We start from the raw sequence: 57671 nt of genomic DNA on the forward strand, positions 1-57671 counted from the left end.
CCATCACGCAGCTGTCGTAGTCGGCGGGGGTGCCGTCGCGGGCACGCAGGATGTCGGGGTCGTAGCGGCGCCAGTCACGCGCTTCCGCGGAAGCGCCCAGCATCGCCCGGGTGGTGGGTAGCGGCGGCCCCGCGGGGGCTTGAACCGGGCCCGGCCCTTACCGTCGTGGATGAGGACCCAGTCCCGTTCGTGCACGAACGTGTGGTGGTAGCCGCGCAGCACGATCAGCGGCTCCTCCTTGCGACCTCCCTCAGCGAGGAGCCGCGACCGTGGCACGCTTGGTTCGTACGCGGTGCCGACGGACGGAGCCAGCGTGGAGTACCTCCGTGATCGCCCATGAGGCGACTCCTGGTGTTCCGGCACGCAGGGGCGGAGTCCGGGGCCGACAAGCCCGACCACGAGCGCCGGTTGACCCCGGAAGGTGAGGCGTCGGCCCGGTCGATCGGCGCGGCGCTCAGACGCGTTGACGAGGTTCCCGACGTCGCCTACTGCTCCGCCGTGGATCGCGCCAGGGCGACGTTGGAGATCGCTGCGGCATCCGGAGCGTGGACGACGCAGACCACCTTCCAGGAAGCCCTGTACATCACGACGGTCGAGGCGACCCTGGACGTGATCGCGCAGGCACCGAACGTCGAGCGCGTGATGGTGGTGGGCCACAACCCGACGTGGGGGGAGCTCGTCGCGGAGCTGACCGGCGAAGCGGTGCGTCTGCGCCCCGCCACCGTCGTGGGCATCGACCTCGCCATCGGTGACTGGGCTGACGTCACGTTCGCACAGGGCGACATCGCCTACGTGCTCCGCCCCGACGACACCTCCGGAACCGTCGACTGACCGGCTCGCTCACAGCGAGTCGGCCAGCTCACGGACCGCTTGCTGCGCCCCGCTCTCGACGGGGCCGCCATGTCCGAAGACCACGACGTCGAAGGTCAAGTCGGCGAGTTTGCGGACGGATGCGTCGGCGGCGTCCATGTCGTCGCTGAACTCGGGGTTGGCGCCACCGATCCCCGCCGGTCCGTCCGGGTCGGCACCAGGGCCGTTCAGCGCGTCGCCGGCCACCAGCAGACCCAGCTCCGGCGCAAGCAACGAGATGTGGCCGGGCGTGTGCCCCGGCGTCTCGATCACATCCATCCCGAAGACCTGGTCGCCGTCACCCACCGGGGTGATCGCGTCGGGCGCCCGGATGGCCTCGATGTCGCCAACGCCCGCGTACGGCGTGACGTCTCCCGCGAGCTCGAGCACGCGGACGATGCTGCCCACGTGATCGGGGTGGCGGTGGGTCAGCACGACGTGCCCCACATCACGCCATCCGACGCCGAGATCACCCAGCGTCGCCTCGATCGCCTCGGAGCTGCCCTCGACGCCGGTGTCGACTATCGCCGCCTCGCCGTCCCGGACGATCACGTAGGCCGACACGAACTCGAGATCGACCCTGCCCCACCGCGCACCAGCATCCGGCTGGCCGGTGGTCGAACCGTCCGCCGGCAGCGCCGTCGCGGTGGGGTCGCCGGGATCGGTCGGGGCCTCCTCGGCGTCGTCGTCACCCCCGCAGGCGACGGCCGCTGCTCCGAGGACCACGGCTCCGACGGTCGTGCGACCGAGATCGACGACGAAGCGCCGTCTGCTCATCCACCGGTTCGTCATGACTACCTCCGTCGGGTCACATCCTGGTACGGATCAGCAGCGGTGCGTGGTCGGAGGGCTTGCTGCCCTTGCGGAAGTCACGCGCGATGCCGACCCATTCGAGCGCGGCCGCGACGTCGGGGCTGACGAGCGCCAGGTCGATGCGCATGCCCAGGTCGCGGTGGAACGCCCCGGCGCGGTAGTCCCACCAGGTGAACCGTTCCGGTCCGGTCTCCGGGGAGACCAGGAACGCGTCCGAGAGTTCCCCCGCGGCCATGACCGCAGCGAGCCGGTCACGCTCGGCCTGGCTGACGTGCGTGCCACCGTGCACGGCCTGCGGGTCCCACACGTCCGCGTCGCGGGGCGCGATGTTGAAGTCGCCGGTGATCACGAGCGGTCCGTCGCCTGCCACCTCGGCGACGCGCTCGCGTACGGCATCGTAGAAGGCGAGCTTGCGCTGGTACTCGGGGTCCTGCAGGGTCCGGCCGTTGACGGCGTAGATACTGATGATGCGGACGCCCTCGACGCTGGCCTCGATCCACCGCGCTTGATCGGGATCGGGCTCGGCCGGCAGGCCGCGGACCACGTCGGTCGGTTCGGACCGCGCGAGGATCGCGACCCCGCCCCACCGCCCCGTGCTGCACTCCACCCCCGAGTACCCCGCGGCCTGCAGCTCGAGCTGGGGGAACTGCTCGGTCGTGCACTTGGTCTCCTGCAGGCACAGCACATCGGGATCGTGCAGCTCGAGGAACTCGACGATGCGGTCCATGCGCTGCTTGATGGAGTTGACGTTCCAGCTCGCGATCAGCACGCGAGGTCCCCTCCGGGCTGGTGCCGACCGTCACGGTAGCGACAGGCGTGACTACCGTGGCCAGCAGGAGGTGGCCGTTGAGCGAGAACGAGGACACCCAGCAGCTCACCGCCTCGCTGCGGACGTGGCTCGCATCGCGGCTGATCGAGGCCGATGATGTCGAGGTCGCTGATCTGCGCGCGCCGGAGGGCACCGGCTTCTCGAGCGAGACCTACCTGTACACGGTGACGTGGACGGTCAGCGGTCGCGAGCACCGCGAGGAGCAGGTGCTGCGGACACGACCGGAGGGGACCACCGTCTTCCGCACCTACGACCTCGAGTCGCAGTACCGCTGCATGGATCTGCTGAGCGCGACCGACGTGCCGGTTCCGACGGTGCGCTGGTACGAACCGGACGCGTCGGTGATCGGTCGCCCCTTCTACGTCATGGAGCGGGTCGACGGCGACATCCCGCCGGACTCCCCGCCCTACCCCATGCTGGGGTGGGTCAAGGACGCGGCACCGAAGGACCAGGCCGTGCTGTGGGACGCAGCGGTCGAGGCGCTGGCTCGCCTGCATCGCCACGATCCGCAGGCGCTGGGCCTGGGCTTCCTCGACCGACCGCAGTTCGGCGCGACCGGTCTCGACCAGCAGCTCGGAGAGTGGACCGACCTGCTCCAGTGGGGACGTGACGGTCGACCGCAGCCGACCATCGACGCCGCCCTCGAGTGGCTCCGCGCCAACCTCCCCGACGACGAGCCCGCTCCCGTCCTGAACTGGGGCGACGCTCGCATCTCCAACATGGTGTTCCGCGACCACCGGCCGGTCGCGCTGCTCGACTGGGAGATGGCCGCGCTCGGTCCACCGGAGGTGGACCTGGGCTGGTTCCTCTACATGGACGCCCAGTTGTCGCTCGGCGTCAACGTCGACCGCCTCCCGGGCTTCGCGTCGCGCGAGGAGACGATCACCACCTACGAGGAGGTGCTCGGACGGACGATCAACGATCTTCACTGGTACGAGGTGTTCGCCGGGTTCCGGTTCGCGATCACGATGACGCGCATCGGCCGCAAGGTCATCACCCAGGGCCACCTGCCGGACGACTCCGATGTCGACCGCAACAACCTCGCCACCCGGTACCTGGCGCAGGTGATGGAACTGCCCTCCCCCGGCGAGCCCGGACCGTTCGGCTGACGACCCGGAGAGGCACGTGCTGACACCCTTCGACGACTACCCCGTCCACCAAGTACCGATCCCTCTCGCGCACGCGTGGAGCGGCGACCACAACCACTACGACCGCTACTTCTTCCACGGCTACGACCTCGACTCGGGGCGCTTCTTCGGGGCAACGATGGGCCGCTACCCGACACGGCACGTCGTCGACGCCGCCTTCTCCGTCGCGCTCGATGGAACCCAACGCTCGGTGTTCGTGTCGGGGCGCGCCCCGACCGATCCCGCCGTCACCTCGCTCGGACCGGTCAGCATCGAGGTCGTCGAGCCGCTGCGGGTGCTCCGCGTCCTCGTGGAGGCGCCGGACCAGGGCCTCGCCGCGGACCTCACCTTCAGCGCCCGGACCGCCGCACTGGAGGAACCTCGTCAGACGCTGCACGACCGCACCCGCGTCATCCTCGACACCACCAGGCTGACACAGTGGGGCACCTGGACCGGCTGGATCGACGATCGCGGCGAGCGGACCGAGATCGTCGACGTCCCGGGTACCCGGGACCGGTCGTGGGGCGTGCGGCCTCTGGCCGCGCCCGGCATCGGGGCGCCGTCTGGGGTGCTGCCGGAGGTGTTCTGGCTGTGGGCGCCGCTGCACCTCGACGACGCGTGCCTCCACGTCGCCATCATGGAGGACGCCGGAGGGCGACGGACCACCGACGCCGCGGTCCGCCTGCCCGTCATCGGTCCGAGCGGGGCGACCTTCGGTCCCCACGTCGAGGTCGAGCACCTGCTGCCCGCGGCGTACGACATCGAGTGGGAGCCGGGCACCCGCCGCGCGCGCCGCGCCGTGCTCCACCTCCGCGGCAGCGACGGGAGCACTCTCGAGGCCGTGCTCGAGCCGGGACCGCGGTTCCTGCTGCGCGGACTGGGCTACGGCCACCCGCAGTGGCACCACGGCGGCTACCGCAGCGAGCTCGAGGTCGCCGGTGACGAGATCGTCCACGCCGACCTCCCCGCGACCGACGGCACCGCCATCCACGTGCAGCAGGCGTGCCGGGTCACGGTCGACGGTCAGGAGGGGGTGGGCGTGCTGGAGCAGCTGTGCTTCGGCCCGCATCTCCCCACGGGCTTGACGGGCTTCCTCGACGGGGCATCGGCTTGAGCGAGGCCAACGCCACCGATGTGGTCGTCGTTGGCGCCGGCTTCGCGGGGCTCACAGCAGCGCGACGTCTGGTCGCGGCGGGGCGGGACGTGCTCGTGCTCGAGGCACGCGACCGGGTCGGCGGTCGCGTGCGCAACCACGACCTCGGCGATGGCGAGGTCGTGGAGGTCGGAGGGCAGTTCGTCGGACCGACGCAGACACGGATCCTGGCGCTCGCCGCGGAGGTGGGCGTTGCCACCTACCCCGTTCACGACGAAGGGCGGCACGTGCTCCACACCGGGGGGACGTGGCGGACGTTCCGTGAGGTCCCGCTGGTGAACCCGCGCGCCCTGCTCGAGGTGGGGCGCGTCTGGGCGAAGCTGCGCCACCTCAGCCGCGCCGTGGATCCCGGGGCACCGTGGACCGCCGATCCCGCACTCGACACCACGACGTTCGACGACTGGCTACGCGAGCACGTCCGTGATCGCGAGGCGGACGCGATGGTCCGGCTCGCCGCGCGCACCATCCTCGCCGCGGAGCCGCGCGAGCCCTCCCTGCTCCACACGGCGTTCTTCGTCGCCTCGGCAGGGAGCGTGCCGGCGCTGACCGAGGTGCGGGGCGGGGCGCAGGAGCGACGCTTCCTCGGGGGATCCAACGCCGTCGCCGAGCGCGTGGCGGACGAACTGGGTGACGCGGTTCGGCTCAACCACGCCGTCACCGCGATCACCTGGTCCGACGAAGGGGTCGCGGTCCGCACGAACCGCGGCTCGGTCAGGGCGCGTCACGCCGTGCTCGCCGTGCCTCCGGCCCTGGCCGCCCAGCTCGCGTTCGAGCCGGGGCTGCCACAACCGCGACGTCGTCTGCTCGACACGCTCCGGCACGGCGACGTCATCAAGGTCAACGTCGTCTACGACCGGCCGTGGTGGCGCGACTTCGGGCTCTCGGGCCAGTCCGCGACCGACGCGGGTCACCTGAGCGCGACGTTCGACAACACCCCGCTCCGCGGGACCCCGGGCGTGCTCATGGGCTTCGTCGAGGCCGACCATGCGCGGGCGCTGCGAGCGCTACCGGCGTCCGATCAGCGCGCGGCGGTGCTGACCGACCTCGAGCGGCTGTTCGGCCCTCGCACCCGCCGCCCCGAGGACGTGGTGATCGTGGACTGGACCATCGACCCCTGGACTCGCGGCTGCTACGGCGCGTACTTCCCGGTCGGGGCGTGGACGGCGTACGGCGCCGCCCTGCGGCCGCCCACGGGTCCCATCCACTGGGCTGGCACCGAGACGGCCGAGCGCTGGATGCTCTACATGGACGGGGCGGTGGAGTCCGGCGAGCGCGTCGCCGGCGAGATCCTCGAGAGCTGACCGAGCGGGAGCACGAACCCGCGGCTGGGCGCAGGGAACCGCTCCCGCTCAGGTCTCGGCGCCACCCTCGGTGCCGGTCGTCGATGCGCTGGACAGGTCAGGCGCGGATGCCGTCGAGGACGATGCCGGGGACCTGCCGCCAGTCGTCGTACGCCTCGAGCCGCAGCAGCTTGCGGATCAGCTGAGGCATGGTCGTGAAGTCGTAGGAGCCGGGTGGCTTCTTGCCGAGGCGCCACGGCCCGCGCGCGACACCCTTCTGCACGTCCTGGAGCAGGAACGTGTTGTGCACGAAGCCGATGCCCGATCCGATGTCATCGAGCGTGTGACCGGGGAAGCCGCCCCACGGCGTCGTGGTGATCCCGTAGCCCAGCGCCGCCCAGGCGTTGACCGCCACGGTGCCGTAGCGGAGATCGGCGATGGCGCGGTCGAGTGCTGCCGCGTTCTCGGCGTCCTTCTGCGTCTTCGGATGGATGAGGACGGTCGCGGCGAGCGTGCCCCACAGGTTGTCGTTGCACCACCGCGTCGCCTCGTACAGGAACGCCGCCACGTCCGTCGCGACGTCCAACGGCACCTCGCAGAACAGGCTCGTGAACGCCTCGGTGCGGTAGGCGATGTCATCGGTCGCGTCGGGATCGAGGTCGGCCACCAGGGTCCAGGGCAGCTCGCCGGGGGCGGGATCGCCGTAGGTCTCGGCCTCGGGGTGCGCGTCGGTGAACAGCTTCCACCGTTCCTCCGCCCCGGGGTAGTAGGCGTGCCGCGTGGGCGCCTCGGCGAGCGCCGCACGGATCGCGTCGAGGAGCTGGTCGCGCTTGGCCCAACGCCGGTGCGTGACGATCATCCGCCCCGCCGCGCAGTTGAACCCGCAGTTGTTGGTCAGCATCGTCGCGATGTGCTTGGCCTGGTACTGGATGTCCGCGTCGCTCCACGGCCCCGGGACGACGATGATCGGGGTCACGTTGCCGAGCTCGCTCGTGATGGGCTTGTCGAGCAGCGGCTCGTTGGCTCGCTTGCGGTCGGCGCCTTCGGCGCCCGGCCCGAACACGATCGCGTCGTGGGTCTTGTCCGAGCCGGTGATGTGGATCGACGTGATCAGCTCGTGGTTGGTCAGGTGCACACCCTGCTCGATGCCGCCGTAGACCACCCGGAGGTAGCCCTCTCGGATGAACGGCTCCATGGCGCGTTCGACGAGTGGCCCCATGTGCTCGTTCACCGGGTTCATCTTGAGAACGCACACCTCGTCCTCGGCGTAGAGCTTGTGCAGGCAGTCCATCGCCCCGATCGGGGCGACGTTGCCGGCTCCGAGGACGAAGCAGACACCGCCGCCACCCTTCTCGCCGAGGTAGTTCGGTGCGGCCGTCACGGTGTCGAGCGTCACGTGGGGCTGCAGCCACACCTCCCCCTTCAGACCGGCGAGCACCACCTGGTCGAGCTTCGACGTGGGGAAGACCGGCACGACGACCTGCCCGTCGGGGCGCGTGAAGGGCTCACCGGGGAACCGGACCTCGCCATGGTCGCGGATGTCGGTGAGCGTGTTGCGCAGCAGCTTGAGGTTGCGGATGAGCGCCCAGGGTCCCGATCCGAGGTCCTCGCCGTCGTACGCGCTGCCGTCCGCGATGTGTTTCGGGGCGCGCGCGGCGCGGTCCCACATCTCGGTGAGTACGAGCGTGGCCTCGATGGCCTCCCCGAGGAGGCGGATGCGGTCGTCGATGCCGAGCGCCAGCCACGCGTCGCGGTGACCCGCGACCTCCGCCACGAGCTTGTCGATCTGCTCGAGGCTGTCGTGCTCGACCTTGCGCTCCGCCTCGGGGATCGCGATCGTCCCGGATATCGGCGTGGTGGTCGGCACGGTGGCGGTCTCCGGTGTCGGCAGTACCTGACGGGGCGTCAGGTTAGACCCGCAGGTCCGTCGCGCGCACCCCGGTACCGTCCGAGACCTCCGGACCGGCGGGCCCTGACGTGCTGCTCCATCGCATCGTGACCACCTCCGCGGCCGTCCGCGCCACCCGCAGCCGCAACGAGAAGGTCACCACCCTCGCGGCACTCCTGACTGACGTGGACCGCGACGAGGTCACCAGCATCGTGTCGTGGTTGTCAGGAGAGACCCGCCAGCCCCGACTCGACGTCGGCTGGTCGGCACTCGGCAGCATCTCCGTGACACCGGCAGAGCAACCCTCGCTGACCGTCACCGAGGTCGAGTCCGCCTTCGACGCGCTGGCAGCGGCAGGAGGTGCTGGCTCGCGACGGGCACGTCTCGACACCCTGGAGGAACTCCTCAGCCGAGCGACCGAGGAAGAGCAGAGCTTCCTTCGAGGCCTCGTACTCGGCGAACTCCGCCAGGGCGCGCTCGCCGGCGTGGTCACCAAGGCGGTCGCGGCAGCGGCAGGGGTCGACGAGCAGGACGTCCGACGGGCGTCGATGCTCGGCGGCAACCTCGGCATCGTGGCGCGCGACGCACTCACCGAGGGCCCCGCCACGCTCGCGACCTACCGCCTCGAGCTGTTCCGCCCGGTCCAGCCGATGCTCGCGGCGACCTCACCGTCGGTCACCGACGCGCTCGACGAGCTGGGCGAGGCGGTGGTCGAGCGCAAACTCGACGGGGCGCGGGTGCAGATCCACCGGCGCGGGGACCAGGTCCGGGTGTTCACGCGCAACCTTCGGGAGATCACGGGTGAAGTGCCCGACGTCGTGTCGCAGGCCTTGACGGTCAACGCCGATCCCTACGTGGCCGACGGCGAGGCCATCGCGCTGCGCCCCGATGGCCGCCCCCACTCGTTCCAGACGACCATGGCGCGTGTCAGTACGACGGACGACAACGTCGAGGACAGCAACCGCCTGCCGCTGTCGTTGTTCCTGTTCGATCTGCTCCACGCCGATGACGAGGACGTCCTCGACCTGCCCCTGCGGGAGCGGCTCGCCCGACTCGACGAGATCGCGCCCCTGTCCATCCGCGCCGACCGCATCGTCACGGCGGACCCCGAGATCGGCGAGTCGTTCCTCGACCAGACCCTCGAGAGCGGTCACGAGGGGGTGATGGTCAAGAACCCCGACGCTCCCTACGAGGCGGGGCGCCGCGGCAAGGCGTGGCGCAAGGTCAAGCTGGCCCACACCCTCGACCTCGTCGTCCTGGCGGTCGAGTGGGGCTCGGGGCGACGTCGGGGCATGCTCAGCAACCTCCACCTCGGGGCCCGCGACCCGGAGACGGAGGGCTTCGTGATGCTCGGCAAGACGTTCAAGGGACTCACCGACGACATGCTCGCCTGGCAGACCGAGCGTTTCCTCGAGCTCGAGACCGGACGCAGCGGACACGTCGTGCACGTCCGTCCCGAGCAGGTGGTCGAGATCGCCTTCGACGGTGTGCTGCGTTCGACGCGGTACCCCGGCGGGCTGGCGCTTCGGTTCGCGCGGGTCAAGGGCTACCGCCCCGACAAGGATCCCCACGAGGCCGACACCATCGACACGGTCCGGGCGATCCACCGCGGTGATCTCGCCCCGCGCCGCCACGCGTAACCCCGACCGGTGAGGGCACGCACCTGCTGCACCTGAGGATCTAGGGTTCCGGGGCGCGGAGCCAGCTGGCGCTAGTTTGCCAGGCCCGAGACGGGAGGTCGCGTGGGGCGCCGAACGGCTGCACTGGTCCTCGTTCTGGCCGGTCTCGCTCTGGCCTCGGCTCCCACGACCGCCGCAGCGGCAGCTGCTCCGACCATCCAGCACATCCGTCCGGCCGCAGGTGAGGTCGTCACCGGCACCACCCGGATCATCGCCGTCCTGAGTTCGCCCGCAGGCGTGAGCCGGGTGACCGTGTTCCAGGTCGACGGGATCGACCAGCCCTACGAGCTGGACACCGGACGCGGCCTCCTCGACGCTCGACTCGATCTCGACCCCGGCCACCACATCGCGCACATCGAGTTCCGCGACGGCGATGGGCACCTCGCCAGCCGCCTGTGGCGCTTCGGTGTCAGCGGCCTGCGCACCGACTCGGTGGCAGGGGCCGACCGCCTGTCGACCGCCGTCGAGATCAGCCGCTCCAACTTCTCCGAGGACGGATCGGCCCCCGCGGTCGTGCTCGCACGCTCCGACGACTTCCCCGACGCACTCGCGGCGGCCCCGCTCGCCGTGCACGTCGGCGGACCGCTCCTGCTGACCCCCAGCGACGGGCTCGCGTCGGCCACGGCTGCCGAGCTGAGTCGGGTGCTGACGGACGATGCGACGGTCCACCTGCTCGGCGGGGAGCAAGCCCTCAGCGACGAGGTCGTGGACGACGTGGGTGACCTCGGCTTCGACGTGGTGCGTCACTCCGGTCCCGACCGCGCCGGGACAGCAGCCGCCGTCGCGCGTGTGCTCGCGGAGAGCACGACCGCGGTCGTCGCAGCGGGCGCCGCGTTCGCCGACGCCCTCGCGGTCGCCGCGCCCGCCGCTCGTGAGGGCCTGCCGATCCTGCTCACGGGCACCGACGAGCTGTCGGCCGCGACCGAGGAGGTGCTGCGCGAGCGCGACTTCGACGAGGTGCTCGTCGTGGGCGGGCCGGAGGCGGTTAGCGCCGACGTCGTGGAGGCGATCGGGCGGACGGGAGCGCGGGTCCGCCGCCTCGCCGGTGACGATCGCTACGAGACCGCAGCCACCGTCGTCGAGCACTTCGGTGGGACGAGCGAGCAGTTCGTCCTCGCCAGCGGACAGGGCTTCGCGGACGCACTGGCGGGAGGCCCCTACGCCGCACGTCTGGGATGGACGCTGCACCTCAGCCGCAGTGACGGACTGCCACCTGCGCAGTCAGCGGCCGTCGCGGCGACCGATCCGGTCCGGGTCCGTCTGCTGGGAGGTCCCGCCGCGCTACACGAGCGTGTGCGTGGCGACCTCCACCGCGCGATGCTCGGTCACGTGGACGGTCCCCGGGAGGTCGATCTGCAGCCCGTCCACAGCGCGGTGACCAACAGCCTGTCGACGATCGAGATCGGGTTCGATCGCGACCTCGAGCTGGCGCACTCGGTGATCCACGCCACCATCGATGGAGCCGAGATCACCGGACGCACGGTGCAAGGCGACTTCCGGGACCACCTGGTCTTCCAGACCGTGGACCTGCCGTTCACGCCCGAGCCCGGCATCGACCACACCGTCGACGTCTACGCGGCAGCGTTCGACGGCGAGCACTGGCGCCACATCCAGTACGCGTTCACGTACCGCAAGCTCGATCTCGGGCGGGGGGATACCGGCCCGGTCGTGGTCGCGATCCAGAACCGCCTCACCGAGCTCGGCTACTGGCTCGGTCGCGCGGACGGGACCTTCGGGTTCGTGACGTCGCAGGCCATCATGGCGTTCCAGAAGTACGAGGGACTGCCGCGTACGGGCGAGGCCGACACGGTCACACGTGAGCGCCTCGAAGCCGCGACACGCCCGGTCCCACGAGCCACGAACCGGTCGGGGCGCTGGGTCGAGATCGACAAGACCCGGCAGGTGATGATGTTCATCGTCAACGGTCACGTGGAGTGGGCGATGAACACCTCCACCGGGACCGAGACCTACTACACCCGCCGCGACGGTAGCCGCGGTTTCGCCCACACGCCGGAGGGCTGGTTCACCTTCAACCGCCAGATCGACGGGATGCGCGAGGCCGAGCTGGGACGGTTGTGGCGACCCAAGTACTTCACGAGCGCCGGCCACGCCATCCACGGCTCGGGGTCGATACCTGCCCACCCGGCATCGCACGGCTGCGCCCGGCTCAGCAACCCCGCCATCGACTTCGTGTGGGCTGCCGATCTCGCCCCCCTGGGCACCCCCCTGTTCATCTACCGCTGACTCGAGGAACCACCGGATGCGGTGGTTGTTGCGGTCGTCGCGGGGTTAGGGGTCGGTATCGCCACCCATCCACACGACGATAGTGCCGTGACAGAACCAGCCCCAGGGTCGATGTCGGTGATGCGGTGCGAGATGGCACCGGATCACGTACATCGACGAGACGCTACCGGTCGCCCCGCCAACTCCGTCGCCCGGTCGTCAGCCACTCCGCCTCCCACAACCAGATGGTCAGCGGCCAGATGAGTCCGGCACCGATCGCGATCCAGCGCGCAGATCGGCGCGATCGACCCTGTCGGAGGTTCCAGCGGAGGCTCTTGCGGGCGACGACCACGGCGACCAGCATGTACACGATGAGCGCGAGCGCGATGGCGAGGAGCAGGTACGTCGTCACGACACGACCGCGGCGATGACGCCGGCGACGAGCTCCTCGAGGCCCCAGGCGATGCCGTCGAAGTCGGCGCTGCGACCGAGGCGAACGATGACCAGCTCCGCGGACGGCACGACCACGAGCTGCTGACCCTCGTTGCCGCTGGCCCAGTAGGCATCGGGCGGGACCGACGGCATCCGGCGGGTCCCGTCGGGTCCGCTGTTGAGCCACCAGTGCGCCCCGTACGGCGTCTCCCCCGTGTCGAGCCGTGCGGGGGACGTCGAGTAGGCGACCCAGCCGTTGGGCAGGAGCCGCTCACCGTTCCAGAAGCCGTCCTGCAGGAACCACTGGCCGAACCGGGCCCAGTCCTTCGCCGAGGCGTACAGGTTGGACGAGCACACCGGGTCAGCGGCCGCGTCCGGCTCGAGCACCGCCGTGTGCATGCCGAGCGGGGCGAAGATCAGCTCGCGGACGAGATCGGCGTCGGCGTCCGCCTCACGGTGCAAGACGTCGCAGAGGATGTTGGTGTTACCGCTCGAGTAGTGCCACCGTGACCCAGGCGGAGCCTCCAGCGGCTTGGACGCCGCGTACTCGCCGGTGTCGCCGGCACGGAACAGCATCCGCGTCGCGTCGGTCCCGGGGTCGTAGACCTCCTCGAACTGCAGGCCGGTGGCCATGTGGAGCAGGTGCTCGACCGAGATGTTGCGGCGATCATCGGTCGTCCACACGGGTAGAAGATCGGTCTGGTCGATCTCGATGACGCCCTCGCGGACGAGGCGTCCGGTCAGCGCGTTGGCGACGCTCTTGGTCATGGACCAGCCGATGAACGGTGTGTCGGGCTCGATCCCCTCCGCGTAGCGCTCGGCGACGAGCCGACCGTCGTGGAGGACGACCACCGCGCGGGTGTCCTTGATCCGACCTTCGTCGTCATCCTCGTCGAACGCCACGTCGATCGCCGCGTCGAGCTCCGCCGGTACGGACGCCGGTCCTGCGTCCCCGAAGGGCCACGGAACACCGGACCGTGCCAGGTCGACCGACGTCGGTGGTGGCAGGTCGGGTCGCTCCTCCGCCAGGGTGCAGCCGTAGCCCGGCGTGAACCACGCCGTCGATCCCCACACACCGAGCAGATCGGCGTCGACGCGACCGGACGCCTCGTCGATCGAGGTGCGCAGGAACGGCACCAGCGGGTTGCCGGGGAAGTCGTGCTCGACCGCATCGGGCGGGCGCTCCGACACGAACACACCAGAGCACAGCATCTTCGCGGCGTACCCGGTCACGACCGGGGCGATCGGTCGCAGGTACCACCAGCCCCCGGCGATGAGCACGGTCAGGACGAGCACGGAGATCGCCACGACCCGTCTACTAGCGTTCCTCCGACGCGGGAGGGTCGACGTGGTCGGGTTCGGCGGCACCATCGGACGGTACTACCACGAGTCCGAGGCGTGGTGGCCAGCGCGACCGTCACCGCCACAGGACGCCCCGAACGTGGTCGTCGTGCTGCTCGACGACGTCGGATTCAGTCAGCTCGGGTGCTTCGGCTCCGACATCGACACCCCGGTGATGGACGGGTTGGCCGCGAACGGCCTGCGCTACACCAACTTCCACACCACCGCGCTGTGTTCCCCGACCCGAGCAGCGCTGCTCACCGGCCGCAACCACCACCGCAACGGCATGGGTCGGATCATCGAACTCGCAACGGGCTTCCCGGGCTACACCGCGATGATCCCGCGTGAGAACGGGATGCTGCCCGAGACGCTGGTCCCCCACGGCTACGCCGCGTACGCCGTCGGCAAGTGGCACCTCACACCCGACGACGAGACCCACCTCGGGGCGACGCGACGGCGCTGGCCGCTGGGACGGGGCTTCGAGCGCTTCTACGGCTTCTTCAGCGGCGAGACCCACCAGTTCGCTCCCGCGCTCGTGCACGACAACCACTTCGTGGAACCGCCGGCGTCGATCGAGGACGGCTACCACCTGACGGGCGACCTCGTCGACCGCAGCATCGAGTTCCTGTCCGACCTCCGACAGGTCGACCCTGCGAAGCGCTTCTTCCTCTACCTCACGACCGGCGCGTGCCACTCGCCCCACCAAGCACCACGCGAGTGGATCGAGCGCTACCGCGGGGAGTTCGACGCGGGCTGGGACGCGTGGCGCGACGCGGCGTTGGGCCGTCAGATCGCATCCGGTGTCCTGCCCGAGGGCACGCGCCTGTCCCCTCGCCCCGACCACGTCCCCGCCTGGGCCGACCTGTCCGACGACGAGCGCCTGGTGTACGCGCGCTACATGGAGGCGTTCGCGGGGATGCTGAGCCACACCGACCACGAGCTCGGACGGCTGATCGCGCACCTCGAACGGGCCGGCGAGCTCGACGACACGCTGATGCTGGTGCTCAGCGACAACGGCGCCTCGTCCGAGGGTGGTCCCGAGGGGAGCCTGAACGACGTGATGCAGTGGAACGCGCTGCCACGGACCGCGGCCGACGCACTCGAACGGATCGACGACATCGGCGGCCCGCGCGCGCACAACAACTACCCGTGGGGCTGGACCGTCGCCGGCAACACCCCGTTCCGACGCTGGAAGCGCGAGACGCACGAGGGCGGGGTCGCCGATCCGCTGATCGTGCACTGGCCCGCTGGCATCGGGGCGCGGGGCCAGCTGCGGCGCCAGTACGTCCACGCCATCGACCTCGCTCCCACCATCCTCGACGCCGTGGGCATCGAGCCGCCCGAAGCGATCGACGGCGTGGCACAGTCGTCGCTGGACGGCGTCAGCTTCCGTTCGACGTTCGACGACGCGGACGCGGCCGAGGTGAGGACGACCCAGTACTACGAGATGTTCGGGTGCCGCGCGATCTACCACGAGGGCTGGAAGGCGGTCACCTACCACGCGTTCATGCAGCCCCCGGGGTCGTTCGACGAGGAGCCGTGGGAGCTGTACGACCTGCGCACCGATCCGACGGAGCTCGACGACCTGTCCGCCGCCGAGCCGGAGCGGCTGCGCGCGATGGTGCAGCGGTGGTGGGACGAAGCGGAACGCAACCAGGTGCTTCCGCTGGACGACCGACCGCTGTCGGATCTCGTGCTCGACCGCCCCGACGGGCTGCCGCCCCGCTCGCGCTACGTCTACGCGCCCCACGCCGGGATGGTGCCGGAGGCGGCCGCCGTCAACCTCAAGAACCGCAGCCACCAGGTCACCGCCGACATCGAGTGGCCCGACGGAGGCGCCGAGGGCGTCCTGATCGCGCAGGGCTCGATCCTCGGGGGCTGGACGTTGTTCGTCCGCGACGGGGCGCTGACCTACGTTCACAACCTGTCGGGGCACCACGAGGACCGGGTGAGCGCCCCGCTGGGACTCGGCCCCGGCGCTCACACCGTTGGCTACCGCTACGAGCAGGCGGGACACGAGAACCGCGGCACGGTGCGGCTCGTCGTGGACGATGCCGTCGTGGCGCACGGCGACATCGACTTCTACACGCCGATCCGCTGGTCGTTGGTGGGACACGGCCTCACCGTGGGCTACGACGGCATCCTCGCGGTGGTCGAGGACTACGCGAGCCCGTTCCGGTTCAACGGGGTGCTGCACCGCGTGGTCGTCGATGTCGACGGCGAACCGTTCGTCGATCCGGAAGGTGAGGCAGCGGTAGCGGTCGCGACCCAGTGATGGAACTACTCGAGACCTGGCGGTCACGGAGCCGCGAGCCCCGCTACGTCCATCGACGACGCGCGATCGTGGGGGCGGTGGTCGCACTCACGTTGCTCGGGGCACCCATGCTGTGGTGGAACGCGGTCGGACCCGAGCGGCTCGAGGGCCTCGACCTCGGGGCGGTGCCATCCCCTCGAGCCGCCGCCGCCACCGAGATCCCGGTCGCGTCAGAACTCGACCTCGGCGAACACGTGAAGGTGTTCGTGCTCTTCTCGACCGGATCGACGGGCGTTTCCCGCGAGGAGGCCCGCCGTCTGCGCATCAACGACCTCGAGGAGCGGGGCGGAGACCTGCTGACCGACACCGTGCTGCTGCTCGTGACCGATCCCGCGACGCGACAGGCCGCACTCGTCTCGGTCCCCCGCGACCTGTGGCTGTTCGACCGGGGGCACCGCATCAACGAGACCTTCGCGCGGCACGGACTGCAGGCCTTCCTCGACGACATCGCCGCCGTGACGGGTCTTCCGGTCCACCACGTGGTACGGGTGAACTTCGCGTCGTTCGCTCGACTCGTCGACGGCATCGGAGGAGTCGCGCTGGCGGTCGAGCGGCCCCTGGCCGACCTCTACGCCAACCTCTACGTGCCCCGGGCGGGGTGCTGGCGCTTCGACGGGGCAGCGGCGCTGGCGTACGCACGATCACGACACACCCTCACCCGCTCGCGTGATGCGTGGGTCACCGACCGGTCCGCCTCGGACCTGCACCGCACGGGACGTCAGCGACAGCTGCTCGCCGCGGCCTGGGAGCAGGTACGGGGGCCAGGGATAGTCGGCGACATCCCCGACCTGATCCGCGCCGCGAACGACCTGACGTTCGACGCGGCTCTCGGGATGGGCGACCTGCTCGACCTGGCGCGGACGTTCTCCGACGTCGCGGCTGGGCGGGTCGAGAGCTACGTGCTGCCCACGGCGGGGCGCCGGATGGGACGAGCGGCCGCTCAGGTGCTCGACCAGCAGCTCGCCGCTCCTCTGTTGGACCGGCTGCGGAGCTGGCCACCCGGGGACGAGCCTGCTTCCGCCGCGACCGAGACCGCCCCGACCGACCCCGCCCCGCCCGACCCTGGCCCGACCGAGACCGGCTCGACTGAAACGGCCCCGACCGCGGCCGCCTCCTCCGAGCCCACACCGAGGCGCACGCCGTCGCGGCCGGTGCCCCGACCGTCGGTGTCACCACGCACGCTGCCGGAGCCGCCCGCCGGCTGCACCCGCGGGACCGCCAGCGTGCTGCCGGATCCGCTCGGTCCGCTGCTCGACATCGTCCGTGGATCGCGCCCGGGTCCGGACGAGAGGCCGTCGCCGATGGCAGAGACGACCGAACCGACACCGGAGCCGTCGGGAACACCGACCGAGGCCCCGTCCGAGGGACCGACCGAGCGCGACAGCCCGTTGGTGCCGATCGTCCCTCCCACGCTCCCCGCTGGGAGCGAGGGCTAGCCTCGTCCAGTCCGACCGGAGCCTGGGGACGGTGCGGCTGTCACCTCGAGCGCAGCGCGTGCTGGGCGCCCTCATCGAGAAGGCGCTCGCCACACCGCAGCAGTACCCGCTGTCCCTGAACGCCCTGCGCAACGCCACCAACCAGTCGACCGGACGCGACCCGGTGGTGGACTACGACGAGACGCAGGTCGAGGAGGGGCTGCGCGATCTGCGCGAGCAGCAGCTCGTGCGCACGCTGTTCGCCCGCGGTTCGCGGACACCCAAGTACGAACACCTCCTCGACGAGGCGTTGTCGATCGGCGCCCCGGAGCTCGCGACCCTTGCGCTCCTGGTGCTACGTGGGCCACAGACGGTCGGTGAGATCCGCACACGCAGCGACCGCCTCCACCCGTTCGGCTCGCTCGAGGAGGTCGACGCCACGCTCGAACGCCTCGCGTCGCACCACCTCGGACCGTTCGTCGAACGCCTTCCCCGCCAGCCGGGCCAGAAGGAGCCACGCTACCGCCACCTCCTCGGGGACGACGTCGACGGAGCCGAGGCACGATCGGCAGCCACCGACGGCGGGACCTCGGAGGTCGAGCAGCTCCGTGCGGAGGTCGCCGCCCTGCGCGCGGAGGTCGGGGCGCTGCGCGACGAGATCGCCGTCCTCCGCGCCGCGACGCCTCCGACGCCTCCGCCCGCTCGCCCGGACTGAACCGATCGGTGTCCCGGTTCCGGTGCCATCTGGCACCGGGATGGGTACACCGACGCTCTACGCGGCGGACGGTCGCCCCGCCGACCAGCTCGCGTGCAGACGCGCGTAGGGTCCCTCGGCCGCGACCAGGTCGCTGTGCCTGCCGCGCTGGACCAGCCGTCCGTCGTCGAACACGAGCACCTCGTCGGCGCTCTCCGCGGTCGCCATCCGGTGGGCGATCGTCACCGTCGTCCGTCCCTCGGCGAGACGCCGCAGCGCGCGCTGGAGCCGGACCTCGGTCGCAGGGTCGACCGCCGACGTGGCTTCATCGAGCACGAGGATGTCGGGATCCGCGACGTAGGCGCGGACCAGCGCCACCAGCTGGCGCTCGCCCGCGGACAACGCCCCGCCCCGCTCACCCACCGGCGTGTCGAGACCCCGGTCGAGGCCCGAGAGCCAGTCGTCGAGACCCAGCGTCGTGAACGCTTCGCCGATCTCGTCGCGCCGGATCCCGGGGCGCCCCATCGCGACGTTGTCGGCGATCGAGCGGTCGAGCAGTGTGCCGTCCTGGGGCACCATGACGATGCGGCGCCGCAGGCTGTCGAAGCGCACGTCGCGGACGTCGACACCGCCGATGGTGACGCGCCCGCTCGTCGGGTCCATGAGCCGGGTCAGCAGCTTGGCGAAGGTGGTCTTACCGGAGCCGGTCTCCCCGACGACCGCGAGCTCGGTGTGGGCCGGGATCATCACGTCGACGTCGCGCAGCACCCGCGGTCCGAGGGGCGCGGCGTGCCACCCCACGGGCCCGGCTCCCGGTTCCGGACGCGGGTAGGCGTACGACACCTCCTCGAAGCGGATGTCGAGGGAGCCGTCGGGCAGAGCCACGCCGTCGGGAGGATCGGCCACGTCGGGCTCGAGGTCGAGGATGTCGAGCACCCGCCGCCACCCCGCGACCGCCGTCTGAGCCTCGTTGATGGTCTCGGACAGGATCCTCACCGGGTGGTCGAAGAGCGTGACGAGGAAGAAGAACGCTGTCAGCGTGCCCGCGCTCAGCGAGCCGTCGACCCCGAGCACCACCCCGACCACGACGACGGCCGCGGTCGCGGTCGACGCGAACAGCTCGCCCGTCCCGGACAGGGCAGCGGAGAACCAGCCGGCCCGCACTGCGACGTCCTCGTACTCCCCGATGGCGTCGTGGACGCGGGACTCGGTGCGCTGCTCGACGCCGTAGGCCTTGACGACCGGCGCCGCGACGACGCTCTCGGCGAGCGCGCCGAGCATCGAGCCCATGGCCCGTCGAACGTGGTCGTAGAGCCGGTTCAGGCGCAGCTGGAACCAGCGCACGATGCGCGCGAAGGGCAGGAAGGACACGAGCACGACGAGCGTGAGCTGCCACGAGTACACGAACATCACGACCGTCGCGACGATGACCTGACCGGTGCTCGTGATGAGGTTGAGGCCTCCCCACTGGAAGAACCGGCTGATCTGGTCGAGATCGCTGGTCACGCGGGACACCAGCGCGCCCCGCTGCTCGGTGCCCTGGTGGAGGATCGACAGGTCGTGGATGTGGCGGAACGCGCGGACCCGGAGGTTGGAGATGGCGGTCTCCACGGTCTTGGCCAGACGCGTGTTCATGGCGGCAGCGAACAGCGCGGTCAGGCCCACGGCGACGCCAGCCACGAGCACGAGCCGCAGCGTGGCGCCGATATCGACCGGTCCCGCGCCGCCGCCGAGCCCACGATCGATGGTGACCTGCACCGCGATGGGCACGATGGCGCGCCCCGCCGTCGCCACCAGAGCGAAGGTCAGGGTCAACGGCAGACCGATGCGGAGTTCCGGGCTGAGCCGCAGCCCGCGCATCGCGGTGTGCCACGCGCCCTCGGTCGCGGTCCGGTCCTCGTCCTGGCGTCGCTCGCTCATGCTGCGTCGCCCTCACGGTGGTCGTACGCGGTCAGCAGTTCGGCGTACTCGGGTACCTCCTCGAGCAGGCGGTCGTGGGAACCCCGGGCCGACGCGCGTCCGCCGCGCACGAACACGACCTCGTCGGCGAGCGCCACCGTGGCCCGGCGGTACGCGATCACGATGACGGTGGCGGGCAGCTCGCTCTCTCGAAGCCCCTTCAGGATCGCGGCCTCGACCGCAGAGTCCACCGAGGACGTGGCGTCGTCGAGGATCAGCAGACGAGGCCCGCGCACCAGCGCGCGAGCCAGGGCGACACGCTGCCGCTGACCACCTGACAGCGTTGCCCCACGCTCGCCGACCGGTGTGTCGTACCCCTGTGGGAGCCGTGAGATGAACCCGTGGGCTTGGGCGAGCTGGGCGGCTTCGACGACACGGGCGTCATCGACGTCCTCGCCGAGGGTGATGTTGTTGCGGACCGTGTCGTCGAACAGGAACGAGTCCTGGAACACCACCGCGATGTCGCGGGCGAGGGCGGGGCGCGCCAAGCTGTCGAGCGCCGCGCCGTCGTAGCGCAGTTCGCCACGGTCGGGGTCGACGAGTCGGACCAGCAGCTGCGCGACCGTCGACTTGCCCGATGCGGTGGGGCCCACGACCGCGATCGTCCGACCGGGGGCGATGTCGAAGTTGATGTCCTCGACACCGCGGGTGTGCTCGTCCTCGTCGGCCGGAGGCGGGGCATCTCCGCGGGACACGGGGTGGTGGTAGCGCACGCGGTCGAGGTCGATGGCGGCTCCTCCTCCCCCACCGCCGGACGCCTCCCCGTAGCGCTGGTACGCCGACGCGTCGAGCACGCGCTCGACCCGCTCCCAGCCGGCGACGGAACGGGGGAACTCTCCGAGGAGCCAGCCGAACACCCGCATCGGGAGCGCGAGCAGACCGAAGAGGTAGGCGAACTGCACCAGATCGCCGGGCGTGAGATCGCTGTTCTGGACCCGCCACACCCCGACCAGCAGCACGAGCAGGATGGCGACGTTGGGTAGCGCCTCGACGAGCGGATCGAACCTGGCACGGAGGCGCCCGAGCTCGACCATCCGGTCGCGGAGGTCGTCGCTGTGGTCGCGGAACCGCTCGGTCTCGTCGGTCTCGCGTCCGAGGACCTTGACGACCAGTCCGGCGTCGATGCTCTCGTGGGCCACGTTGGAGACGTCCGAGCGCAGCTCCTGTGCCGCGGTGGCCACGACCGCCATGCGTCGCTGGTAGTTCCAGTTGAGGTAGGCGAGCAACGGGCCGACGGTGAAGCCGACGGCGGCGAGGAACAGGTCGGAGAGGACGAGCAGGACACCGGTCACGAGCAGCATGACACCGACGCCGATGGCCATCGGCAGCGGGGCGATCGTGAAGAAGGCCGACTCGACGTCGGCGTTCGCGACCGACAGCAGCTCCCCCGTCGTGTGGCGACGGTGCCACTCGATCGGCAAGGCGAGGTACTGACGCGTGACGCGGCGACGGAAGACCGCCTGGAGCCGGTACTGCATCAGGTACGCCCCGTAGCGCCGGCCGAGGATCCCCAGGGCCCGCACCGCGGCCACGATGAGGATGGCCGCCGCGCCGATGGCCAGTGACGCACGGCCCACCTCGCCAGCCTCGAACGCGGGGAGGACCACGCGGTCGGTCACCCGTCCGAGCACGACCGACCCGCCGACCGTCGCCAGGGCGTACAGGACCGTCCCCGCGGTGCCCAGGGCGAAGGCGCGAGGCTCGGTCCGGATCGCGAGCGCCAGGACCTGCAGGCCCCTGCGGAACACGGCTGGTTCGGTGGTGGTGGTCACAGACCGGCAAGGCTACGGAACTCCGGGTGAGGCACCGCATCCGTCCGCTCCCGAGTGGGTGCAGGCCGACCCGCTAACCGGGTCCGGATGCACACGCTGGGTGTAGGAGGGGTGGCCTAGGCTGGAGTGCGTGTCCTCCACGATGATCCGTCTCGAAGGCGTGACCAAACGGTTCCGCGGCGCCGCCGCACCCGCGGTGGACGCTCTCGACCTCGAGGTGCCGCAGGGCGAGATCGTGATGCTGGTCGGGCCTTCGGGGTGCGGGAAGACGACCACGCTCAAGATGATCAACCGGCTCGTCGAGCCCTCCTCGGGTTCGATCCAGATCGACGGCGAGGACGTCCTCGCGACACCACCCCACGAGTTGCGCCGCCGTATCGGCTACGTCATCCAGCAGATCGGGTTGTTCCCTCACCGCACGATCGCCCAGAACATCGCGACCGTGCCCGAGCTGCTGGGGTGGGACGAGGGCCGCATCCAGGCACGCGTCGACGAGCTGATCGAGCTCATGCACCTCGATCCGGCCATGCTCGGCCGCTTCCCCTCCGAGCTGTCGGGTGGCCAGCGCCAGCGCGTGGGTGTCGCACGAGCGCTGGCGGCCGACCCGCCGGTGCTGCTGATGGACGAGCCCTTCGGGGCGGTCGATCCGCTCGTTCGGGCCCGGCTGCAGGAGCAGCTGCTGCAGCTGCAGCACCAGGTGCAGAAGACGATCGTGTTCGTCACCCACGACATCGACGAGGCCATCCGCCTCGGTGACCGCATCGCGGTGCTGAACATCGGGGCGCGCCTCGAGCAGTTCGCCCCGCCCGCCGAGCTCCTCGCCAAGCCCGCGACCGACTTCGTCGCGGCCTTCCTCGGCTCCGAGCGCGGACTCCGCCGTCTGGCGCTGCTCCCGGTGCGAGATCTGGATCTGGACCACGGTCCGGTCGTGCACGCGGACGACGGCGCCGCAGCTGCCCGCCGCGCGATGAACGCCTACGGCGTCGACTGGTTCGGCGTCACCAGCTCCGACGGGCGTGCCCTCGGCTGGGCCTGGGGCACCGATCTCCAGGGCGTCGACGACCTCGCCGATCTGCCGTTGCGCCCGTTCGCCGCGTCGATCCAGGCGGACGCGTCGCTGCGCGAGGCCCTCGACGCGATCGTGACCACCCAGAACAACGTGGCCGTGGTGTGCGACGGCGATACCTACGTCGGCATGCTCTTCGTCGACCACGTCGGGGCGGAGCTGATCCGGTGACCCTGGCGCAGACCGGACAGCCCTTCTTCCGCTGGAACTGGGTGATCGACCACCTCGACGACATCGCCGAAGCGACGCGCGAGCACGTGCTGCTGACCTTCCTCGCCGTCGGGATCGGGTTCGTGCTCTCGCTGGTGCTCGGCATCCTCAGCCTGCGCAACGAGCGTCTCTACGGGTGGGTCACCGGCGCGGCCGGGATCCTGTACTCCATCCCGAGCCTGTCGGCGTTCGCCCTCCTCGTGCCCTTCTTCGGTCTGTCGCTGACCAGCGCCGTGATCCCCCTGGTGACCTACACGCTCCTGATACTGGTCCGCAACATCGTGACGGGACTGCGGGGCGTGGACGCACACGTGGTCGAGGCCGCGCGCGGCATGGGCTACAGCAACCGGGCGGTGCTGTGGCGGGTCGAGATGCCGCTGGCGTTGCCGGTGATCATCGCGGGGGTCCGCATCGCCACCGTGACGACGGTGGGACTGGTGACCGTCGCATCGCTCATCGGGTATGGGGGGCTGGGCGGGATGATCCTTTCGGGTCTGCGCGCCCGCTCGATCCCGTTCCCCACCGAGATCATCGTCGGCACCGTGGGGGCCGTGCTCCTCGCGGCCGTGCTCGACGTGACCCTCCTGCTCGCACAACGGCTCATGACCCCCTGGCGTCGCCGCGCCACGGCGTTGTAGGGGGCTGACGTGGAGTTGCTCACCGACGTGGTCGCGTGGTTCACCGACGGGGCGAACTGGTCCGGCCCGCGGGGCGTACCGGCGCGGACGCTGCAGCACCTCTGGCTGTCCGTGGCGGCGACGCTGATGGCTGCCGGCGCCGCCCTTCCCCTCGCGTTATGGCTCGGTCACCGCCGCCGTGCCGAGTTCCTGGCCAACGCGGTCGTCAACATCGGACGGGCGATCCCCAGCTTCGGCGTCATCATCTTCCTCGCCGTCGCCTGGATCACCCGCGGCTGGGACATCGTCTTCTGGCCTCTGGTGCTGTCGATGGTCCTGTTGGCGCTGCCACCCATCTTCACCAACGCCTACATCGGCGTCGCCGATGTGGACCGCGCGCTCGTCGAAGCCGGCCGCGGCATGGGGTACACCGAACCGCAGCTGCTCCGTCGGGTCGAACTTCCGGCGGCGATGCCGGTCCTGCTCGCCGGGCTGCGCATCGCCTTCGTGCAGGTCGTGGCGACGGTCGCTCTCGGGGCGGTCGTCACCGGCCGCACCGGCGGCTTGGGGGTCTACATCATCAGCGGCTTCGCCCGTCTCCGCAGCGGAGGTGACATCGAGGTGCTCGCCGGCGCCATCCTCGTCGCGCTGCTGACGCTGCTGTGCGAACGTGCCTTCACGTTCGGGGAGCGGCGACTGCTCCCGGCGGGGCTCCGACCCACGCGCGGACCGGCCGGGGCGCAGCCCGCCTCATGAGCCCGGGTGCGAGCAACTAGCGTGCGGCGACTAGCGTGGTCACCCCACCCGGCAGCGCGTAGCAGCCCACCTCCGTCCCGTTCCGTGAAAGGTCCCCCCATGAAGCTCACCCTCCGCCGTGCCGTGGCGGCCGTCGCCGTCCTCGGTCTGGCACTCACCGCGTGCGGTGGCGATGACGACACCCCCGAAACTGGCGGAACGGACGGGACCGACGGCACCGCCCCCCCGACCGCGCCCGACGACGGCGGCATCCCCACGGACGGGCCGACGATCACCGTGGGCTCGTTCAACTTCGCCGAGTCGCAGATCCTCGGCAACATCTACGCCATCGCGCTGGAGGATGCCGGCTACCCGGTCGAGACCAGACTCGACCTGGGCTCGCGCGAGGTGATCCTGCCCGAGCTCGAGTCAGGGAACATCGACCTGCTGCCCGAGTACGTCGGGTCGGCGCTGCAGGTCGGCTTCGGTGTGGAACCTTCGGGTGACCTCGAGGAGTCGGTCACCGCACTCCAGAGCGAGTTCGAGGCGCTCGGCGTCACGGTGCTCGAGCCGGCTCCCGGCGAGGACAAGAACGCGTTCGTCGTGACGCAGGAGTTCGCCGACGCGAACGGCGTCACGTCGGTGGCCGATCTGGCCGACGTCGAGGGCGGCATCACCTTCGGAGGCCCACCCGAGTGCGAGCAGCGCACCACGTGTCTGCTGGCACTCACCGACGTCTACGGCCTCGAGAACGTCACCTTCGAAGCCATCCAGGAAGGCAGCGTCCGCGTCGCCTCGTTGAAGCAGGGCAGCATCGACGTCGCACTGCTGTTCTCGACCCAGCCCGTGATCGCGGCCGAGAACTTCGTCACGCTCGAGGAACCCGAGGGCGCGATCCCGGTCGAGAACATCGTGCCGGTCGTCTCCGACGAGATCGTCGACGCCTACGGCGATGCGTTCGTGGAACTCCTCGACTCCGTCTCGGAGCAGATCACGACCGAGGTGCTGGTCGAGCTCAACGGCAAGGTCGAGCTGGAGGCGGAGGATGCCGACGCGGTCGCGCGCACGTGGCTCGAGGAGAACGGCTTCCTGAGCTGACCGGGCCGACGCTCCTCGACCTCGCGGACTACCGCCGCGAGGTCGCGGAGCTGTACGCCGAGGTCCGTCAACTGGGCGTGGGCCCGGTCTCGCATGCCCTCTGGCGCGAGCGCCGTGACCGCCTTCTCGCCACCCACCCCCAATCCGCGCTCCCGCTCGAACGCCGCGACGGCTTCACCGGGCTGGCGTACTACGACTACGACGCCGACCTCGCCGTGACGGGTGCCGTGGAGTTCGAGCAGGCCGCCGTCCGCGACCTCGCGCACTCGTCCGAGGGGACGACGAGGTTCGTCCCCATCGGTACGGTGGGGTTCGAGCTGCTCGGAGCGGAGCGGGCGCTGACGTTGTTCTGGCTCGACGCGTACGCGGGGGGTCTGTTCCTGCCGTTCCGCGACGCGACCAGCGGGACCGAGACCTACGGTGGCGGCCGCTACCTCCTGGACGGGGCGAAGTCGGCCGACCTCGGGGGCACGGGCGACGAGGTGGTGCTCGACCTCAACTTCGCCTACCACCCCAGCTGCGTGCACGATCCGCGCTGGTCGTGCCCGCTCGCCCCGCCCGAGAACCGCCTCGACGTGCCCGTGCGGGGCGGCGAACGCCTCGCGTCTGCCTCCGTGGAGGATCCTGCTCACATGTGAGCACAGGTCTCCACGGAGAGGGGGTCAGAGGTTCGCAGGGTCGATCGCGAAGAGGTCCTCGGCGCCGGAGGTCGCGGCCGCAGCGAGGCCGCTGGCCTGAGGCAGGATGTTACCGGCGTAGAACCGCGCCGAGGCGATCTTGGCCTCGAGGAAGCTGGGATCGAAGCCGTCGCCGTCGCCCTCGAGCAACCGCTTCGCCGCGAGCGCGCCCCGACCGAGGTGGTAGCCCCCGAGCACGGTGCCGAACAGGCGCAGGTACGGCGTCGCCCCGCCCAGCACCGAGGCGAAGTCCTTGCGGTTGTCGAAGATCCAGCGCGTCGCCGCGGCGAGCGCTCCGAGCGCCTCGCTGTAGCGCTTGGCCACCTCGCCCAGGCCCGCGCTCTCGAGCTCGCTGGTGAGGCCGCCGAGCTCCGAGAGGACCTCCTGGACGAACTCCCCTCCGCGGTAGGGCAGCTTGCGGCCGACGAGGTCGATGGCCTGGATGCCGTTGGTGCCCTCGTAGATCGGCGCGATGCGAGCGTCACGGAAGTGCTGGGCGGCACCGGTCTCCTCGACGTAGCCCATCCCGCCGTGGATCTGCACGTTCAGGGAGGTGAGTTCGACGCCGAGGTCGGTGCACCACGCCTTGCTGATCGGCACCAGCAGGTCGGCCCACTCCTGGGCGTTACGGCCCTCGTCGCTGTCGCCGAGAGCGGCCGCCCGATCGATCCACCAGGCGTTGGCGTAGGTGACCGCGCGCATCGCTTCGATCTGACTGCGCATCGTCAGCAGCATCCGCCGCACGTCGGGGTGCTCGATGATCGGGGCGCTCGCGCCCTCGGGTCGCGCCGGCAGGGAACCCTGGACCCGCTCCTTGGCGAACGCGAGGCCTTGCTGGTAGGCGCGTTCCGCGATCGACAGGCCTTGGATGCCCACGCCGAGCCGCGCGTCGTTCATCATCGTGAACATGTAGCGCATGCCCTGGTTGGGCTCGCCGACGAGGTAGCCGACCGCGCCGCCGGTGTCCTCGCCGTAGGTCATCACGCAGGTCGGCGAGGCGTGGATGCCCAGCTTCTGCTCCAGTGACACGACCTTGACGTCGTTGCGTTCCCCGAGGGAGCCGTCCTCGTTCACGAGGAACTTGGGGACGATGAAGACGCTGATGCCCTTGGTCCCAGGTGGCGCGTCGGGCAGGCGCGCCAGCACCAGGTGGATGATGTTGTCGGTGAGGTCATGCTCGCCGTAGGTGATGAAGATCTTCTGGCCGGTGATCCGGTAGGTGGCGTCCTCGACCGGCTCGGCCCTGGTGGACAGCACGCCGAGGTCGGAGCCGGCGTGCGGCTCGGTGAGGTTCATGGTCCCCGCCCACTCCCCCGTCACCATCTTGGGCACGTAGGTCGCCTGGAGCTCAGACGAGGCGTGGTGCTCGAGCATCTCGACCGCCCCGGTGGTGAGCAGCGGCCCGAGCGAGAAGGCCATGTTGGCGGAGGTGATCAGCTCCTTGATGGCGTTGACGACGAGCAGCGGGAAGCCGCCGCCACCGAACTCCTCGGGGTGGCCGACCGCGCCCCACCCCGCCTCGACGTACTGGCGGTAGACGCGCGGGAAGCTGTCGGGGGTCTTCACCTCGTCGCCCCGCTGGACCGAGTGCTGCGCGTCGCCCTCGCGGTTGGTCGGGGCGATCGCCTGTTCGCAGAAGCGCGCGCACTCCTCGAGCAGCCCGGTGACCATCTGCGGATCGGCGTGCGCGAAGCGGTCGGTCGCCGCGAGCTCGCGCAAGGGCGCGACGTGCTCGAGGACGAAGCGGACGTCGGTTAGGGGGGCCTTGTAGTCGCTCATGTGGGGGCAGGGTACGGCGGGGGCCGAGCTACCATGGCCTCCATGCCACTCTACGAGTACGCCTGCCGCGAGTGCGGCACTGAGTTCGACGACTTCCGCGCCATCGCCGCGGCCGACGAGCCGGCGGCCTGCCCGGACGGTCACACCGACACGCTGCGCAAGCTCTCGCTCATCGCGCCCCGCGCACGCGGTTCCGACGGCGCCGCGCTGCCGCTGGCCGGTGGTGGTGGCGCCTGCTGCGGCGGAGGCTGCTGCGCCTGACCCCCCAGAACCACCGTATCCGGGGGTTCCGGTTGGTGGAGGAGGGGCGACGGCCCGCGCCCGCCCCGACAACCACCGTATCCGGGGGTTCTCGGTCCAGCGCGCGCCTCAGGAGGCGGTCAGGTCGACCGACACGAGGCGCTGGGTCGCGGGGTCGCTGTTCGGACCCACGCCGAAGGTGTAGGCCCCCTCGACGAGCTCCCACGCCCCGTCGACCCACGACCGCAGCCGCTCGAGGGGCACGGCCACCTCGACGTCGGATCGCGCCCCAGCAGCGAGTTCGACACGCGCGAAACCGGCGAGGGTGCGGGGCGCCTGGGGCTGCGGGGCGCCGTCGGGCTTGGTGACGTAGACCTGCACGACCTCGACCCCAGCGCGGCTGCCGGTGTTGGTCACCGCGACCGCCAGCACGACCTCGTCGCCGCGGACCTCTGCATGGACGTCGCCGTACGCGAAGGTCGTGTACGACAGCCCGAAGCCGAACGGGTACGCCGGGGCGTGGCCACGCGCCTGCACCCAGCGGTAGCCGTGCAGGTACTCGTAGGTGATGCGGCGCGCCTTCGCATCGAAGGGAGGCAGGTCGGCCTCGTCCCGCGGGAACGTGCACGGCAACCGCCCCGAGAACGACGCGACCCCCGTCAGCAGGTCCGCGAGCGCGTGGCCGCCCTGCATGCCGGGGTACCACGCCATCACGATCCCGGCGACGGCGTGCCGCCAGGCCTCGGTGACGATCGCGGAGCCGGCGACGAGTACCACCACGGTTCGCGGGTTGACGCGGGCGACCGCACGGATGAGCTCCTCGTCGGCGGGGCGCAGTCGCAGCGAGGAGCGGTCGCCCCCGTACGCCAACACGTACTCGCCCTCGTCGCGGAAGGTGTAGCCGACGACCACGACGGCGAGGTCCGCCCTGCCGGCACACGCGACCGCCGCGCCGATGTCGCCAGAGGGGGAGGCGTCGACGCGGTCGCCGAGTGCGCCCCGCAGTCCCGCGAGCGGCGTCACCACGTCCGGGGGGTTCACCATGCTGCTGCCGCGGTCGCCGATGACGGGCAGGTCGGCGAGCTTGCCGATCACCGCGACCTGCTCTCCGTCGCGGGCCGGGAGCGCCGGCGCCCCGTCGACCGTCTCGTTGCGCAGCAAGACCATCCCTCGGATCGCGGCCTCGCGTGCCAGCGCCCGGTGCTCCACCGAAGCGACGGCGTCCGATCCGTAGTGCTCGGGTTCTCCCACGCCGGCGAACGCGAGCTTGGTGCGCACCACGCGACGCACGGCGTCGTCGACGAGTCCCTCGTCGACCGCGCCCCGCTCGATGGCGCGCCGCAGCCGGCGTCCGTAGCGCCACCGGATGGGCATCTCGACGTCGAGACCGCCACGCAGACCCGCGGCGCCGTCGCGTACGCCGAGGAAGAAGTCCGAGATCGTGAACCCCTCGAAGCCCCACTCCCCCTTGAGCACATCCCGCACGAGCCACGCGTGGTGGCCACACCGCTCCCCGTTCACCTTGTTGTAGGCGGTCATGACCACCGCGGCACCCTCGTCGATACAGCGTCGGAAGTGCGGCAGGTAGACCTCGCGCAGGGTGCGCTCGTCGATCTCGACGCTGACCCTGAACCGGCTGTTCTCGATCGAGTTGCACGCGTAGTGCTTGATGCACGCCATCGCGTGCCGCTGCACGCCGCGCACGAGCGCAGCGCCCATCTCACCCACGTGGACCGGATCCTCGCCGTAGGTCTCCTGCGCCCTGCCCCACGCCGGATGACGCAGCAGGTTGATGCAGACGCCCCCGAACAGATCGGCGCCCTGACTCCTGAGCTCGACCCCGATGGCGTCACCGATGCGCGCCTCCAGATCGGGGTCCCAGCTCGCGCCGCGCGCCATCGAGACGGGGAAGGCCGTCGACCGGCCGAGGACGACCCCGCGGGGGCCATCGGCGAACCGGAACGGAGGGATGCCGGTGACCGCATCCTCGCCCGACGGGAACGCCCCGCTGTTGTAGCGAGCGATGCGAACCAGACCGCGAGGCGACGGGGGGACGTCCCCGCTGAGCTGGTGCAGCTTCTGCTCGAGGCTCAGCCGCGCGACGAGCGCGTCGACCCGTGCGGCAAGGAGGTCGACGCCCGACCCGACGTCCTGCGTCACGGCCTCAGCCGACGCTCGCCAGCGCCGGGTCGGCGCGGCGCCAGCGGAAGAGCCGCTCCGCGTTGCCGTACGTGATCGCCGCGACCTCGTCCTCGGACACGCCCCCGAGGACCTCGCCGACCTGCTTCTGCGAGTGGGGCCACGGCGTGTCGGCGTGCGGGTAGTCGCACTCCCACAGGATCCGCTCCACGCCGATGTCGTGACGGTAGGTGATGCCGACCGGCTCCTCGATCATGCAGCAGTACATGTTCCGCCGGAAGATCTCCGACGGCAGTGGCTCCGCGACGCCGTGCCAGTCCCTGTGACGCAGGTACTGACGGTCGGCGCGCTCGAGCGCCGCAGGCACCCACCCGATGCCGCCCTCGGAGAAGACGAACTGCAGATCGGGGAACCGCCGGCAGACCGGGCTGAGCATGAGGTTGACCGCGGCGACGATGGAGTTGGTCATGCACAGCACGATGCCGATCAGCGCCGGACCATCGGGAGAGGGCTGTGGCACCGAACCTTGCGAGCCGAGGTGCATGCAGATGACCGTGTCGGTCTCCTGGCAGGCGTCCCAGATGGGATCCCAGTAGTCGTTGAAGAACGAGGGCAGCCCCTTCGGCACCCCGTTCTCGGGCAGGGACACCGCCCGGTTGCCCTTGGCGGCACACCGGCGGATCTCTGCGGCCGCCGCGACGGGGTCCCACACCTGGATGATGATCATCGGGACGTACATCCCCTCAGGGCCGGCGGGGCACCACTCGTCGATGACGAAGTCGTTGTACGCCTGCACGCACAGTCCCGCGAGCTCGCGGTCGCTGAACTCGTGGAACAGCATCCCGCCGAAGCGCGGCAGGCTCGGGAAGCCGAGCGACGCCAGGATGCCGTCAGCCAGGAAGTCCTTGGCGCGTTCACGTGGGTCCCAGCACCCCGGGATCATCTCGTCGAAGCGCTGCGGCTCGCCCGGGCCGCGGTCCGCCTTCCACTCGTCGCGGGGCTTGCCCGCGACCGCGTTCAGACCGAGCGAGGACGACTTGCCCGGGGCGCCCTCGATGATCCAGGTCTGGGTCCCGTCCTCACGCTCCACCACGTGAGGCGCCATGTCGTGGTGCTTGGCGGGTAACCGGTCGATCCAGACGCGTGGATGCTCGATGATGTGATCGTCGACGCTGAACAGCTCGTACACGCGCACCCCCAGAGAAGGCTGACACGCGTGTCAGGTTAGCGTTCCGGCGTCCAGACGTCCTCGCACGATGTCGTCGGCGACGTCGCGCAGCCTCACACGGTGGTGGCGGGCGTAGCCACGGAGCAGTTCGCGGGCCTCCTCCACGGGGATGCTGAGCTGGGCCGCGACGTAGCCCTTCGCCTGCTCGATCACCACCCGGTTGTGCAGGGCGTGGCTGAGTTGCTCGCTGAGCTCGCGCTGCGCGTCCAGCTCGGCGAGGTGCGCGACGTAGCTGGCGGCGATGCCCGACAGCGCGTGGGCCGCTTCGATCTGCTCGTCGTCCAGCTTTCGCGCATCACGGTCGTAGAGGTTGAGCGCCCCGACGACGACGTCATCGACGCGAACTGGGAAGCTGTAGACCGCCGCCAGCCCCGCCTCGACGCCGCGTGGACCGAACCGCGGGAAGCGCTCGTCGGCGCCCAGATCGGTCGAGATGACGTCCTCGCCCGACTGGTAGGCCAGCAGGCACGGCCCCTCGCTCAGCTCGATCTGCAGGCGCTCCAGGGCGTCGAGCGCAGGATCGGATGCACCCAGGAACCTCAGGTGACCGTCGGCATCCTCGAGCATGAGCCCCGCAGCGGCGACCCCGAGGATCGCCGTGATCTCCTCACCGAGCTCGGCCAGCGCGGATTCGAGGTCCTCGGCGCGTGAGAGCACCGATGTGAAGCGGGTGAGGGTCCGCCAGAGTCGCTCGTAGTCGATCATCGCTGCTCCCCACTCGGGTGCGTCACCGGCACGTCCCGACCGACCGTAGGCGTGCGGGTCAGGACGGCAGCGGGATCGCGCGCAGAGCCTCGGCCAACGCCACGCCGGCCGCGTAGCGCTGCTCCGGCTCCGTCGCGGTCGCGACGCTGAGCACATCCGCGACCTCGTCCGCGACGTCCGGCGCGGGTGGCTGCTCCGCAGCCAGCGTCCGGAGCACGACCCCGAGGGCGAACGTATCCGACCGGGCATCCGGCGGGGCCCCGTCGGCGACCTCAGGAGGGGTGACCGGCGTCACCGCCAGCGTCCCGAGCACGACCGAGGTACCCGCGTCGAGGATCCGGGGCCCCTCGGCACTGCCGATCACGTGCCCGGCACGCAGATCACCGTGCACGACGCCCGCGACGTGCAGGGCCGCGAGCGCATCGGCGAGGGCGGTCGCGGTCTCGAGGAAGGGCCGGTCCGAGCCGCCGAGCAGACGGGTCTCGAGCCGTACGGTCGCGACGTAGGGGTGCTGGGAGCGCGTGTCGCTCTCGACGATCCGGACGACGCCAGGGTGCTCGACCTGGGAGGTCAGGATCAGCACCTCGTCGAGGCGGGACAGGACGTCGTCGGATCTCAGCAGGTGGCGGTGCAGGAGCTTGAGCGCGACCCGGGTCCCGTCCACCTCCGCCGCCCACACCTCGCCGGTGGTCCCTGATGCGAGGTGGCCGGTGAGGCGGTAGCGCCCGGCGACGACGTGACCGACCCCCGGCCACGGCAGCCGCCGCGGTCCACCCGCCGGAACCGTGCGCGCTGGCTCCAAACCCGATCCCCCTTACCATCCACCCTTCGTGGTGGTTCCGGGGGCTGGGGAACCGAGGACGAGCGTACACGGGTACGCCGATGCCGCAAGGACCGCGCAGCAGGAACACCGGTGCCGGACGGCGAACTGTGGTGGTGACGTCTCCGAGGGGGAGCCATGCGTTTCCGCAGCCTGGCGGTGCTCGGCACCGTCGCGATCACCACGACCGCCGCCGCGGCCCTGCCCGTCGCGGGTACCGAACCGGTCAAGTGCAGCGAGTCCGACGTCACGCCGGACGGACGCGTGTTCCCCGAACCGATCCTCACCGAGACCTTCATCCGCTTCCCCGAGTTCGAGTGCGGCATCGAGCTGCTCGACAGCGTCTTCCCCGACTTCATCGACATCGACGTGCTCGACGAGTCGTCGAGCGGCCTGCCGATCTACGACGTGGTGATGACCGACGAGCAGCTCCCCGAGGACGACAAGCAGCACCTGTTGGTCATCAACTCGATCCACGGCAACGAGCCGGCGGGGCGCGAGGGTGCCTTCCGCGTGATCGAGGACATGGTCGACCCCTGGCGGCTGGGGAACGAGGACTGGGTGCGCGAGCTGCTCGACCGCTTCGTCGTGCACTTCGTGTTCGCCAACCCGGACGGCTGGGTCAACGGCGACGTCCACGGCGACCACGGGGCGGGCAACATCATGACGCGCCGCAACGACGGCAACCGCGACCTCAACCGCAACTTCCCGGTCCAGGGCTACCTCCGCGCCAGCAACGGCACGCTCGACCAGCCCGAAGGACGTGCCCTCGACGCGCTCCTACTCGAGCACGCGGTACCGAACGCGGACAGCGATGCTGCGGGCTACGACGGCTGGTACCTCGGCACCGACAACCACGGTCAGGGTCCCAAGACCGTGGCCGCATCCGGGTTACAGATCGTGGGCGAGTTCGACTTCGAGAAGTCGGAGCGCCTCGCGCACTTCGCCGACGGCATCGAGCCGGCGATGGCCGAGTACGGGGTCCTCGACGTGATCGAGCAGCTCAACCAGGTCACCGACGGAGCGGTCCGCCCCTACGAGTGGGGCACGCTGTACGACATCCTCGGCTACTCGGCGTCCGGGTCGGGCATCGACTACTACAACACGCCCGGGGTCGTGAACGGCACCGGCTTCGCGACCGAGATGACCGCGTCGAACGCCCCGTACAACGCCCTCACCCACCCGGGCCTGGTGAACCAGATGTGGGTCAACTCGGTCCGAGCCATCAACTACACGATGTTCAAGGATGCGCTCGACCCGCCGTCGTACACCTACCCCGTCGGTGGAGCCGCCGCGTACGTGTTCGACCCCGAACGGGTCCGCCACGACGACGCCAACGGGTTCGGCCCGGGCAACGAGAGCATCCCGGGCGACTTCACCGGTGACGACGCCAACGTCGACCCCGACTTCCAGCTGCGTCGCTACGACGTCTCGAGGATGAAGTTCTTCGAGGACCTGAACCGCTACGCCGATCAGCCACTGGATGCGATCCGCGTGCCCGACGTCCTGTCGGGCGAGGTGGACCTGTCCACCTACGACTCGGTGGTTCTGACCGAGGACGCGATGCCCGAAGCGGGGGACCACTCCGCCTGGGTCACGGCGCTGCGTTCGTTCGCGGCCGGTGGCGGCAACCTCGTCGTGACCGACGCCGCCGCCCCGATCCTCGCCGACCTGTTCGACGACATCGAACCCGGCGACATCTCCATGCAGCGCAGGAACGTCGGTTACGTCGACTTCGGGGACCGCAGCCACCACCTCAACGAGGGGCTGCGCGGCGTCGCCAGCCAGACCTACGACGTGATCCCGATCGGGTACCCCGACAACAACGGCCAGGCACCCAACTGGCGCGTCGCCACCGCCGCCTGGGACGCCAACGCTGGCTACACCGCCGGCACCAACGGCAACGGGCAGACCATCTACGGCGAGAAGCCGCTCGGGGACGGGAAGGTGTCGTTCCTCGGGGCGCTGCTCCCCCAGCCCACCGAGGACTACTTCCACCCGTACGGGCTGCAGAACTACGCGGTGACCTACACGGGCTACACCCTGCTCGAGAACATGCTCGACCACACCCGCTGAGCCGCGGGGCCCGCTCGACGGAAGCTGCGCCCCGCGGCCCCCGCGTTGGTAGCGTCCCGCTGTCGCTGACCGCTACTCGGCAGGGGGGTACATCGTGGACATGAAGAAGAAGGTCACCAAGGGCAATCACGGGCTGCCGGACGGGGAGCAGATCCTCGGGACCGTGCTGCTCAACCCGCTCGGCACCACCGCGAGCACGAGCGGGGGTGCCGCGGGAGGCCTCATCGGCCACGCGGTGGCCGGACAAGTCGCCAAGCGCAAGCAGAAGGCGGAGGACGAGCGCGTCGCCTCCGAGGGCGCCACGACCGAGGGGCTCGCGTCGAGCTTCCCCGCGGGCCGCAACTTCCTGTCCGTCACCGACAAGCGGTGGGTCGTTCACTCGCTCGGGGCGATGTCGGGCAAGGCCAAGGAACTCGCGGGTGAGTTCCCTCACGGAGACATCACCGGGCTGACCTACGACAAGGGCAAGCTGTCGTCCAAGCTGGTCCTGCGCTTCACCGACGGGTCGCAGCTCGGGCTCGAGGTCCCCGGGCGCACCAACATCGACGAGTTCCTGGCCGCCGCTTCGCAGGTGGGCGCGCCGCAGGTGTAGGTTCCCCGGCCGTTCCCCTGACCCAGGACCGGCCCTTGCACGCCATCGAGATCGAAGGTCTCGTCAAGCACTTCGGCGAGGTCGTCGCCCTCGACGGCCTCGATCTCGCCGTGCCCCGCGGGTCGGTGTTCGGTCTGCTCGGACCCAACGGGGCGGGCAAGACCACCGCGGTCCGCATCCTGTCGACGCTCCTCGTCCCCACCGCCGGGACGGCGCGCGTCTCGGGCCACGACATCGTCGCCGAGCCCGAGAAGGTCCGTCGGCTGATCGGGCTGACCGGTCAGTTCGCCTCGGTCGACGAGGAGCTCACCGGGCTCGAGAACCTCGTCCTCATCGGCCGGCTGGTCGGCATGGAGGGTCGCGACGCCACCGCGCGTGGGCGCGAGCTGCTCGAACGCTTCGACCTCGCCGACGCCGGCGCTCGGCCTGCAAAGACGTACTCGGGCGGCATGCGCCGCCGGCTCGACCTCGCGGCGAGCCTGGTCGCGCGACCGCCGATCCTGTTCCTCGACGAACCCACCACCGGACTCGACCCCCGTAGCCGGCTCGGGATGTGGGGGGTGATCCGGGAGGTGATCTCCGAGGGCGCGACCCTGCTCTTGACCACGCAGTACCTCGAGGAAGCCGACCAGCTGACCGACACGATCGCCGTGATCGACCACGGACGCGTCATCGCCGAGGGCACCGCCGACGCGCTCAAGGACCAGGTCGGCGGTCAGGTCGTCGAGGCGCGCGTCACCAGTCCCGATCAACTCGAGGGACTCGAGACGGCGCTGAACGAGATCGCCGGCGAGTCGACGGTCGACCGCCCCGGCCGCCGCGTGACCGCGCCAGCCCCGGACGGCTTGGGCTCGCTGGCACACATCGCGCAGGCGCTCGCGGGGCGCGACATCCGCGTCGCCGACCTGAGCCTGCGTCGGCCCTCGCTCGACGAGGTGTTCCTGCAGATCACGGGCGAGCACATCGCCGAAGAGACCGGGTCGCTCGAGGAGGTGGACGCGCTGTGACCGCCATCACCCAGCAGCACGGGACCGGTGCCGCCCTGTCACAGTCGTGGCTGCTGGCGAAGCGCAACCTGGTCACGCTGACCCGACGCCCCGACGTGATCACGTTCATCGTGATCCAGCCGATCATGTTCACGTTGCTGTTCGTGTACGTGTTCGGCGGCGCCATCCAGGTCCCCGGCGTCACCTACGTGAACTTCCTGATGCCGGGCGTGATCGTCCAGACGCTGGCGTTCGACGCGCCCGTGACGGCGATCGGGCTCAACGACGACCTGAGCAAGGGCGTCCTCGACCGCTTCCGGTCCCTGCCGATCTCGCGTTCCGCGGTGCTCGTGGGGCGGCTGATCGCAGATTCGATACGCGGACTGGGAGTGCTCGCCCTGATCATCGGAGTCGGCTACCTGGTCGGCTTCCGCTTCGACGATGGGGTGGTCTCGGCCCTCGGGGCGGTGGTCCTGGCGTGGCTGTTCGCCATCGGGATCGCGTGGGGCAGCGCGATCGTCGGGATGTCGGTGCCGAACCCGGAGGCGGTGCAGGCGGCCGTGTTCACCGCGTTGTTCCCGATCGTGTTCGTCAGCAGCATCTTCGTTCCGCTCCAGACGATGCCGGGCTGGCTCCAACCCGTCGCCCAGCACAACCCGATGACACGCGTGGCTGACGCGGTCCGCGCCCTGTCGCTCGACGACGCCGATCGGATCGCGGTCGGGCTGGGCGCCGCGGTCGCCGGCAAGGTGTGGATCGCCCTGGCGTGGTCGCTCGGCCTGATCGCGGTGTTCGTGCCCCTAGCCGTCCGCCGCTACCGCCACCTCACCTGAGAACGAGGAGGCCCCCGTCACGTGGACGGGGGCCTACTCTCGGTCGCGTGGGGCGTCAACTGCCCTGGTGCTCCTGCTCCTTCTGCTCGGCCTTCTCGGCCTCCTCGCGATGCTCAGCCTTCTCCTGTTGGGCCTCGCCCTCGTTGGCGAGTTCGTCGGAGCCGGTGAGCTTGCCCACGGCCTCCTTGGCGGTCCCCTTCATCTTGTCAGCGTCCTGGTCCGACACGGTCGCTCCTCTTGGTCGCTTCTCGATCGGCCCCCTCAGCGTGCACGGCCGTCGAGGCCAGCGCGGCCGGGGCGCCCGTCCAGAAGGTCGGCCGAGGCCGGATCAGGAACGAACGTCCACGGTGGCGAACACCTCGCGCAACGACCTGAGGAGGTGCGCGGGCCCTCCCGTTGAGGCACCATGGTGGGCATCTGGCTGGCGAAGGAGCAAGGCCGTGAGCGTCCCTGTCCGTTCCATCCTCGAACGCAAGGGCAGCGAAGTCGTGACCGTCAAGCCCGACGATCGCGTCGACGAGGCGGTCAAGGTGCTCCGTCGAGCGAACGTGGGCGCGGTCGTGGTGTCGGACAGCGGCGAGGACGTGGCAGGCATCGTGTCGGAGCGCGACATCGTGCGCCGTCTGGCGGACGGGGGAACCGCCATCCTCGAACGCTCCGTGACGGACATCATGAGCAGTCCGGTGACGACGTGCGGGCCCGACCAGACCGCAGACGAGCTGATGTCGATGATGACGGAGGGCCGGATCCGCCACCTCCCCGTCGTCGAGGATGGGCGCATGGTCGGCCTGGTGTCCATCGGGGACGTCGTGAAGTCCTACGTCGACGAACTCGAGGTCCGCAACGAGGCACTGACCGACTACGTCAGTGGGACCCGCTACTGACTGGGACGGTGTAGGTGAACGTCGTGCCGGTCCCGGGCTGGCTCCGCACGTCGATGGAGCCACCCTGGCCTTCCACGAGCGCCTTGGTGATGTACAGGCCCAGGCCGGTGCCGGCCGTGTGACCTGCGGCATCACCGACGCGGCTGAACGGCCGGAAGAGCGCGGGTAGGTCCTCGGCGGCGATGCCACGACCGGCATCGGTCACCTCAACACGTACCTCGTCGCCAGGCACCGTCACGTCGATCCGCACGGGAGTCTCGGGCGACGAGAACTTGATCGCGTTGGACAGCAGGTTGTTGAGCACCTGTACCTGCCGTCCGGCATCTGCCGACACGAGCGGCGTGTCCTGCGACACCTCGACATCGATCCGTCGCCCCGTGCCGGACCGAACCTGCGCCACGACCTCGTCGACTAGGGCGCGCAGATCCACGGGGGCGATGCGGTAGGTGAACGTCCCCGCCTCGAGGCGTGAGACGAGAAGCAGGTCGTCGAGCAGGCGCCGGATCTGGTCCGCACTACGCAACGCCGCGCCCAGCTGCTGGCGGATCTGGTCCTCGTTGAGCTCGGTGAGCGACTCCTCGAGGAGCGAGAGCATCCCCGAGATGATCGTCGCGGGCGTCTGCACGTCGTGCACGACCATCGCCATGAACTCGCGGCGGAGCCGGTCGGCTTCGCGGAGGCGATCGAGCGCATCCTCGAGCTGGGCTTGCTTGCGGCGGAGGGCGTCGCGTTCGTTGGAGCCGACGATGGCTTGCTGCTGCAGCAGCCGCACCGTCTCGGGCTGCTCGGCGGCCCCCGTGAGCCCGGTCAGGCTCTCGCTCGGCACCACGGCGGTGTGCGCGTCGACGACGCGTCGGAACGCATCCACCTCGACCGGCCCCGAGAACGCACTCGTCGGGTAACCACAGAACAGCGCGAAGGGCAGGGTCTCGCCGAGCCGGTTCCACAACTCCTCGAGCTGCAGCGCGACGGTGACCTCGCGCCGATCCCATGCGATCGCGACCATCTCGCCGAAGGCGTACACGCGCCGTCCAACGCTGGTGTGTCGCTCGATCAGCCCACCGATGACGTCGTCGAAGCGGTCGGCGTTGGGCGAACCGGCCGAGGTGAACGAGTCGAGCAGGTCCGCGGCGTCGAGTGCGACGTAGTGATCGGCATCGTTGACCGAGATGCCCCGCTCGAGCAGCGCCTGTGCGATGAGGTGACGGTGCTCGGGAGTGGCGATGACGATCGCCGCTGCGTCCGGACCGAACGCGGGCGCGAGGAAGGCCGCGACCGCACCGGCGAGGTGAGCGTCGGTCTCGTAGAAGCCCACGACGTGGTCGTGGGCCTGCGTCGACGCGCGGTCGGTGGCGGTCCGGGACAAGCCTGACCCCCGCTGCTCGATCGGTTCCAGAGCCTCAACGAGGATACGAGCGGGCTCCCGTGCCCACTCCCTGGCAGAGCACCGCCGAACGGACAGGTCCGGTTCGTCCGCCTCCGACGATGCGCGCCCTGAGCTGAGCGTGCTAGCGGCGGCCGCGGCGAGGAGGGTGACGGCGGGGCCGTGCAGGCGTAGTGTTCGCCGACCGTCAAGGGAGGAAGAGATGCTCGGCGACTACCCGGTAACGGCCACGGTCCCGACCGCGGATCTCGAACGGGCCGCTGCCTTCTACTCGGACGTGCTCGGCCTCACCGAGGTCGGAGCCATGGAAGGCGAGAGCGTGCACTACGAGTGCGGCGCGGGGACGATGCTCGAGCTGTACCGCACCCGCGCTGGCGTCGGCAACGGACACACCGAAGCGGGGTGGCAGGTCGACGACATCGAGGCGGTCGTCGCCGGCCTCCGCGAGCGGGGCGTCGAGTTCGAGGAGTACGACCTCGGCGACGGCATGAAGACCGAGAACGGCATCCTCGCCGCGGGCGACGACAAGGCGGCCTGGTTCAAGGACCCCGACGGCAACGTCCTCGGGGTGTTCCAGGCCTCCGAGTAGCGAAGCGGTTTCGAGCCGCCTGACGCGGGGGTTGTCGCGCGACGGGGCTACCGTCGCGCCGGATGACCTCCGACGACGCCCTACTGGAACCCGGCACGTTCGCGCCCCTGCGTGTGCCGGAGTACCGACGCGTGTGGAGCGGGTCGCTGGTCAGCCACCTCGGGACCTTCCTGCAGCTGGTCGCTGCGCCGTGGCTCATGAACGAGCTCACCGGATCCCCCCTGCTGGTCGCACTCGTCGCGTCCGCGCTGTGGCTGCCCCGGCTCGTGTTGACCGTGCCCGCCGGGGTCCTCGCCGACGTCTTCGACCGCCGCGCGGTCCTCCTGGCTGGTCAGTTGTTCAACGCCGGGACCGTCGCCGTCCTCGGCGTCCTGACGTGGCAGGACCGCGTCACGCCCGAGGGCCTGCTGGCCCTCTCCTTGCTCCTCGGCATGGGCACCGCCGTAGCCCTGCCCGCCTACCAGACGCTGCTTCCCGATCTGGTCCCTCCCCCGCTGCTCGCCAACGCCATCACGCTCAACTCCGCCGGGTTCAACGTCGCGCGGGCGCTGGGGCCGTCGGTCGCGGGTGCGCTGGTCGCCGCCGGACAGATCCCGCTCGCGTTCTTCCTGAACGCCGCGAGCTACCTCGTCGTCGTGGCGGTCCTGCTCACGATCCCCCGCGAGGTGACCGACGCCACCGGCCGGCAGCCGATGCTGCGTTCGGCCACGACCGGGTTCCAGTACGCCCGCTTCACCGGGCCGATCCGCATCGCCCTGGCCGTGACGGGGGCGTTCGCACTCACCGCAGCCTCCGTGCAGAGCCTGCTCCCCACGGTCGTCTCGGCCGACCTCGGCCTCGGTGCGGCCGCGTTCGGTCTGCTGTACGGGGGGTTCGGCGCCGGAGCGCTCGTCGGCGCCGTCACGCGGGAGCGTGGCCGCCGGATCGTCGCCGGTCGCCTCATCCTGCCGTTGTCGATCGCGGGGTTCGGGGCGGCCGGTGTGGTGTTCGGACTGTCGCGGTTCGCCATCCTCAGCGCCGTGGCGCTGGCGTTCGCCGGTCTGTTCTGGGTCTGGACGATGACGACGCTCAACGCCAGCGTCCAGATGCTCGCGCCCCGCTGGGTCCGCGGTCGGGTGATGAGCCTGTACGTGATGGCCGCTGGGATGCAGCCGATCGGCGCGTTCGTCGCCGGTGTCATCGCCGAGTTCTCCGGACCGGGCGTCGCGGTCGCGTGCATGACCGGTGCCACCGTCGTCCTCGGCCTCTACGCGCGGCGCTTGACCCTGCCGGTGCTGGACGAGATCGTCATGCCCGCGCCGCCCGACGACTGGACGGTGGCGCCGCACCCCCTCCGGGTCGGAGGGTCGCCCGTCGCGGTCGTCACGACCTGGCGGATCGATCCCCACGACGTCGACGGGTTCCTCGCCGCCATGCGGCAGCTGCGTCGTCACCGCCTGCGGACCGGGGCGAGACGGTGGTCGTTGTACCGGGATGCGTCGGATCCCTACCGCATCAGCGAGTCGTTCGAGGTCTACGACTGGGACGAGCACCTGGCGCAGCACGAGCGCATAGACGTCGACGCCGCCGCGGCGATCCTGCGCGCCCGCTCCTTCGATCGCGACGACGGCCCGGTGACGATCCACCTCGCCGGGATCGACCTCGTCGAGGGCTCGCTGCCGATCGAGCAGCAGCTCCTCACCGTCCACGAGGAGTACCACGAGATCGATGGCAGCACGCCGCTGCGCTCGGTCGCGCCGAAGCTCGAACCCTAGTGCGGCTGATCCTGAGCGGTCATGCCCCGAGCGCATCCCGCAGGATCTCGAGCCGCTCGGGCATGACGCTGAACCAAGCCCACCGGCCCCGCTTCTCGCGCGTGAGCAGGCCGGCCTCGGTCAGCACCGAAAGGTGGTGGCTGACCGTCGGCTGGCTGCGGCCCAACGGCTCGACGAGGTCGCAGGCGCACACCTCGCCGTCCGGCGCGGACGCGATCAGGCTCAGGAGCCTCAGTCGGACGGGGTCCGCGAGGACCTTGAAGGCGCCGGCCAGCTCGTCGGCCTGGTCCTGCGACAGTGCGGCGTCGAGCACCGGCTCGCAGCACGCGGTGATCGTCTGGACCTCCACGGTCCCTCCGTTCGAGGTGATGATCCCCAGCGTACCTCCTATCGATAACTGTCGATAGGTCGTGCCGCGTCGCCGGTCGATCACGGTGCCGCCCTCGTCTTGGCACTACACGAGAGCGCCCGCCGGTCGCCCGCCACGAACGGTGAGGCTGCCGACGAGCGCCACCGCAGCGGTCACGGTCCAGGCCACGACGTAGCGCTCGTCCGTCACGTCGAGCAACCCGCCGAACGCGAGCGGACCGATCACGTAGCCGGTGTAGAAGGCCCTGACCACGATCGCGGATGCGCGCCCCGCGGAGGCCGGATCCACCCGACGCACCGCGACGAGCATCACCAGGCCCTGCCACGAGACCGCGCTGGCACCCAGCGCGACCGCGGCGGGCCAGAGCATCCACGCCCCGACGGCACCGGAGAGCGGCAGGGCGAGCACGGCAACGACCGCCGCGCGCGCGAGACCTCGCAGGAGCGGCGGGGCGATGTCCGCGCGCGCTCCCAGACGGGCCCACGTGACGCGTGAGATGACGGCGGTGGCCCCGAGCACCGCCGTCAGCCCCCCGGCGACCGCGGGTGCGACGCCCAACTCCTCGGTGGCGAAGAGCACGAGGTAGGCCGCGACCGCACCGTTGCTGGCGCCCAGCAGCGCGGCGAACGCGCTCAGGTCACGGACCGATCGGCGTGTCGCTCGCGTGACGGGCCGATCCTCCGAGGCATCGGTGGCCATCACGACCCCTCGATCGTGTACGAGCACCGAGCCGAAGGTCGCGCCGACGACGACGGCGATGATCGCTCCCGTGACCGCCGCGGTCGGCCACCCCTCGGCCTCCGCCACGGCGGGGAGCACCGCTCCGGCGATGACGGCGCTGGCCGAGACCCCGGCCTGCTTCCAGCCCATCGCCCAGCCCTGGGTCGGTCCCGACAACCGTGCGGCGACCACGCCGTTCGTCGCCGGGTTGGCGATGGCGAGGGCGACGCCGCCGATCGCGGCGGAGACCAGCAGCACCACGTAGCCGTTGGCGAGTGCCAGCACGACGAACGCGACAGCGACGATCGGGGCGGTCAGCAACGCGGCGGACGCCGGACCGAACCGGTCCGTGGCGCGGCCGGCGGCGGGCGCGGCGAGCGCTCCGACCGCGTACATCGCGGAGGGCAACGCACCGACCTGGAGCGAGGAGAGACCGACGTCCGCGACGAGGAAGGGAGCCAGGACACCGTAGGCGAAGCCCAGCAGCGTGCCGAGCGCCATCGTGGCGCCGAGTGCGGCGACGAGCGCGACGGTGCGGCGGGTCGATCCGTCCGGCGGGGCGGCCACCGCGGCTCCTTAGTCCGCCGGGGCGGGTACTTCGACCCCGACGGGACCTTCACCCGTGCCGCTCCGGCGCCGTACCAAGAGCCGGATGGACGCCACGGTGAGCAGTCCCGCGAAGAGGATCGCCGACAGCTCGTCGGACAAGCCGATCGCCACGCGGGCGGCCAGGAACGATGTGACCATCCCGGAGACGCCGATGATGACGGCCTGCCGCAGGTCGATGTTGTCGTGCGCCTTGTTGCGCACCGTGCCGATGAACGCGGTGGGGACGATGACGGCGAGCGAGGTGCCCTTGGCCAGAGCGCCCGGGACGCCGAACAGCAGCATCTGGGCCGGGACCATGATGATCCCACCACCGACCCCCATGAGTCCGGCGACGGTTCCGGAGAACAGTCCCGTCAGCACGAGGCCGATGCCAGCGAGGACATCGATGTCGATCTCGCCTGCGGCCTCGGGTACATCCCACAGCATCCTGGCGGCGGTCGCGAGCAGGAGGAGCGCGAACCCGTACCGCAGGGCCGTCTGGTTGACGCGTCGCAGCGCCGACGTGCCCAGGATCGCGCCGCCGGCCGCTCCGGCGAACATGAGCGCCCCCACCAGCCAGTCCACCTCGCCGCTGAGCGCGTAGCCGAGTGCCGCGGAGACCGAGAGGAGGAAGGTGCCGGCGAGGGAGGTTCCGTGGGCGAGGCGTTGTTCGACCTTGGCGACGATCACCAGAGCGGGGACGATGAGGATCCCACCACCGACACCGAACAGCCCCGAGAGCGCCCCGGCGAACACGCCGATCCCGATCGCGACCGGCGTTCGGCTGGATCGGGTGGCCGGCGGTGCCGCCGTGCCAGCGGGACCCTGTGTCTTCATCTGAGCCAACACGCTGCCAACTGGGCTTCGCCCTTCGGTTCCAGCGGTGGCTCCTCGACCCGGCACCGGTCCTCGGCGATCGGGCAGCGGGTGTGGAAACGGCAACCGGTCGGGGGGTTCATGGGGTTGGGGATCTCGCCGGTCACCGCGATGCGCTTGCGCTGGCGCTGCAGGGGCGGATCGGGGATGGGTACCGCCGACAGCAACGCTTCGGTGTACGGGTGCTGCGGATGGTCGTAGATCTCGTCGCGCGTGCCGATCTCGACCAGCTTGCCGGCGTACATGATGGCGATGCGGTGGCTGATGTGACGCACGACCGACAGATCGTGCGCGATGAACAGGTAGGTCAGGCCGAGTTCGTGCTGCAGCTCCTGCAGGAGGTTGACGATCTGGGCCTGGATCGACACGTCCAGCGCCGAGACCGGTTCGTCCGCGATGATGAACTCCGGCTCGAGCGCGAGGGCGCGGGCGATGCCGATGCGCTGGCGCTGGCCGCCGCTGAACGCGTGCGGGTAGCGGTTCGCGGCGTCCACCGGCAGCCCCACGAGTTCGAGCAGCTCGGCGACCCGCTCCACGGCGTCCACCGGCTTGTCGACGACGCCGTGGACGACGAGTGGCTCAGCGACGATGTCCAGGATGCGCATGCGGGGGTTGAGGCTGCCGTAGGGGTCCTGGAAGACCAGTTGCATGTCACGCCGCAGCCGGCGCAGTTCCTCGCCGCGCACCCCGGTGATGTCCTGGCCCTTGAACCACACCCGTCCACTGGTGATGGGAGCCTTGTGGAGGATGGCGCGCCCCGTCGTCGTCTTCCCCGAACCGGACTCCCCGACGAGCCCGAGCGTCTCGCCGCGACGGACGCTGAACGACACGCCGTCCACGGCGCGCACGAACAGCTCGTGCTGTCCCCAGAACCCACCGCGCCCCACCGGGTAGTGCACCCGGAGGTCGTCGACGCGGATGATCTCGTCAGAGGCTGGCGGCTCGACGGTCAGCGCGGTGTCCAGGATCGTCGTGTTCGAAGGCACGGTGACATGCCACCTTCCTGTCAGCGGCGTGGAACTCCAGCAACGGGTCCTCGTCGACGCAGAGGTCGATCGCGAGCGGGCAGCGGGGGTGGAACGCGCACCCCGACGGCGGGGCGCGCAGATCGGGAGGGCTCCCAGGGATGCTCTCGAGCCTCGGCAGGACGTTGTCCAGCCGTGGTGTGGAGCGCAGCAGCCCGCGGGTGTAGGGGTGCCCGGGGTCGTCGAAGATCTCGTCGATCGGCCCGGTCTCGACGATCCGGCCCGCGTACATGACCGCGACCCGTTGGCACAGGCCGGCGACGACACCGAGATCGTGGGTGATCAGGAGCACCGCGAGGTCCAGCTCGCGCTGCAGCTCGGCGAGCAGCTCGAGGATCTGCGCCTGGATGGTGACGTCCAGCGCCGTCGTCGGCTCGTCGGCGATCAGGAACTCGGGCTCGCTCGCCAGCGCCATCGCGATGATGACCCGCTGGTTCATCCCACCCGAGAACTCGTGAGGGTGCTGCTTCATCCGCTGGCGGGGGAACGAGATGCCGACGAGGTCGAGAAGCTCCACGCCTCGCTCCCACGCGGCCTTCTTGCTCATCCCCCGGTGGAAGCGGAGGGGCTCGCTGATCTGGGTGCCGACCGTGAGCAGGGGGTTGAGCGACGTCATCGGGTCCTGGAAGACGATCGAGATCTCCTTCCCGCGCACCTTCCGTCCGTACGCGGCCCCCTTCTTCCCCAGCAGCGAGTGTCCCTTCCAACGGATGTCCCCGCCCGTGATCCGGCCCGGGAGGTCGACCAGACCGAGGATGGCCTTCGACGTCACGCTCTTGCCCGACCCCGACTCGCCCACGAGCGCCAGCGTCTCGCCGCGCGCCAGCGTGAACGATGCGCCCCGGACGCCCTGGACGACACCCCGACGCGTGAAGAAGCTCACCTCCAGGCCTTCGACCTCGAGCAGCGGAGCGGCCGCGGGGGCGTCTCCCGAGGCGGTGTCGGGACGTCCCACGACGTCCTCCTTCTGGCGGTTCCGGGTGGTCACCATGGTCACGCCACTCCCGCACCGGCGCTGAAGCGGCCCGCCGCGAAGCGCTTCTCGCGCTCCTGGGGGTCGGCCGCCACGCGGAGCCAACTCGCGAACAGGTTGACCCCGAGCACGACCAGGGCGATCGCTACCCCGGGGAACGTGATCAGCCACCAGGCCGACTGGATGTAGTCACGCCCCGTCGCCACGTCGAGACCCCAGGACATCTGGGGCGGCTGGATACCCAGGCCCAGGAACGACAGCGCTGCCTCGGCGAGGATGATGCGCGCGAACTCGAGCACGCCGATCGTCAGCAGTGGCGAGGCGAGGTTGGGCAGGATGTGGCGGAAGATGATGCGGCGCGACCGTGCCCCGACGATGTCGGCGGCTTCGACGTAGGGCGACTCCTTGACCGACAGCACGGTGCCACGGACGAGACGCGCGTAGACCATCCAGCCGTTGATCGCCAGGACGACGATGACGGTGGTGACGCTGGGTCCGATGACCGCCAGGATCACGAGCGCGAGGAGCAGGCCCGGGAACGCGAGCTGGGTGTCGACCCAGCGCATCACGAACGAGTCCCAACGACCGCCGAAGTAGCCCGCGAGCAGGCCCATGACCGTCCCGAAGGTGCCGGCGACGGCCACGACCGAGACGCCGACGAGCAGCGAGATCCGCGAGCCGTAGATCAGCCGGGAGAGCATGTCGCGCCCGAGGGCATCGGTCCCGAGGGGGTAGGTCCACGAGCCTCCCTCCTGCCACACCGGAGGGGTCAGTCGGTCGGTCAACGCGGGCGCGGTCGGATCGTGCGGCGCGAGCAGCGGCGCCGCTGCCGCGAGCAGGACGAGGCCGACGAGGACGAGCAGACCGAACAGGCCGGCCTTGTCCTGCCACAGCTCGCGCAGCCCGTCCCGGAGCCGGGCGAGGAACTCCTGCAGTCGCGGCTCTGGATGGACGACGACGGTGTCGGCGCTCGTCACGACATCCCCCTCATGCCAGCTTGATGCGCGGATCGACCGCCTTGTAGGCGACGTCCATGAGGACGTTCACCACGACGATCATCAGTGCGACCGTCAACACGATCGCCTGGAGCAGGATCAGGTCCTGGCGGCGGATGGACTGGATCGCGAGGAAGCCCAGTCCCGGGTAGGCGAACACGGTCTCGACGACGACCGAGAAGCCCGCCAGCGCGCGGATGTACTCCCACCCCGTGAGGGTCATGACCGGCACCGACGCGTTCTTGAACGCGTGGAGCCCGACCGTGCGCATGAACGGCAGGTTCTTGGCTCGCGCCATCTGCACGTACTGCTTGTTGAGCTCGTCGATCATCGACGACCGCACCATCATGGTGAGCCGGGCGGCTGCGGGCAGGGCGAAGGTCACCACCGGCAGGACCGCATGCTTGAGGGTGCCGCTGCCCGAGGTGGGGAACCAGCCGAACGTCACCGAGAAGAGCAGGATGAGCATCGCGCCCAGCCAGAAGTTGGGGATCGACAGACCGATCAGGCCCAACGTCGTCGAGACGCGGTCGAGGATGGAGCCGGGGCGTAGTGACGCCACGATCCCGAGAGGAACGGCGATCACGACCGCGAGCACGATGCTGGCGCTGACCAGGATCAAGGTGCGTGGCAGGTGCTCGAACACGATGGCCATGGCCGATCGGTCCTGCCACAATGACTCGCCGAAGTCGAAGCGGACGATGTCTCCGAGGTAGGACGCGAACTGCGCCGGGATCGAGCGGTCGAAGCCCAGCTCGGCCGCGAACGCCGCCCGCTGCTCCAGGCTCGCTTCGAGTGGGAGCATGACCCGCACGGGGTCGCCGATCAGACGCGTCACCACGAAGACGACGACCGTGACGCCGAACACCACGACGATGCCGTGGATCACCCTGCGGAGCGCGAACCTTCCCATGGTTGCCTCCTCTCCCGTCCGGCGGTGGACCGGTGCGGGGGGCGGCGTCCGCCGCCCCCCGCATCGGCGTCTGTCAGCCAGCCAGGCTCATCTCCTTGACGAGCAGCTTGGCGTCCACGCGCGGCTCCCACTCGAGCCGCTCGCTGAGCCCGTAGATGTCCTCGTTGTTGATCAGGAACAGCATGAAGGCCTCGTCACACGCCTTCTGCCACGCGTTGCGGTACAGCTCCTCGCGCGCATCGACGTCCGTCTCGGTCCGCGCGTCGGTCACCCACTGGTGGATCTCGTCGTCGTCGTGTGACGTCGCCGTACCACCGATCTCGAGCTCGAAGGAGGCGGTCCGGTCGGCGTCCTGGAGCTCGTTGGAGTGGCTGATGAAGATCGCCGGTGGACGGACGTCGCCGAACAGCCGGTTCAGGTACTCGTCGAACTCGAAGATCTGCACGTCGGTGGTGAACCCGACCGCTTCGAGGTAGGCCGCCACTGTCTCGGTCAGCTCGCGGTCCTTCAGCCACCGCCCCGACTCCGACACGATCTCGATGGTCTCACCTTCGGCCCCCGCCTCGGCGATCAGCTCCTCCGCACGCTCGGGATCGTAGGGGTACGCCTCGAGATCGGGGTTGAAACCGAACCACGAGGGACTCGAGATCTGGCACTGGTCGACCACCGCGAACCCCTGGAAGAGGTCGTTGGCGATGGCCTCCTTGTCGACCGCGAGGTTGATCGCCTGCCGCACCCTTGGGTCCGCCGTCACGCCTTCCATCGTGTTGAGGATGAAGTGGGGGTGTTCGAGCCCCTGCACGCTGGCGAAGTTCGGGGCGCGCTCGGTGTCCTCGGGCAGCAGGTTGGTCATCAGGTCGAACTCGCCAGCGCTCAGCCCGGACAGCCGTGTTCCAGCCTCGGGCACGAACCGGTACGTGACCGAGCCGATCGCCGGGGCGCCGTCCCAGTAGTCGGGGTTCGCCTCGAGCTGCAGGCTCTCGCCGCGGTTCCACGACGTGAACCGGTACGGGCCGGTCCCGACCGGGTTCTCGGCGAAGCCCGCGTCCTCCGCTGACACCGGCTCGACCATCTTCATCCAGTACATGCGCGAGGGCAGCACCGGGTCGGGGCCGTCGGTCGTGATGCGGACCGTCGTGTCGTCGACCGCTTCGGCGCCGGTGATGGTGTTGAAGAACGAGATCTGCTCCGAGTTGAACTCGGGATCGATGATCCGGTTGACGCTGAAGGCGACGCTCTCGGCGTTGAACGGCTCGCCGTTGTGGAACGTCACGCCCTCACGCACGGTGAACTCCCACGTCGTCTCGTCCACCTGCGTCGGCATCTCCGCCGCGAGGCCGGGTGTCAGCTCCCCTTCGGGCGTCCGCGCGATCAGGGTCTCGTAGACGTTGTCGTTGACCGCACGCTCGCCGCCGTCATCACGCAGCTGAGGGTCGAGACTGGTGGGCTCGGATCCGATCGCGATGACGATGCCGTTACCGGAGTCCGCCCCCGTGGTGGCGTCGCCGTCGTCGCCGGTGGTCGCGCCGTCCGTCTCCGTCGGCACCGCGGTGCCATCATCGTCGGTGGTGTCGTCACCGCCGCACGCGACCGCGAGCAGCGCGAGCGTCGTCAGGGCTGCCATGACACGAGTGAGTCGTCGCACTAGGTCTTCTCCTCGGACGTTCCCCCGGCCGATCCGCCACCGACCGTCGTAGATTGTATACTGTAGACGAAACCTGGGGTCAAGGGTCTCGGCCGCCACGAGCGCCCGCCCCCACCCACGGGAGGCGACGAGCGGTGAGCGCACGATCACCGACCCGCGTGGGGCTCATCGGGCACGGCGCGATCGGCGGCGCGGTGGCACGGATGCTCGAGGCGGGGCGCGTGCGCGACTGCGTCCTGGCGGGCGTGCTGGTGCGGCAGGCCGACGCGGACACAACCCCGGCGCTGGTCGACGACGTCGAGGAGCTGTGCGGACGCTGCGACCTGGTGGTCGAGGCGGCGGGGCACGCTGCCCTCGCCGCGCACGGTCCGGCGGTCGTCGCCGCTGGGGTCGAGCTGCTGGTCGTGAGCACGGGCGCGCTCGCCTCTGACGAGCTGCACCGTCGCCTGATCGAAGCCGGGCCGGGACGGGTCCTGATCTCAACCGGAGCCATCGGCGGCCTCGACACGCTGCGTGCCGCGCACCTCCTCGGGGCGCTCGAGACGGTGCAGTTGCACACCACCAAGCCGACCCGCGTACTGCGCGAGCCCTGGATGGATGCCCGCCTGCTCGAGCAGCTCGACGACGGAACCGAGCCCGTGACCGTCTTCACCGGTTCCGCCCGTGAGGCGGCCACGAGGTTCCCGCGATCGATCAACATCGGCGCGACGTTGGCGCTCGCGACACTGGGCTTCGACGACACCGACGTCGCGATCACCGCCGACCCGGCCGCCGACCGCGTCGAGCACGTCATCAGCGCCGAGGGACCAGCCGGGGAGTACGAGTTCCGGTTCCGCAACCGGCCATCGGCGACGAACCCCCGCACGAGCGCGATCACGCCCTACGCCGTGCTGCGGGCACTCGCAGACCGGACCGCCCGGGTGGTCGTCGGCGTCTAAGGAGCCCATTCCGTTCAAGGGGCCACGAGCTGCGGACCCGAGAGCTGTCGTATGGCGATCCCCCGGCTGTCGACGGCCGCGCCCAGCTCACCCGTGCCCTCATCCACTCCGGCGACCGACTCGCGATCGCAGAAGAGGATTGCCGTGCAGGTGTCTACCGCGGTGGCCCAGACGGCACCGTCGGAGGGGGAGAGCTGTATGTCGAGGAAGTCGCGGATGTTCGCGCACGGCAGCTGCTGGCAGTCTCCGCGGTGCACAGGGTCGCCCGGAGGGTTCGCCATCGCCGAGACGAGCAACGGATCCGGGGCGAGCGCGTTCGTCGATACGAGGACATAGGAGTTCCATGGCCGGGTCTCGTCGTGCTCGTCACCGACGGTCGTGCCCATGAAGGTCACCGCGATCCGCCCTCGATCGCCGGCCACGACGGTCGGGAAGTTCACCTCGCGGACTCCGGGCGGGGCGATCATCAACGGCTCGCTCCAGCTCCGGCCGTGATCCGTGGAGGTCGCCAGGTACGGGAGGCGGTGCTTGTCATCGATCCAGACGTAGTAGAGGCTGTCCTTCGAGTCCGCGCTGACTTGCGAGAAGGATTCGTAGTTCATCCCGACCTCCTCGCTCACCGCAACTAGATCCCACCTCGCGCCGGCGTCTTCGGAGATGGCGAGGGCGGGACGGTCACGGAAGGGCTCGAAGAAGCTCTCGGCGCAGAGCAGGGGAAGGAGCACCCGGCCCTCGGCGTCGGTCTGCACGTCGCCCGGGAAGAGGAGGCCACCGCCGCAGGACCCCACGAAACCGGGCATCGGGGTGGTGGGGAGGAAGGTTCGCCCGCCGTCCAGGCTTCGCATGCACTCCTGGTCGGTGACCTGGTTGACGCAGTAGTAGACGACTTCATCGAAGCTCGGGTCGGTGGGCTGCAGAGGGGTTCCCTCCGGGACCGGCCCCGAGGTCAGCGAAGGCCGGTCATTGATCCACGGGGCGGCCGCGATCGTCGTCTCGTAGGTGCTCCCTTGATCGTCGGTGAAGGAAAGCTCCGCCCCCGTCCCCGGGACCAGATCAACGAGGTCGAGCATGAACACCCGGCCCGTGTCATCGTCGACATAGACGAAGGGGTCCAGGGTGACGGGGTGGCGGTCGCCGGTCACGGGCGGCAACCCGGGTGAGACGTCCTCCCACGTCAGCCCTCCATCGGTCGAGCGAAGGAGCCGGTTCCTGGGGCAGGAGGTCAGGGAGCCGGCATTCGGTGCTGGAAGCATGCAGTCCCACGCCGCGGCCGCATAGAAGGCAGCCCCGGTGGGATCGACCCCGATCGTCGGCTCCCCCGCGTTCCGCCCCACGTCGACCGCTTGCAGCACCAGCGGGGGCCCGCGATGCGGGGCGGGTGCGCTCTGTGGTTCGGCGCTGGGGTTCTCACCCGTGATCCGAACCCCGTGGTAGGCCTGGTTGGGTGAGCTGGGCGTGCGCTGGGGGTGGGAGAGGAACTCGGCGGTTCCTCGGTAGCCGGAGTCCGATACCTTGACCGGCGTCACCCGCACCTCGTACGGGCCGGAGGCCTCCCGCACGACGAGTTGCTCCATGCCGGCACCCTGCACTGCGGAGGTCCCCACCAGCTTGCCGGCTTGGAAGACGTGAAGGTTGAACTCGTCCTCGGGGTCGTCCCACGCGATCGTTATCCGCATGCCTCCGTCGTGGGATCGCCAGTAGCGCGGCTCCACGTCGGCCGCGATGACGAAGTGGTCGCACAGTACGCCGGCGGGGTCGCGCTCGGGCGGACAGTACTCGGGGGAGAAGGTGGTTCCGACGGTGAAGGACCGCCCCTCCCAGGTGAGCCTGGGGTCATGCGGTCCGACTGCTCCGGAGGCCGGCTCCGCCGCACGGGCCGCCGAGGGAGCCGGAACCGCCGTGAGCAGCCCGAGCACACTGGCCACCGCGACGAGCGGGCGGGCTATGGGTCTCATGGCTGGCCTCCCCTTGGCAGAGAACTCTTGAAGCCTCACGACAGAAGTCTCTGCTCGAACTCTCCTCTAAACATCCCCCAGGTTGGTGATGTTTTCGGGAGCTGTCCGTCCACCATGGGGATGTGCGGATACTCATCGATCTCAAGTCGCTCACTCCTCCAGCAGGAGAGCTCAGACGATTGGCGGGAGATGAACCCGAGGCACAACCGATCGCCGAACAGTCGTTCTGGGGCTGGCTGGGGCTGCTGAAAGCCTTGTCCGAGAGCCTCGGAGAGTCTCAAGGGACGAGCCCCGATCCAGAACGCGGCACCTAGACGCCGCCCGTTGTGAGGGCTTGAATAGCTCCGATGGCGCCCACGGTGTGGAGCTCAGCCCTCTTCGGCCGGGATGCCGAGCTCGAAGCGCTCCGCGCATGCTTCCGGCGATCGGCGCCCGGTCGTCTTCAGATCCTCATTATCGAAGGCGAGGCGGGGATCGGCAAGACGACTCTGCTTTCCGAGGCGTTGGACGAGGCGCGCTCCATCGGTTTCGGCGTGTTCGAAGGCCGTTGCGAGGAGCTCGAGCGAGGGCGCGCCTACGGCCCGCTCGTCGACGCGCTCGGGTGCACAAGGGATGCCGACGATCCCCGTCGGCGGGAGATCGCGTCGATGCTCGCCGAGAACCCCTCCTCTGGGCCCGCGAGCACTCGATTCCGAATCGTTGACGCCTTCGGCGACTTCGTAGAGGAGCTGGCTGTGGGGGGTCCGGTCGCCCTTGCCGTGGAGGATCTCCACTGGGCCGACTCGGCGACGATCTCCACGCTCCGATCCCTCTCGAAGCGGCTGACGTACCTCCCCGTGGTGATCGCCGGCACCTACCGACCGATGCCCCGTACCCCGGAGCTGGCGTCCTTCCTCGAGGTCTCCCTTGCTGAGGGCGGACTGCGGATACCCCTGGGCCCGTTGAACGATGAGGCGGTCACACAGCTGGTCGCTGAGGCCCTCGGCACGGAGCCCGGCCAGAACCTCTTGGAGAGCGTCGCAAGCGCCGCCGGCAACCCACTATTCGTACGCGAGTTGGTCGACGCGATAGGAAGGGAAGGGGCGATCGAAGTCGCGGGCGGTCGAGCGGAAGTATCGAGGTTGGTTCTTCCGCCGGACCTCCGGCTCACGATCCTCCGTCGCATCAGCTTCCTGTCTGAAGAGGCACTCGCGCTGCTGCGGTTGGCTGCCGTCCTGGGAACGACGTTCTCGCCGGCCCACGTCGCGGCGCTCGCCGGGAGACCGGTGACAGACCTCCTGGGTCCGTTCGACGAAGCGCTTCGTGCAGGCGTCGTCCGGGAGGAGGAGCCGTCTCTGCGCTTCCGTCATGAGCTGATCCGTGAGGCCCTGTATCAAGAACTTCCCGCGGGCCTTCGCCGGGCCCTTCACCTCGAAGCCGCGCGCGCGCTGGATGCCCTTGGGGCTCTACCCGATCAGGTTGCACAGCACTACACACTTGGAGCCACAGAGGGAGACGAGCAGGCGATCCACGCGCTGATCCGAGCGGCGGAACACGCACCTCCTACCACCAGGCTCGACCTCCTCGAACGCGCCTCGGACCTCATGCCACCGTCACATGAGGAACGTGAAAGCACGGAGGTAGAGCTGGCACATGCTCTTATCTGGGCCGGCCACGTCCGCGATGGAGAGAAGCTCGCGTCCGACCTGTTGGATCGCCTTCCGGAAGGTGAGCTTGCGCGACGCGTGCGGCTCTCTCTGACCCGTGCGCTGTGGGCACAGGCGCGTTGGACAGAGCTCCTCGAACGCACCAACACCTGGCTGGCCGGTGGCGTCTCCACCGACGAGGAGCGAGCCATGCTGCTCGCGCACCGCTCGATCGCCGGCGCATTCGTTCGCCGTACGATCGAGGGTGACTCCCCGGAAGCGTTCGAGCGAGAGGCGGAAGAGGCCGAAGAGGCGCTGCAGATCGGCGAACGAGCCAAGAATGTCCGTCTGACCGTTTTCGCCCTCATGGCCCTCGCCCCGATTCGCGGCTTCCAGGACCGCATCCAAGAAGAGCTCGAGCTGGCCCAACGCGCGGTCGCCATCGTCGAACGCGATCGCGATCCCGATCTCTTGCTCATACATCCACACCTGATACTCGGGCTGGCCCTCCACGACCACGGACGGGTGGACGAAGCCGAGCGGGTTTTGCAAGAGGGGCGGCGGCTGGGCGAACGCCTGGGCAGCCGCTGGGACGTGCCTCTCTACCACGGTGTGTTGGCGACCATCTATTACAAGTTCGGGCGGTGGAGCGAGTCCATCGCGGAAGCAGAAGCCTGCCTCGCGACTTCGGAGGAGGTCGGTACCAGAGTGGGTCTCATGGTCTCTCTGCTTGCATTGGGCTGGATTGCGCTGTTTCGGAACGACCTAGACGAGGCCGAGCGCTACCTCGAAGAGATGGAAGGCATCGCGGAGGATCACGGACCGCAGTGGGGAGAGTCCGAATCCCTGAGGATCGCCCTAACCGACGCCGGAGGCGATCCCGAGAGCGTTCGGGCTTCTCTTCGCGAACTCCCGAGGTTGGCGACCATAAGCCTCCTCCCGGTCTTCCCTCTGGGCCTTGCCCTCGACCGTCGTCTTGCGACGACTTGGGTTGCCGACCTCGAGGAGCGCCACGGATCTCCCGAGGATCCCGAGAGCAGGGGCTGCATCCTCTTCGCCCGAGGTTTGGTCGACGACGATCCCGACGTTCTCCTTGACGCGACCGCGACCCTCCGCGAGGTCAACCTCTGGGTCACTGCGCTCGCAGCCGAAGCGGCTGGCGAGTGCCTCATGCGCCACAACCGGAAGGACGAAGCTGGAACGTTGTTCCGCGAAGCGCTGGACACGTTCGACCAACTGGAGGCGTCGCGGCTGACGGCACAGACGCTTGCGACGATGCGATCCCTCGGGTTACGGCCCGGCAAACGAGGGCGACGCGGCAGACAGCGCGTGGGCTGGGAGGCCTTGACGGAGACCGAGCGGAAAGTGGCCTGGCTTGCCGCGGAAGGCCTCACCAACCCCCAGATCGCGGAGAGGCTGTTCGTGTCCAGGCACACGGTGCACAGCCACCTGAAGCACATCTTCGAGAAGCTTGTGATCTCCTCTCGAGTGGAGTTGGCCACCGAAGCGGCGCGTCGTGGAGCCGACGCCGAAGCGAGGTCCTGAACTCCCGAATAGCAGCCGATCCGGTCCACTACGGCCGCCCTTCGGGGCGGCCTCCGTTCACCTACCTCGCCGTGCCCGGGGCGGTGCCGAAGGAGCCGGTCGAGAGGTCCAGGCCGCTAGCCGAGAAGTCGCCGCCCCACAGCAGCCGCATCGATATCGCTGGGACGCCGGGGAGGTTCCCGAGCAGCAGCCGGGCCCGAAGCCGACTGCCGGTCGGTACCTGAACAGGCATCACATCGAGGTCGAAGGTGACCAGTGATGGCGTCGGGCCCACCTCGAAGACGATCTGTTCGGCGGCGATCGCCGCAACGACGCGACCGTCCTCATCGACCGCGTCGAGATCAAGGTAGAGCCAGCGGCCGAGGGCCGGCACCGGCGACGACAGGGGTCGCGGTTCGTCGACGACGTGGAGCCGCAGCTGTGCTGGGCCGCCGAAGCTCGTGGCAGGCAGCGGCTCCGAGACGAGCTCGGCGCGACCACCGAGGAAGAGTGCGTCCTCGACGAACCCGCCACTGTGGCAGGTCGCATCCGGACCCTCGAGGGACAGGTCACCATCGAACTCGAGCGCCTGGTGGTCGCAACCCTCGGGCGACACCAGGCCGCCAGTGGGTCCGCCCGTCATCGAGAAGCTGAGGGTCTCCTCGCCCTCGAATCCGACCTCCTCGAGCGGTCGCGGCTCCTGGTGCTGGAGCTGCGCGATCGCGGCGAGACCGACCGCGGATCCGATCGTCTCCGCGGTCCACGTCCCTGGCCGCACCCCTCCGGGCACCTCGTCGAAGTCGATGTGGACGCTCGCGGCGGCGATGAACGGGTCAGTGCTGGTCGTCGGCTGGGTGACGCCGACCTCACGCCCGTCGGCGTCAAGCAGTCGCAGCTGCCATTCTTCGTCGATGTCGATGGGGTAGGCGATGCTGGCGTGGATCGCTTCGGTGCGTTCGTCGACCGTGAACGTCAAGGTTCGCTCACCGGCGTTGGCGCCGTTCAGATCCCAGTGGTCCGAAACGAGGACCCGATGGTCGCGCGCCGCCAGCACTCGCCGGTCGGCCCGTGCCTGGAGCTGTGCCAACCGGGTGGTCGAGAACGTCGGTGAGGTGACGAGGTCGATCGCTGCGGCGGCATCCGCCATGCCATAGCCCGACTGCCAGAAGGCGGAACCGTCACCCAGCGGACGGGCGGTGACCTGCAGGACCTGCGCCACCTGCTCAGGCGTCAGCTCCGGCCTGGCCTCGAGCAGCACGGCGACCAGCCCGGTGACGTGCGGTGCTGAGAACGAGGTGCCGCTGGTCCGCCCGCTGACGAGCGGGTCCTCTGGTGCAGGACCCA

At 70.0% G+C, this 57671-nt stretch carries 48 protein-coding genes (1 of these 48 running past the window's edge); 24 read left to right on the forward strand and 24 right to left on the reverse strand.

What is annotated here, in order from left to right; all coding sequences use genetic code 11:
* Window positions 1-336 precede the first annotated feature (336 nt).
* Window positions 337-831 (forward strand): histidine phosphatase family protein, encoded by a 495-nt coding sequence (locus tag KY469_12160; GenBank protein ID MBW3663845.1) that lies wholly within the window; start codon window positions 337-339, stop codon window positions 829-831.
* Window positions 832-840: 9 nt separating this feature from the next.
* On the opposite strand, the gene KY469_12165 is transcribed toward KY469_12160, so the two are convergent.
* Window positions 841-1626, reverse strand: a complete 786-nt coding sequence (locus tag KY469_12165; GenBank protein MBW3663846.1) for an MBL fold metallo-hydrolase — start codon at window positions 1624-1626, stop codon at window positions 841-843.
* A gap of 31 nt (window positions 1627-1657) precedes the next feature.
* Entirely contained in the window at window positions 1658-2431 is a 774-nt protein-coding gene (gene xth / locus KY469_12170; GenBank protein MBW3663847.1) for an exodeoxyribonuclease III, read from the reverse strand.
* A 77-nt stretch (window positions 2432-2508) separates the two neighbouring features.
* Here xth and KY469_12175 point away from each other — a divergent pair, with 77 nt between their 5' ends.
* The 3 genes from KY469_12175 to KY469_12185 are packed head-to-tail and all read left to right on the forward strand — an operon-like array spanning window position 2509 to window position 6072.
* A complete protein-coding gene (locus tag KY469_12175) occupies window positions 2509-3600 on the forward strand; it encodes a phosphotransferase family protein (GenBank protein MBW3663848.1) in 1092 nt (363 codons plus the stop codon).
* 16 nt (window positions 3601-3616) lie between these two features.
* A complete protein-coding gene (locus KY469_12180) occupies window positions 3617-4732 on the forward strand; it encodes a hypothetical protein (GenBank protein MBW3663849.1) in 1116 nt (371 codons plus the stop codon).
* Window positions 4729-6072 (forward strand): flavin monoamine oxidase family protein, encoded by a 1344-nt coding sequence (locus tag KY469_12185; GenBank protein ID MBW3663850.1) that lies wholly within the window; start codon window positions 4729-4731, stop codon window positions 6070-6072. Before KY469_12180 ends, KY469_12185 begins: the two co-directional genes overlap by 4 nt.
* A gap of 97 nt (window positions 6073-6169) precedes the next feature.
* Here KY469_12185 and KY469_12190 read toward each other — a convergent pair whose 3' ends face one another.
* Window positions 6170-7918, reverse strand: coding sequence for an aldehyde dehydrogenase family protein (locus KY469_12190; GenBank protein ID MBW3663851.1), 1749 nt, complete (start codon window positions 7916-7918; stop codon window positions 6170-6172).
* 110 nt (window positions 7919-8028) lie between these two features.
* On the opposite strand from KY469_12190, the gene KY469_12195 reads away from it, so the two are divergent.
* Together KY469_12195 and KY469_12200 are read left to right on the forward strand one after the other, a co-directional pair.
* A complete protein-coding gene (locus KY469_12195) occupies window positions 8029-9579 on the forward strand; it encodes an ATP-dependent DNA ligase (GenBank protein ID MBW3663852.1) in 1551 nt (516 codons plus the stop codon).
* Window positions 9580-9681: 102 nt separating this feature from the next.
* The gene (locus KY469_12200; GenBank protein ID MBW3663853.1) at window positions 9682-11862 is read left to right on the forward strand and encodes a cell wall-binding repeat-containing protein; all 2181 of its coding nucleotides are present in this window, start codon (window positions 9682-9684) and stop codon (window positions 11860-11862) included.
* A gap of 163 nt (window positions 11863-12025) precedes the next feature.
* Here the strand turns inward: KY469_12200 and KY469_12205 are convergent, their stop codons facing one another.
* Both KY469_12205 and KY469_12210 read right to left on the reverse strand, forming a co-directional pair.
* Window positions 12026-12253 (reverse strand): hypothetical protein, encoded by a 228-nt coding sequence (locus tag KY469_12205; protein MBW3663854.1) that lies wholly within the window; start codon window positions 12251-12253, stop codon window positions 12026-12028.
* Window positions 12250-13581: a beta-lactamase family protein gene (locus tag KY469_12210; GenBank protein MBW3663855.1), complete on the reverse strand. Its 1332-nt coding sequence runs from the start codon at window positions 13579-13581 to the stop codon at window positions 12250-12252. Before KY469_12210 ends, KY469_12205 begins: the two co-directional genes overlap by 4 nt.
* Here KY469_12210 and KY469_12215 point away from each other — a divergent pair.
* The 3 genes from KY469_12215 to KY469_12225 are packed head-to-tail and all read left to right on the forward strand — an operon-like array spanning window position 13547 to window position 18058.
* Entirely contained in the window at window positions 13547-15889 is a 2343-nt protein-coding gene (locus KY469_12215; protein ID MBW3663856.1) for an arylsulfatase, read from the forward strand. The two genes, KY469_12210 and KY469_12215, sit on opposite strands and share 35 nt — an antisense overlap.
* Window positions 15889-17364, forward strand: coding sequence for an LCP family protein (locus KY469_12220; protein ID MBW3663857.1), 1476 nt, complete (start codon window positions 15889-15891; stop codon window positions 17362-17364). The genes KY469_12215 and KY469_12220 overlap by 1 nt, the downstream gene beginning before the upstream one ends.
* Before the next feature lie 31 nt (window positions 17365-17395).
* Window positions 17396-18058 carry a YceH family protein gene (locus tag KY469_12225; protein ID MBW3663858.1) on the forward strand — a complete coding sequence of 221 codons (663 nt, stop codon included), beginning with the start codon at window positions 17396-17398 and terminating at the stop codon, window positions 18056-18058.
* Between the two features lie 57 nt (window positions 18059-18115).
* Here KY469_12225 and KY469_12230 read toward each other — a convergent pair whose 3' ends face one another.
* Both KY469_12230 and KY469_12235 read right to left on the reverse strand, forming a co-directional pair.
* A complete protein-coding gene (locus tag KY469_12230; protein MBW3663859.1) occupies window positions 18116-19957 on the reverse strand; it encodes an ABC transporter ATP-binding protein/permease in 1842 nt (613 codons plus the stop codon).
* Complete coding sequence (locus tag KY469_12235; protein MBW3663860.1) at window positions 19954-21744, reverse strand: ABC transporter ATP-binding protein/permease; 1791 nt, start codon at window positions 21742-21744, stop codon at window positions 19954-19956. The genes KY469_12230 and KY469_12235 overlap by 4 nt, the downstream gene beginning before the upstream one ends.
* A gap of 166 nt (window positions 21745-21910) precedes the next feature.
* Between KY469_12235 and KY469_12240 the strand changes: the two genes are divergently transcribed.
* From KY469_12240 to KY469_12260, 5 genes are all read left to right on the forward strand, one after another.
* The gene (locus tag KY469_12240) at window positions 21911-23005 is read left to right on the forward strand and encodes an ABC transporter ATP-binding protein (GenBank protein ID MBW3663861.1); all 1095 of its coding nucleotides are present in this window, start codon (window positions 21911-21913) and stop codon (window positions 23003-23005) included.
* Between the two features lie 41 nt (window positions 23006-23046).
* Window positions 23047-23682: an ABC transporter permease gene (locus KY469_12245; GenBank protein MBW3663862.1), complete on the forward strand. Its 636-nt coding sequence runs from the start codon at window positions 23047-23049 to the stop codon at window positions 23680-23682.
* Between the two features lie 9 nt (window positions 23683-23691).
* Entirely contained in the window at window positions 23692-24417 is a 726-nt protein-coding gene (locus KY469_12250) for an ABC transporter permease subunit (GenBank protein MBW3663863.1), read from the forward strand.
* A 99-nt stretch (window positions 24418-24516) separates the two neighbouring features.
* Window positions 24517-25494, forward strand: coding sequence for an ABC transporter substrate-binding protein (locus KY469_12255; GenBank protein ID MBW3663864.1), 978 nt, complete (start codon window positions 24517-24519; stop codon window positions 25492-25494).
* On the forward strand, window positions 25491-26132 hold the full coding sequence (locus KY469_12260) for a DUF1684 domain-containing protein (GenBank protein MBW3663865.1): 642 nt from the start codon (window positions 25491-25493) through the stop codon (window positions 26130-26132). Before KY469_12255 ends, KY469_12260 begins: the two co-directional genes overlap by 4 nt.
* Before the next feature lie 24 nt (window positions 26133-26156).
* Here the strand turns inward: KY469_12260 and KY469_12265 are convergent, their stop codons facing one another.
* The gene (locus KY469_12265; protein ID MBW3663866.1) at window positions 26157-27950 is read right to left on the reverse strand and encodes an acyl-CoA dehydrogenase; all 1794 of its coding nucleotides are present in this window, start codon (window positions 27948-27950) and stop codon (window positions 26157-26159) included.
* A 42-nt stretch (window positions 27951-27992) separates the two neighbouring features.
* On the opposite strand from KY469_12265, the gene KY469_12270 reads away from it, so the two are divergent.
* Window positions 27993-28211, forward strand: a complete 219-nt coding sequence (locus KY469_12270) for a zinc ribbon domain-containing protein (protein MBW3663867.1) — start codon at window positions 27993-27995, stop codon at window positions 28209-28211.
* A 108-nt stretch (window positions 28212-28319) separates the two neighbouring features.
* Here KY469_12270 and KY469_12275 read toward each other — a convergent pair whose 3' ends face one another.
* The 4 genes from KY469_12275 to KY469_12290 all read right to left on the reverse strand — a co-directional run bounded on the left by KY469_12275 (window position 28320) and on the right by KY469_12290 (window position 33064).
* Window positions 28320-30350 carry a glycoside hydrolase family 3 C-terminal domain-containing protein gene (locus KY469_12275; protein ID MBW3663868.1) on the reverse strand — a complete coding sequence of 677 codons (2031 nt, stop codon included), beginning with the start codon at window positions 30348-30350 and terminating at the stop codon, window positions 28320-28322.
* Window positions 30351-30354: 4 nt separating this feature from the next.
* Window positions 30355-31434, reverse strand: coding sequence for an amidohydrolase (locus tag KY469_12280; protein MBW3663869.1), 1080 nt, complete (start codon window positions 31432-31434; stop codon window positions 30355-30357).
* 114 nt (window positions 31435-31548) lie between these two features.
* Window positions 31549-32262 carry a GAF and ANTAR domain-containing protein gene (locus tag KY469_12285; protein MBW3663870.1) on the reverse strand — a complete coding sequence of 238 codons (714 nt, stop codon included), beginning with the start codon at window positions 32260-32262 and terminating at the stop codon, window positions 31549-31551.
* 58 nt (window positions 32263-32320) lie between these two features.
* Entirely contained in the window at window positions 32321-33064 is a 744-nt protein-coding gene (locus KY469_12290) for a protein kinase (protein MBW3663871.1), read from the reverse strand.
* Window positions 33065-33220: 156 nt separating this feature from the next.
* Between KY469_12290 and KY469_12295 the strand changes: the two genes are divergently transcribed.
* The 4 genes from KY469_12295 to KY469_12310 all read left to right on the forward strand — a co-directional run bounded on the left by KY469_12295 (window position 33221) and on the right by KY469_12310 (window position 37569).
* Window positions 33221-35158, forward strand: a complete 1938-nt coding sequence (locus KY469_12295; protein ID MBW3663872.1) for a hypothetical protein — start codon at window positions 33221-33223, stop codon at window positions 35156-35158.
* A gap of 94 nt (window positions 35159-35252) precedes the next feature.
* Window positions 35253-35750 carry a hypothetical protein gene (locus KY469_12300; GenBank protein MBW3663873.1) on the forward strand — a complete coding sequence of 166 codons (498 nt, stop codon included), beginning with the start codon at window positions 35253-35255 and terminating at the stop codon, window positions 35748-35750.
* Window positions 35751-35785: 35 nt separating this feature from the next.
* Window positions 35786-36757: an ATP-binding cassette domain-containing protein gene (locus tag KY469_12305; protein MBW3663874.1), complete on the forward strand. Its 972-nt coding sequence runs from the start codon at window positions 35786-35788 to the stop codon at window positions 36755-36757.
* Window positions 36754-37569 (forward strand): ABC transporter permease, encoded by an 816-nt coding sequence (locus KY469_12310; protein MBW3663875.1) that lies wholly within the window; start codon window positions 36754-36756, stop codon window positions 37567-37569. The genes KY469_12305 and KY469_12310 overlap by 4 nt, the downstream gene beginning before the upstream one ends.
* A gap of 55 nt (window positions 37570-37624) precedes the next feature.
* On the opposite strand, the gene KY469_12315 is transcribed toward KY469_12310, so the two are convergent.
* Window positions 37625-37795, reverse strand: a complete 171-nt coding sequence (locus KY469_12315; GenBank protein ID MBW3663876.1) for a CsbD family protein — start codon at window positions 37793-37795, stop codon at window positions 37625-37627.
* Window positions 37796-38009: 214 nt separating this feature from the next.
* On the opposite strand from KY469_12315, the gene KY469_12320 reads away from it, so the two are divergent.
* The gene (locus KY469_12320; protein ID MBW3663877.1) at window positions 38010-38453 is read left to right on the forward strand and encodes a CBS domain-containing protein; all 444 of its coding nucleotides are present in this window, start codon (window positions 38010-38012) and stop codon (window positions 38451-38453) included.
* On the opposite strand, the gene KY469_12325 is transcribed toward KY469_12320, so the two are convergent.
* Entirely contained in the window at window positions 38434-39819 is a 1386-nt protein-coding gene (locus tag KY469_12325) for an MEDS domain-containing protein (protein ID MBW3663878.1), read from the reverse strand. The genes KY469_12320 and KY469_12325 overlap by 20 nt on opposite strands.
* Window positions 39820-40039: 220 nt before the next feature.
* Between KY469_12325 and KY469_12330 the strand changes: the two genes are divergently transcribed.
* Together KY469_12330 and KY469_12335 are read left to right on the forward strand one after the other, a co-directional pair.
* Complete coding sequence (locus KY469_12330; GenBank protein MBW3663879.1) at window positions 40040-40426, forward strand: VOC family protein; 387 nt, start codon at window positions 40040-40042, stop codon at window positions 40424-40426.
* Window positions 40427-40488: 62 nt separating this feature from the next.
* Window positions 40489-42180 (forward strand): MFS transporter, encoded by a 1692-nt coding sequence (locus KY469_12335; protein MBW3663880.1) that lies wholly within the window; start codon window positions 40489-40491, stop codon window positions 42178-42180.
* Between the two features lie 19 nt (window positions 42181-42199).
* Here the strand turns inward: KY469_12335 and KY469_12340 are convergent, their stop codons facing one another.
* The 8 genes from KY469_12340 to KY469_12375 all read right to left on the reverse strand — a co-directional run bounded on the left by KY469_12340 (window position 42200) and on the right by KY469_12375 (window position 50264).
* Complete coding sequence (locus KY469_12340) at window positions 42200-42550, reverse strand: metalloregulator ArsR/SmtB family transcription factor (protein ID MBW3663881.1); 351 nt, start codon at window positions 42548-42550, stop codon at window positions 42200-42202.
* Between the two features lie 84 nt (window positions 42551-42634).
* Entirely contained in the window at window positions 42635-43837 is a 1203-nt protein-coding gene (locus KY469_12345) for an MFS transporter (protein MBW3663882.1), read from the reverse strand.
* A gap of 9 nt (window positions 43838-43846) precedes the next feature.
* A complete protein-coding gene (locus KY469_12350; protein MBW3663883.1) occupies window positions 43847-44695 on the reverse strand; it encodes a sulfite exporter TauE/SafE family protein in 849 nt (282 codons plus the stop codon).
* On the reverse strand, window positions 44692-45657 hold the full coding sequence (locus KY469_12355; protein MBW3663884.1) for an ABC transporter ATP-binding protein: 966 nt from the start codon (window positions 45655-45657) through the stop codon (window positions 44692-44694). Before KY469_12355 ends, KY469_12350 begins: the two co-directional genes overlap by 4 nt.
* 4 nt (window positions 45658-45661) lie before the next feature.
* Entirely contained in the window at window positions 45662-46750 is a 1089-nt protein-coding gene (locus KY469_12360) for an ABC transporter ATP-binding protein (GenBank protein ID MBW3663885.1), read from the reverse strand.
* A 2-nt stretch (window positions 46751-46752) separates the two neighbouring features.
* Window positions 46753-47667: an ABC transporter permease gene (locus KY469_12365; protein ID MBW3663886.1), complete on the reverse strand. Its 915-nt coding sequence runs from the start codon at window positions 47665-47667 to the stop codon at window positions 46753-46755.
* 52 nt (window positions 47668-47719) lie between these two features.
* Window positions 47720-48640, reverse strand: a complete 921-nt coding sequence (locus KY469_12370) for an ABC transporter permease (protein MBW3663887.1) — start codon at window positions 48638-48640, stop codon at window positions 47720-47722.
* A 73-nt stretch (window positions 48641-48713) separates the two neighbouring features.
* A complete protein-coding gene (locus KY469_12375; protein ID MBW3663888.1) occupies window positions 48714-50264 on the reverse strand; it encodes an ABC transporter substrate-binding protein in 1551 nt (516 codons plus the stop codon).
* A gap of 155 nt (window positions 50265-50419) precedes the next feature.
* On the opposite strand from KY469_12375, the gene KY469_12380 reads away from it, so the two are divergent.
* On the forward strand, window positions 50420-51223 hold the full coding sequence (locus KY469_12380) for an aspartate dehydrogenase (GenBank protein MBW3663889.1): 804 nt from the start codon (window positions 50420-50422) through the stop codon (window positions 51221-51223).
* 14 nt (window positions 51224-51237) lie between these two features.
* Here KY469_12380 and KY469_12385 read toward each other — a convergent pair whose 3' ends face one another.
* Window positions 51238-53178 carry a glycoside hydrolase gene (locus KY469_12385; protein MBW3663890.1) on the reverse strand — a complete coding sequence of 647 codons (1941 nt, stop codon included), beginning with the start codon at window positions 53176-53178 and terminating at the stop codon, window positions 51238-51240.
* A 347-nt stretch (window positions 53179-53525) separates the two neighbouring features.
* Here KY469_12385 and KY469_12390 point away from each other — a divergent pair, with 347 nt between their 5' ends.
* Window positions 53526-56348 carry an AAA family ATPase gene (locus KY469_12390; protein ID MBW3663891.1) on the forward strand — a complete coding sequence of 941 codons (2823 nt, stop codon included), beginning with the start codon at window positions 53526-53528 and terminating at the stop codon, window positions 56346-56348.
* A gap of 61 nt (window positions 56349-56409) precedes the next feature.
* Here the strand turns inward: KY469_12390 and KY469_12395 are convergent, their stop codons facing one another.
* Window positions 56410-57671: the 3' portion of a S8 family serine peptidase gene (locus KY469_12395; protein ID MBW3663892.1), read on the reverse strand. The gene runs 1141 nt beyond the window's last position; the window shows 1262 of its 2403 coding nt (coding positions 1142-2403); its start codon lies beyond the right edge, outside the window; it ends in the stop codon at window positions 56410-56412.

The organism is Actinomycetota bacterium, from assembly GCA_019347575.1.
Classification (GTDB): domain Bacteria; phylum Actinomycetota; class Nitriliruptoria; order Nitriliruptorales; family Nitriliruptoraceae; genus JAHWKY01.

Excerpts from the sequence above, each read along its gene's own strand:
- KY469_12270 (MBW3663867.1), top strand. The coding sequence starts at position 27,993 with ATGCCACTCTACGAGTACGCCTGCCGCGAGTGCGGCACTGAGTTCGAC.
- KY469_12350 (MBW3663883.1), bottom strand. The coding sequence starts at position 44,695 with ATGAAGACACAGGGTCCCGCTGGCACGGCGGCACCGCCGGCCACCCGA.
- KY469_12215 (MBW3663856.1), top strand. The coding sequence starts at position 13,547 with ATGAGCACGGTCAGGACGAGCACGGAGATCGCCACGACCCGTCTACTA.
- KY469_12370 (MBW3663887.1), bottom strand. The coding sequence starts at position 48,640 with ATGGGAAGGTTCGCGCTCCGCAGGGTGATCCACGGCATCGTCGTGGTG.
- KY469_12240 (MBW3663861.1), top strand. The coding sequence starts at position 21,911 with ATGATCCGTCTCGAAGGCGTGACCAAACGGTTCCGCGGCGCCGCCGCA.
- KY469_12295 (MBW3663872.1), top strand. The coding sequence starts at position 33,221 with ATGCGTTTCCGCAGCCTGGCGGTGCTCGGCACCGTCGCGATCACCACG.
- KY469_12280 (MBW3663869.1), bottom strand. The coding sequence starts at position 31,434 with ATGGCGCCTCACGTGGTGGAGCGTGAGGACGGGACCCAGACCTGGATC.
- KY469_12230 (MBW3663859.1), bottom strand. The coding sequence starts at position 19,957 with ATGAGCGAGCGACGCCAGGACGAGGACCGGACCGCGACCGAGGGCGCG.
- KY469_12360 (MBW3663885.1), bottom strand. The coding sequence starts at position 46,750 with ATGGTGACCACCCGGAACCGCCAGAAGGAGGACGTCGTGGGACGTCCC.
- KY469_12335 (MBW3663880.1), top strand. The coding sequence starts at position 40,489 with ATGACCTCCGACGACGCCCTACTGGAACCCGGCACGTTCGCGCCCCTG.
- KY469_12220 (MBW3663857.1), top strand. The coding sequence starts at position 15,889 with ATGGAACTACTCGAGACCTGGCGGTCACGGAGCCGCGAGCCCCGCTAC.
- KY469_12255 (MBW3663864.1), top strand. The coding sequence starts at position 24,517 with ATGAAGCTCACCCTCCGCCGTGCCGTGGCGGCCGTCGCCGTCCTCGGT.
- KY469_12375 (MBW3663888.1), bottom strand. The coding sequence starts at position 50,264 with ATGGCAGCCCTGACGACGCTCGCGCTGCTCGCGGTCGCGTGCGGCGGT.
- KY469_12160 (MBW3663845.1), top strand. The coding sequence starts at position 337 with ATGAGGCGACTCCTGGTGTTCCGGCACGCAGGGGCGGAGTCCGGGGCC.
- KY469_12385 (MBW3663890.1), bottom strand. The coding sequence starts at position 53,178 with ATGAGACCCATAGCCCGCCCGCTCGTCGCGGTGGCCAGTGTGCTCGGG.
- KY469_12285 (MBW3663870.1), bottom strand. The coding sequence starts at position 32,262 with ATGATCGACTACGAGCGACTCTGGCGGACCCTCACCCGCTTCACATCG.
- KY469_12165 (MBW3663846.1), bottom strand. The coding sequence starts at position 1,626 with ATGAGCAGACGGCGCTTCGTCGTCGATCTCGGTCGCACGACCGTCGGA.
- KY469_12390 (MBW3663891.1), top strand. The coding sequence starts at position 53,526 with ATGGCGCCCACGGTGTGGAGCTCAGCCCTCTTCGGCCGGGATGCCGAG.
- KY469_12265 (MBW3663866.1), bottom strand. The coding sequence starts at position 27,950 with ATGAGCGACTACAAGGCCCCCCTAACCGACGTCCGCTTCGTCCTCGAG.
- KY469_12330 (MBW3663879.1), top strand. The coding sequence starts at position 40,040 with ATGCTCGGCGACTACCCGGTAACGGCCACGGTCCCGACCGCGGATCTC.